Genomic DNA, 55742 nt, shown 5'->3' with positions numbered 1-55742 from the left:
GAGCTATGGAAGGCGTATTACGAAAGCACGTTCAACCCGGCCCGGCTGAACCGCGGCGTACTGGAGAGCAACCTGCCTGTGCGCTTCTGGAAGAATCTGCCCGAAGGCATGTTGATCCCGCAGTTGATGAGCCGCGCACGAGCCGGTGCGCAGCGTGACGGCCAGGCCGAGCGCGTCGCCGCGAGAAGCGGAAAGCGCATCGGCCGGGATGCAAAACAGGCCGACTAGCGGAAGCTGCGGCCTGGATCGTCGTCACTGACCTCAAGGCTCAGGCCCTGGGACACGCTGGTCAGATGCTCGCCATCGGTTTCCGATCCCAGCTTGATCAGCAGACGCAGGTCGTTGGCCGAATCGGCGTGCAGCAACGCATCTTCGTAGGTGATTTCACCCTGCACATAGAGGTTGTACAGCGCCTGGTCGAAGGTCTGCATGCCGAGCTCGGTGGAGCGCTTCATCAGCGACTTGAGCTCATGCACCTCGCCCTTGCGGATCAAGTCGGCCGCCAGCGGCGTATTAATCAGCACCTCGATCACCGCACGACGCCCCTTGCCGTCAGGCGTCGGCACCAGCTGCTGGGCGACGATGGCCTTAAGGTTGAGCGACAGATCCATCCACACCTGGTTGTGACGGTCGGGCGGGAAGAAGTTGATGATGCGGTCCAGCGCCTGGTTGGCGTTGTTGGCGTGCAGGGTCGCCAGGCAGAGGTGACCGGTTTCGGCGAAGGCCACGGCGTAGTCCATGGTTTCACGGGTACGGATCTCGCCGATGAGGATTACGTCCGGCGCCTGGCGCAAGGTGTTCTTCAGCGCCACTTCGAACGAGCTGGTGTCGATACCGACCTCGCGCTGGGTAACGATGCAGTTCTGATGCTGGTGGATGAATTCGATCGGGTCTTCGATGGAGATGATGTGCCCGCTGGAATTCTTGTTGCGGTAGCCGATCATCGAAGCCAATGAGGTCGACTTGCCGGTACCGGTGGCACCGACGAACAGCACCAGCCCGCGCTTGGTCATCGACAGCTTCTTGAGGATGTCCGGCAGCTTGAGTTCTTCGATGGTCGGAATGTTGGTTTCGATACGCCGCAGCACCATGCCGGCGAGATTGCGCTGGTAGAACGCACTGACCCGGAAACGGCCGATACCGCGGGCGCTGATGGCGAAGTTGCACTCATGGTTCTCGGTGAACTCGCGGCGCTGCTGCTCGTTCATAACGCCGTGCACGGTCTCGCGGGTCATTTCCGGCGACATCGCCGTCTTGCTGACCGGCATGATCTTGCCGTTGACCTTCATCGAAGGCGGCACGCCTGCCGTGATGAACAGATCGGAGCCGCCCTTTTCCACCATCAGGCGCAGAAGTTTCTCGAATTCCATCGTCGTACTCGCAATCGTGGCAAGCGCCGCATCGGGCGGCGCCCGGTAGTTGTCAGGCGTTTAGAAGTTCTCTGGCTGCTTGGCCTTTTCCTTGGCGCTGTCTCGCGAGATCAGCCCTTTGGCGAGCAGCCCCTTGAGGCACGAGTCGAGGGTCTGCATGCCCAGCGAGCCGCCGGTCTGGATCGAGGAATACATCTGCGCCACCTTGTCCTCGCGAATCAGGTTACGGATCGCCGGCGTACCGATCATGATCTCGTGGGCCGCGACACGGCCGCCGCCAACCTTCTTCAGCAGGGTCTGCGAGATCACCGCCTGCAGCGATTCGGAGAGCATCGAGCGGACCATGGACTTTTCTTCGGCCGGGAACACGTCGACCACGCGGTCGATGGTCTTGGCGGCGGAGGTGGTGTGCAGGGTGCCGAACACCAGGTGACCGGTTTCCGCAGCGGTCAGCGCCAGGCGGATGGTTTCCAGGTCGCGCATTTCGCCGACGAGAATGATGTCCGGGTCTTCACGCAGTGCCGAACGCAGTGCCTCGGAGAAGCCCAGGGTGTCACGATGGACCTCGCGCTGGTTGACCAGACACTTCTTCGATTCGTGAACGAATTCGATGGGGTCCTCGATGGTAAGGATGTGGTGGTACTTGGTGTTGTTCAGGTAATCAAGCATCGCCGCCAGGGTGGTCGACTTGCCCGAGCCGGTCGGTCCGGTGACCAGCACCAGCCCGCGCGGCACATCGGTAATCTTGCGGAAGACCTCGCCCATCCCCAGGTCTTCCATGGTCAGCACCTTGGAAGGAATGGTCCGGAACACCGCGCCGGAACCGCGATTCTGGTTGAACGCGTTGACGCGAAAACGCGCCACGCCCGGCACTTCGAACGAGAAGTCGGTTTCCAGGAATTCCTCGAAATCCTTGCGCTGCTTGTCGTTCATGATGTCGTAGATCAGCGCATGCACCTGCTTGTGGTCCATGGCCGGCAGGTTGATTCGCCGCACGTCGCCATCGACGCGGATCATCGGCGGCAGGCCGGCGGAAAGGTGCAAATCCGACGCACCCTGCTTGGCGCTGAAGGCCAGCAGTTCTGTGATATCCATGGGACTCCCCAATTACAAGCAAGCAGGTAGAATGCCGCGCAGACCCAAGGCGGCGGCGCAAGTAATGTCCACGATAGAGAAGAATATTGCAAAGGTCGCAGCGCGCATCCGTGAGGCGGCGCAAGCTGTGGGACGCGACCCTGCTTCGGTCGGCCTGCTGGCGGTGAGCAAGACCCAGCCGGCCGCCGCCATTCGCGAGGCCGCCGAAGCCGGCATGCGCGATTTCGGCGAGAACTATCTGCAGGAAGCGCTGGACAAGCAAGCCGAGCTGAGCGAGCTGCCGCTGACCTGGCACTTCATCGGACCGATCCAGTCGAACAAGACCAAATCCATCGCCGAACACTTCGACTGGGTGCACTCGGTGGATCGCCTCAAGATCGCCCAGCGCCTGTCCGATCAACGTCCAGCCGAACTGCCGCCGCTGAATATATGCCTGCAGGTGAATGTCAGCGGTGAGGCGAGCAAATCCGGCTGCGCGCCAGAGGAACTGCCGCAGCTGGCACAGGCTGTCGCCGCGATGCCGCGTCTGCGCCTGCGTGGACTGATGTGCATTCCCGCACCGAGCGAAGACCCCGCCGAGCAGCGCGCCGCCTTTGCCCGCCTGCGCGCATTGCGCGATGAACTGCCACTGACACTGGATACGCTGTCCATGGGCATGAGCCAGGACCTCGAAGCGGCAATTGCCGAAGGCGCGACCTGGGTCCGCATCGGCACCGCACTGTTCGGCGCCCGCGACTACGGACGCCCTCAATAAAGGAATCGCTATGACCTCACCCCGCATCGCCTTCATCGGCGCCGGCAACATGGCTGCCAGTCTGATCGGCGGGCTGCGCGCCAAGGGCGTCGCAGCGGACGCCATTCGCGCCAGCGATCCAGGCGCCGAGCAGCGCGCGAAAATCAGCGCCGAGCACGGCATCCAGACGTTCGCGCAGAACGCCGATGCACTGGCCGGCGCCGACGTGGTGGTGCTGTCGGTCAAGCCGCAGGTCATGCAGGCGGTCTGTCAGGATCTGACTCCTCATCTGGCCCACGGCCCCCTGATCGTCTCGATCGCCGCCGGCATCAGCTGCGACAGCCTGCAGCGCTGGCTGGGCCCGCGCCCTCAGGCAATCGTGCGTTGCATGCCCAACACGCCGGCCTTGCTGCGCCAGGGCGTCAGCGGCCTGTTCGCCAACACCCAGGTCAGCGACACGCAGAAGCAGCAGGCCGAGCAACTGCTGTCGGCCGTCGGTATCGCGCTATGGCTCGAAGAAGAGCGTCTGATCGATGCGGTAACCGCCGTTTCCGGTAGCGGTCCTGCCTATTTCTTCCTGCTGATCGAAGCGATGACGGCTGCCGGGCAGCAGCTCGGCCTGCCCCGCGAGACCGCCGCGCAACTGACCATGCAGACCGCGCTGGGCGCAGCTCGCATGGCTTGCGAAAGCGACGTCGATGCCGCCGAACTGCGGCGTCGCGTCACCTCGCCGAACGGAACCACCGAAGCGGCGATCAAAGCCTTCCAGGCGGGCGGCTTCGAGCAACTGGTGCAGCAGGCGTTGAACGCGGCCGCACAACGCTCGGCCGAACTGGCCGAACAACTGGGTCAATAGGTCTGTTGACGCTTCGTTCGCGACGAAACAACAGCCTCTAAGGAGCATTCATGTCCCAACTCTCGCAAGCTTTGATCCTCGTCATCCAGACGCTGGGCAGCCTCTATCTGCTGATCGTGTTGCTGCGCTTCATCCTGCAGCTGGTACGCGCCGACTTCTACAACCCGCTCAGCCAATTCATCGTCAAGGCAACCCATCCACTTTTGCGGCCGATGCGCCGCATCATTCCGAGCATGGGCACGCTGGATATTTCTTCGCTGATCCTCGCGCTGATCGTGCAGATGGTGCTGATGGCGCTGATCCTGCTGATCGCCTACGGCACCATCGGCAATCCCTTGCTGTTGCTGGTCTGGGCGCTGATCGGCATCACTGGGCTGTTCCTCAACATCTTTTTCTGGGCGCTGATCATCAGCGTGATCCTGTCCTGGGTCGCGCCGGGCAGCCACAACCCGGGCGCACAGCTGGTCAGCCAACTCTGCGAGCCGGTCCTGGCGCCGTTCCGCCGCCTGCTGCCGAACCTCGGCGGGCTGGATATCTCGCCGATCTTCGCCTTCCTGGCAATCAAGCTGCTGGACATGCTGGTAGTCAACAACCTGGCCACCATGACCCACATGCCGAACATCCTGCGCATGCTCATCTGAGACGCCGTTCATGCTTTGCTGCCAAAGCGGCATCGAGGAGCCAAAAGCGCCTCGGAATGCCGCATGGCTGCACGTAGACTTCAACTTCTCGGCTTTTTCCATCCTGCCTCGTACTTTGCTGCGGGGTGTGAACGAGGACATCGACTCGAACCGAGCCGCCCATGCCGCCAGCAAGGCCGCTCGGTCACGTCAGGCTTCGATTGAATTGACCTTGTAACGGCGGGTCCGATAATTCGCCGAATCACACCTCCGGGAGCTGGATGAGCATGGAACGTCTCGATCGACAAGTGGACGCCTACGTCACCTGGAAGCGTGACCTCATTCGTGAGATCACCCGCTACCGCAGCTGGCTGGCGCATAACCGGCTTTCCAGCGAGGGCGTCGAGGCGCGCCTGGAACGAGCGCTGCGGGTGTTGCGCACCGATCACATCACCCTGGCTTTCGTCGGCGAGTATTCGCGCGGCAAAACCGAGCTGATCAATAGCCTGTTCTTCTCCAACTACGGTCAGCGCATCCTGCCTTCACGGGCTGGCCGCACCACCATGTGCCCCACCGAACTGCTGTTCGATCCGCGTTCGGAACGCTCCTACATCCGCCTGCTGCCCATTGAGTCGCGCCTGGAAGACACCAGCATCGCGCAGCTCAAGCGCACACCGCGACTCTGGCTCAATCTCCCGCTCGACCCGCATGACCCGGAAAGCATGGCCGAAGCTTTTGCCCAGGTCGCGTTGACCAAGGCCATGCCGGTGGAACAGGCGATTCAGCTGGGCTTTGACCCGGCCGGCCTGGAAAGCAGCAGCGGCGATACCGTACTGGTCCCGGCCTGGCGCCACGCCGTGGTCAACTTCGACCACCCGCTGTTGCGTCAGGGCTTGCGCATTCTCGATACGCCCGGGCTGAACGCGCTGGGCAGCGAGCCGGAACTGACCCTGTCGATGCTGCCCAATGCCCAGGCAATCGTGTTCCTGCTCTCTGCCGACACCGGGGTCACCGCCAGTGACATGCAGATCTGGCAGCAGCACATCCGCCAGCTCGACGAAGATACGCAGAACAGCCTGTTCGCCGTACTGAACAAGATCGACGTGCTCTGGGACGATGTTGCCGGCGAGAGCTTCGTGCAGAAGGCCGTCGAGGATATCCGTGACACCACCGCGCAACAGCTGGGCATTGATTGCGCCGACGTCCTGCCGCTGTCGGCCAAACAGGCGCTGATGGCGAAGATTCGCGGTGACCAGGCGCTGCTCGAACGCAGCCAGCTGGCACGGCTGGAAGAATTGCTCAGCCAGCGCATCCTCACGCAGAAGGAACGCCTGCTCGAAGACCAGGTGGTGCAGCAGGTGATGGCGCTGCTGCAGAACAGTCAGCATGCCCTCAAGCTGCGCCTGGAAAAGGTCATCGAGCAGCGCGATGTGCTGGCCAGTCATCAGGAAGGCAGCGGGCAGATGTTGCTCGAGCTCACCGCGCGCACGCGGCACGATCACAACCGCCACCACAAGCGCCTGCTCGACCTGAAGACCAATCAGCGCCTGCTGCAACGCCAGGGTGAGCTGCTGCGCACGGCAATACGTGCCGAACGCCTCGAGGAGCACCTGACCCGGTTGCGACGCAGCCTGACCGGCAGCCTGACCACGCTGGGCATCAACCTGGCGATCCTGCACTTCTTCCGCTCGGTGGAACAGGACCTGGGCATCCTCGAGCAGGAGGCGGAAAGGGCCAACAAGATGGTTTCGGCGATCTACCGGCGGCACAGCGAAGAAAACCCCCTACAAGGTATCGACCCGCCGTTGTTCCAGTTGCTGCCTTATCAGCGCGAGCTGCGCAGCCTGCAAGGCAAGGCCGATCAGTTCCGCCTGCAGTTGAAGACCCTGCTCACCGAGCAGCGAACACTCACCAGACGCTTCTTCTCTACCCTGGTGCAGGAGGTCATCGGCATGCACCAGCGGCTGCGCCAGGAAGCCGAACAGTGGGCTGGAGATGCGCTGACGCCGCTGCTGCAGTTTTCTCTGGAACACAAGCAACAGCTGGAAACCCACATCCTGCAGTTGAAGAGCCTGGCCAGGGAGAGCCAGCAGAACAGCCAGCGCGGACAATTGCTGACGCGCTACAGCGGCGAACTGGAGCTGCAACTGGCACAGGCCGCAGAAATGCTCCGCGCGCTGCGCCGACCGGCGCCGTTGCGGCGGCAGGGCAAGGTGGTCAGCCTGACCAGCGCGCAGATCAGCTAAAGCTGTCGCCATTTCGTCGCAACCCGCGAGGAAATGGCGAGAGCCCCGCTCGCCGTTGCATTTCAGGATGAATTGCAACGCGCATACCTTTAGACTTTGCCGCCTTCTTCAAGCAAGAGCCAGGGTCGATGCCCACTGCAATTCCCGCCGATTCCGTTGGCCTGGTGAGTCCGCAGGTCGCGCATTTTGCCGAACCACTGACACTCGCCTGCGGCCGTACGCTGGCCGATTACCAGCTGATCTATGAAACCTATGGCGAGCTGAATGCCGCGCGCAGCAATGCCGTGCTCATCTGCCATGCACTCTCTGGCCACCATCATGCCGCCGGCTACCACAGCATGGACGACCGCAAACCCGGCTGGTGGGATTCCTGCATAGGCCCGGGCAAGGCCATCGATACCGATCATTTCTTCGTCGTCAGCCTTAACAACCTGGGCGGCTGCAACGGTTCGACCGGCCCCAGCAGCACCAACCCGGCCAGCGGCAAGCCCTACGGTGCAGACTTCCCAGTGGTGACAGTGGAAGACTGGGTGCACAGTCAGGCACTTCTGGCCGACCGCCTTGGCATCGTCCAATGGGCAGCGGTGATAGGCGGCAGCCTGGGCGGCATGCAGGCCTTGCAATGGACCATCAGCTACCCTGAGCGAGTCCGCCACTGCCTGGCCATCGCCTCGGCGCCCAGACTGTCGGCCCAGAACATCGCCTTCAACGAAGTCGCGCGCCAGGCCATCCTGTCCGACCCGGAATTCCACGGCGGCCATTTCCAGGAGATGGGCGTGATTCCCAAGCGCGGCCTGATGCTGGCGCGCATGGTCGGCCACATCACCTACCTGTCCGATGACGCCATGGGCACCAAGTTCGGTCGCGGACTCAAGAGCGAGAAGCTCAATTACGACTTCAACAGCGTGGAATTCCAGGTCGAAAGCTACCTGCGCTATCAGGGCGAGGAGTTTTCCGGGCGTTTCGACGCCAATACCTACCTGCTGATGACCAAGGCGCTGGACTACTTCGACCCGGCGGCAGCCCACAACGACGATCTGGCCAAGACCTTCGAGGGCGCCCAGGCGCGCTTCTGCGTGATGTCCTTCACCACCGACTGGCGCTTTTCGCCGGAGCGCTCGCGGGAAATCGTCGACGCCCTGCTCGCTGCGCGCAAGGATGTCTGCTACCTGGAGATCGATGCGCCGCAGGGCCACGACGCCTTCCTGATCCCCAATCCCCGCTACCTGCAAGCCTTCCGCGGTTACATGAACCGCATAGCCGTATAAGGAACGAAGATGCGCGCCGATCTGGACATCATCCAAGAGTGGATTCCGGCCGGCAGCCGAGTTCTCGACCTCGGCTGCGGCAATGGCGAGCTGCTGGCCTGGCTGCGCGATCACAAGCAGGTCAGCGGCTACGGCCTGGAAATCGACCCGGACAACATCGCCGCCTGCATCGACAAAGGCGTCAACGTCATCGAGCAGAACCTCGACCTGGGCCTGGGCAACTTCGCCAGCGACAGCTTCGACATGGTGGTGATGACCCAGGCGCTGCAGGCCGTGCATTACCCCGACCAGCTGATGAAGGAAATGCTGCGCGTCGGCCGCCAGTGCATCATCACCTTCCCCAACTTCGGCCATTGGCGCTGCCGTTGGTACCTTGCGAGCAAAGGCCGCATGCCGGTGTCGGAGTTCCTCCCCTACACTTGGTACAACACGCCGAACATTCACTTCTGCACGTTCGAGGATTTCGAGCGGCTGTGCCAGGAAAGCGGTGCCAGGGTACTCGAACGCCTGGCAGTCGACCGCGATCATCGGCATGGCTGGGCCAGTCGCATATGGCCGAATCTGCTGGGTGAAATCGGCATCTACCGCGTCACCGGGCCATCCCGCTGAGCGGCTTCAACGCTGGAGGTAAGCACATGAAACGCATCCTGATCGGTCTGTTGGCCGCACTGCTCACATTGCCGGCGCTGGCCGAGCGCAAACACAGCGTCGGCGAATACGACGTCCACTACAGCGCCTTCAATTCGGGCTTCCTGCAGCCGGACATTGCCGCCGCCGCCGGACTCACGCGCAGCAAGACCCAGGGCGTAGTCAACGTCTCGGTGATCAAGGACGGCAAACCGGTCGCGGCGCAGGTCAGCGGCGTAGTGAAGAACCTGCTCGGGCAGGATCGCCCGCTGGGCTTCAAGCAGCTCAAGGAAGGTGACGAGGCGATCTATTACCTCGCGCAGTTCCCCTTCGACTCGCAGGAAACCCTGCGTTTCGCCCTCACCGTTCAGCCGACCGGCGCCGAGCCGTTCAGCTTCGAGTTCAACCAGGAATTCTTCCCCGACCGATGATGCCTTTTTCCGAACTGGTACTGGCCAGCCACAACGCCGGCAAACTCAAGGAGCTCCAGGCCATGCTCGGTGACGCGGTTCGCGTGCGCTCGGTGGCCGAGTTCAGCACCGTCGAGCCGGAGGAAACCGGTCTTTCCTTCGTCGAGAACGCCATTCTCAAGGCGCGCAACGCCGCGCGGATATCCGGTCTACCGGCGCTCGCCGACGACTCCGGCCTGGCCGTCGACGCCCTCGGCGGCGCACCGGGCATCTACTCGGCGCGCTACGCCGATGGCCAGGGCGATGCCGCCAACAACGCCAAGCTGCTGGACGTCCTGCGTGAGGTTCCGGATGCCGAACGCGGCGCGCAGTTCGTCTGTGCCCTGGCGCTGGTGCGCCACGCCGACGATCCACTGCCGATCATCTGCGAAGGCCTCTGGCACGGCCGCATCCTGCATGCAGCACGCGGCGAGCATGGCTTCGGCTACGACCCGCTGTTCTGGGTGCCGGAATGCGACTGTTCCAGCGCCGAGCTACCTGCAGCGCAGAAGAACCAGCTCAGCCACCGTGCACGCGCCATGGCCCTGCTCAAGCAGCGGCTGGGGATATGAAAGCGGCAGACTCAGCCCCGCTAAGCGCCAGCGAAGGCAACCACGGCGCGCCGACAACGGCAGGCTTCGAATTGCCCCCGCTGGCGGCGTACGTACATATTCCCTGGTGCGTGCGCAAATGCCCGTACTGCGACTTCAATTCCCACGCGGCCGGCCCCGAACTGCCCGAAGACGCCTATGTCGCCGCGCTGCTGGCCGATCTTCGCGCGGATCTTGAGCACGTCGGGGACCGCCGCCTGACTTCGATCTTCTTCGGCGGCGGTACGCCAAGCCTGTTTTCTGCCAAGGCACTGGCGGCGATCGTCGACGGGCTGGAACGGCTGGTCGCCTTTTCCGAGGACATCGAGATCACCCTGGAAGCCAATCCGGGGACGTTCGAACAGGCCAAGTTCCGCGACTACCGCCAGCTCGGCATCAACCGGCTGTCCATTGGCGTGCAGAGCTTCCAGGCCGACAAGCTCAAGGCGCTCGGGCGCATTCACGACGGCGACGAAGCGATTCGCGCCGCCGACATGGCTCGCGCCGCCGGCTTCGACAATTTCAACCTCGACCTCATGCACGGCCTGCCGGACCAGAGCCTGGAGGATGCGTTGAGCGACCTGCGCATCGCCATCGCGCAGCAACCGACGCACCTGTCTTGGTACCAGCTGACCTTGGAGCCAAACACGGTGTTCTGGAGCCAGCCGCCGCAGCTGCCCGAAGACGATATCCTCTGGGACATCCAGGAAGCCGGCCAGACGCTGCTCGCGGAGCACGGCTATCGCCAGTACGAGACCTCGGCCTACGCCCAGCCCGGGCGGCAGGCGCGGCACAACCTGAACTACTGGACCTTCGGCGATTTCCTCGGCATCGGTGCCGGCGCCCATGCCAAACTCAGCCACGCGGACGGACGCATTCTGCGCAGCTGGAAGACCCGCCTGCCGAAGGACTACCTCGATCCGGCCAAGGCCTTCCGCGCAGGCGAAAAGCTGCTGGCAGCGGATGAATTGCCCTTCGAATTCCTGATGAATGTGCTGCGCCTCACCGACGGCGTACCGGCCATGCTGTTCACTCAGCGCACCGGACTGCCGCTGGATGTGCTCGCCAAGCCACGGCGCGACGCCGAAGCGCGCGGCCTGCTCTCGGCTGACCCAGCGCGCCTGGCGGCGACGCCGAAGGGCCAGCTGTTTCTCAACGACCTGCTACAGAGCTTCCTGCCTTAAGGACACCGCATGGATTTGCTACTCGACCTGATCGTCACGCTGTCGCGCTGGAGCCGCAGCCACCTGTCCGATATCTCCCTGGCGCTGATGGCCACGCTCTTCGTACTGTTCGGCCCGGCAATCAATACCTGGGTAAAAGGCGCCGTCAGCAGCCTGAACTTCTTTTTCCGCACGCTGATCTTCGTACTGGTCTGCGCGGTGGGCTATGGCCTGGCGATCGTCTTCCTCACCCCGTGGATGACCCAGGGGCTGGCCCACCTGAACAACTACAGCCTGGCACCGGTGCTGCTGCTGATCTTCTTCCTCATCGGCGTGATCGCCGACCGTAACTAGTGGCTTGGTTGGTAAGGGCAGTTGGTCGATTTCGGCGCCCATGGCCCCCGATACTGTGTTGCTGCGCCTTGTCTCGGAGCCATGTCCATCCGAACTTGCCTTGACCAACTGACCGCACAAGCCAGTAACGCCGCTCAGCCTTCGCGAAGGAAGCGATCGAGATCGACGGCCTCGCCCGGCCGATAGCACAGCTGCCGGCGCAGATCCTCGAACAGCGGGTCGTAGATGCCGTGCAGGCCGAAGAGGATATCGGCGTCCACCGGCACACCGTGGCGACGCAGGCACTGACGGACGCGTTGCAGGAAGTTGCAGGCAACATCGCGGTGCATTCGAAACTGCTCGTCCACCAGAGTTGCTCCGGCCTCGAAGCGCAGGTGAAAACACGCCCACTGCGGCGCCTCCGGCGTGCCCTCGACACGGTAGTCGAGCTGCAGGTGATAACCCGGCTTCCCGGAAGCGGAAAGGCTGTGGTACTCCAGTTGTCCCGGTCTGAACACGCGGCTCCCTCCTTTGCGAATGGCGCGGCTGCTTGCCCGGCTGTCGGGCCGCCTTTTCAGCGCTACGCAGGCGATCATCCCACTGCCGTGCCAGCCCACTCTTGAGCGAAGTCACTACCCGTGCTCGGCCCCACCGAACAGGAACAACCTTGTAGCCTCACACCGCCGCAGCGGCGCGCGACGGCAGTTCTGGTGGTACGAAAAAGGGCGCCAGCGGCGCCCTTTCGTGCATCTTCTGTTTCTTTTCTGTCCTTCGTCAGTTGCCGCGACGCAGCGCCTGCGGCGAGAAATCACGCGGGCCGAGCTTGACGTTGAAGTCGTACATCGGCTCGTTGTTGTCCAGCCCATCGACGAAGTAGTTGCCGTCCTTGAGGTGGTAGAGCGTTTCCAGCGTGCTGTTGAACATCGGCACGTCGTAATAGCTGATCGGATGGCTTTCCTGCAGGCCGATCAGCTCGCCCTTCTCGTCGTACAGGTCGACGGCAAGGATCGCCCAGCTGTCCTCGTCGATATAGAACCGACGCTTGTCGTAGAGGTGACTGAAGCCCTTGCGCAAGGTCGCCTCGACCACCCACACGCGATGCAGCTCATAGCGCAGCAGTTCCGGGTTCAGGGTGCGTGCCTGGACGATGCTGTCGTAGGGGAGGCCCTTCTGATGCACGGCATAGCTGTTGTAGGGCATCAGCATTTCACGCTTGCCGAGCAGCTCCCACTCGTAGCGATCCGGCGCGCCGTTGAACGAGTCGACCACATCGGCCGTGGCCAAGCCGCTGGTGTCGGGCTGCAAGGAGTCATAGGCCAGCGACGGCAGACGGCGCACGCGGCGATCGTCCGGGCTGTAGCGCCACGCCTTGCGAGTGGTCAGCACCTGGTCGAGCGGGTCCTGCACCACCAGTGCCGTACCGGACAGCTTGGCCGGCGCGGTGACACGGTACTTGTAGTACAGCACTGTGTTGTCCAGGTCCGCGTGAGTCATGCCTTCGCGGTTGTAAACGTAATAGATGTGCCGATCGCGCTTGATGTAGTTGGCCCGGCCACCGATCACCACTGCCTGGTTATTGATCATGTGGCTCTGGTCACCCTTGTAATGCAGGATGTGATTCCAGATCACTTCGATGCCGCTCTGCGGGATCGGGAAGGGAATGCCGGCTGCCGCGCCCTGGATACCGTTGCCGTTGGCGATGAGCTCGGCGCTGACGGCGTTGTAGCGAGTGGCATCATAGATCCGCTGCGGCACCGAGGCGCTGCGGCGGGTCGGAAATACGCGCAGGTGGTAGTCGGGATAACGCTCCAGCAGCGCCTTCATACCGCCGGAAAGCTGGCCGCTGTACTCGTTGATATTGGTGTGATCGACGCGATAGAGCACTGTATCGGCCGCATACGGGTCGGGATGGTGCATCCCGGGCTGGTAGCCGGCGGGTGCTGCAACGCCCCCGGCCCAGGGCGGGATCGTCCCCGCGGGATTGCCGCCGCGCTCCGCTCCCAGCGGAGTCAGGTCCTGCCCCAGTCGCGCGGCCTGCGTGCTGTCTACCTTCGCCTGTGCCGGTAACGCGGTACAGGCTGCCAACAGCAGAATTCCGATCTTTCCGTACATCGTCTACTCCCCCAATTGCGCACGATGCTGGGCACCGCGTGGCGAGCCCGGCTATCGGCGTTGCATTGTTATATGGTGTGGGCAGGCATGCCGTCCTGGCAGCACTCTTCCCTGGCCGCTGCTGCGGCTCTCGATCTGGGTGTGGCAAGCGACCTGGCTGCCTGGCGCCGCTGATAGGGCAGCCGGGACTAGGTCGCGGGCGTTTCTCTTTTACTGACCGCGCTCAGTCGATGCGCTGGAATTTCAGGTCCCAGACGCCATGACCGAGCCGTTCACCACGGCGCTCGAACTTGGTGATCGGTCGCTCCGCAGGCCGTGGCACGCAACGTCCATCCTCGGCCAGATTGCGGAAGCCCGGGGCGACGTTCATTACATCGAGCATGTATTCGGCATAGGGCTCCCAGTCGGTAGCCATATGCAGTACGCCGCCGATCTTCAGCTTGCTGCGCACCAGCTCGGCGAAAGCCGGCTGCACGATACGTCGCTTGTGATGACGGCTCTTGTGCCAGGGGTCCGGAAAGAACAGCAATACGCGGTCCAGGCTGGCATCGGCCACGCAATCGCGCAGTACCTCCAAGGCGTCGCAACTGTAGACCCTGACGTTGTTCAATTTCTGTGACACAAGTCCGCTCAGCAACGCGCCGACACCAGGTTTATGCACTTCCACGCCAATGAAGTCCTGATCCGGCGCCGCGGCGGCCATTTCCAGGGTGGAATGGCCCATGCCGAAGCCGATCTCGAAGGTGCGCGGCGCGCTACGGCCGAACACCTCGTCGAAATCGCGCAGACCGTTCTCGATCTCCAGGCCGAACTTCGGCCAGCCTTGCTCCAGGCCACGCTGCTGGCCTTCGGTCATGCGCCCGGCACGCATCACGAAACTCTTGATGGTACGGCGGTGCTCGGTTTGCTGCGCTTCGGCCGCGGGGTTCTGCTCTGTCATGGTCTACCTGCGAGAAATAAAAAAGCCGGCCCCTGACACAAGGTCGGGGCCGGCCACGAATCGGTTCAGCGAATCAGCCCGTCCAGCGGCGACGAGGCGCTGGCGTAGAGCTTCTTCGGCATGCGGCCGGCGAGATAGGCCAGGCGGCCGGCCTCGATGGCGTACTTCATGGCCTCGGCCATCAGCACGGGATTCTGCGCATGGGCGATGGCGCTGTTCATCAGCACCGCTTCGCAGCCCAGCTCCATGGCGATAGTGGCGTCCGAAGCGGTTCCGACACCGGCATCCACCAGCACGGGCACGGTGGCTTCCTCGAGGATGATGCGCAGGTTGTAGGGATTGCAGATGCCCAGACCAGTGCCGATCAGGCCGGCCAGCGGCATCACCGCGATGCAGCCCATCTCGGCCAGCTGGCGAGCGATGATCGGGTCGTCGCTGGTATAGACCATGACGTCGAAGCCGTCCCGGATCAGTACTTCGGCGGCCTTGAGGGTCTCGATCACATTGGGAAACAGCGTCTTCTGATCGGCCAGCACTTCCAGCTTGACCAGCTTGTGGCCGTCGAGGAGTTCACGGGCCAGGCGGCAGGTACGCACCGCGTCCTCGGCGGTGAAACAGCCGGCGGTGTTCGGCAGGATGGTGTAGCGCTCGGGGCTGATCACGTCGAGCAGATTCGGCTCGCCCGGATTCTGGCCAATATTGGTGCGGCGCACCGCGACGGTGACGATCTCGGCACCCGAGGCCTCAATGGCAGCACGCGTTTCCTCAAGGTCCTTGTACTTGCCGGTGCCGACCAGCAGGCGCGATTGATAGGTGCGACCGGCCAGAGTGAAGGGCTTGTCGTGCGGAACTGGGCGCATGGGAATTCCTCGTTCGGACGTGTTGCAGCGGACTGGGCGCCGCAGGGCGGCGCAATTCGGATGAGCGCGACCGGCTAGCCGCCACCGATGGCGTGCACCACCTCGACGTGATCGCCTTCGCTGAGTTCGGTGGTCGCGTGCGCGCTGCGCGGCACGATGTCCCGGTTGAGCTCGACGGCCAGACGGCGCCCGGTCAGGTCCAGACGCACCAGCAGGTCGGCCACCGACTCGCCGGCTGGCAGCTCATAGGGTTCGCCATTCAACTGGATCTGCATGCTGTTCGCCGCCATTGCGAAAAGGGGACGGCATTCTAGCCCGAATCACCCACGCCACCAACGCGAAGCCCGCGGCCGTTCGTCCCGCTCAGCTGCGTATGCGCCAGCCGGCCAGCGCCAGGCAGAGCCAACCCACGAGAAAGGACGTCCCCCCGAGCGGCGTGATCATGCCCAGTTTGCCGATTCCACTGAGGGTGAGCAGATAGAGACTGCCGGAGAACAACAGGATACCGACGACGAACAGGCCGCCTGCTAAAGCTAGCAGGCGGCTGGGCCGATGCAGCGAAAGAAGCGCGACGCCGAGCAGCGCCAGCGCATGAAGCATCTGGTACTGCACGCCTGTCTGAAACACCGCGAGATAGGCAGCGCTCAACTGGCTCTTGAGGGCATGGGAAGCGAAGGCGCCGAGCGCAACGCCGGTCAATCCGAACAGCGCGGCAAGGACGATATAAGCACGAATCATTGCCATTTCCGGTCGATGGCCTTAGCGGCCGCTATAATGCCCGCTCTTTTCGCCCACGACCAAGTGCCATGTTGCGAAACCTGCTGCTGCGCCTCTCCAAACTGCTGCTCTGGCTGATCGGCCTCTCGGCGCTGCTGGTACTGCTGTTTCGCTGGGTGCCACCTCCGTTCACCGCTTTGATGATCGAGCGCAAGATCGAGTCATGGCGCACAGGCGAAACTATCGACCTGACCCGCGACTGGCGGCCTTGGAAAGTGCTGCCGGACGATCTGAAGATGGCGGTGATCGCCGCCGAGGATCAGAAGTTCGCCGACCACTGGGGCTTCGATGTCGCAGCAATCCGTGCGGCGCTCAGCCACAATGAGCGCGGTGGCTCATTGCGCGGTGCCAGCACGCTGAGTCAGCAGGTGGCGAAGAATCTGTTTCTCTGGTCCGGCCGCAGCTGGCCGCGCAAAGGACTGGAGGTCTGGTTCACTGCGCTGATCGAGCTGTTATGGCCCAAGCAGCGCATCCTTGAGGTTTATCTCAATAGCGTCGAGTGGGGCGATGGCGTCTTCGGTGCGCAGGCGGCGGCCCAGCATCACTTCGGCACCGGTGCACCGTACCTGTCGACCCGCCAGGCCAGCCTCCTCGCCGCAGTGCTGCCCAACCCGCGACAGTGGAGCGCTGGCAAACCGGGCAGCCACGTGAACAATCGCGCCGCCTGGATTCGGCAACAGATGCGCCAGCTGGGTGGCAGCCACTACCTGCAGCGGATCAAACCGGACCACCCGGACTGGTGGCCGGGCTGGCTCTGAACCAGCATGCAGAACAACCGGCGCAGCAGGATGCAGCACCTCCGGTGCGAGATGACGTGCCTCCCGCTCAGCCAGTGCGATGGGGTTTGACTATGCAGTATCTGGATCGGACCCGAGAGCAACCATGAACACCTACCTCGTCCGGCTAAGTCTGGGCTATTTCTGCCTGGCCATGCTGTGGATTCTCCTCGGCGACATGCTGGTCGGCTACCTCGCTGCAGGCGATAGCCAAACCTGGCAAACGGGCAAGGGAGCGCTGTTCGTGGGGCTTACTACCGTGCTGATATTCCTGCTCGGCCGCCAGCACTTTCGCCGCTTCGACGAACAGCAGCGCGCACATCACCTGCAGGAGACCAGCCTGAAGCAGGCCGCCGCAGTCTTCGACAGCACTCAGGAAGGCGTGCTGGTCACTGATCCAAGCCAACACATCGTGCACGTCAATCCGGCGTTCAGCCGCATCACCGGATACAGCACCGAGGAAGTCCTTGGACAGACCCCTAGACTCTTCGCGTCTGGCAAGCACGACGCAGCCTTCTACAACCAGATGTGGCTGGCGCTGAAAGAGCATGGCGAGTGGAGCGGCGAGATCTGGAACCGACGCAAGAATGGCGAGGTGTACCCGCAATGGCAGAACCTGCGCTGCATCCATGACAACCAGGGCCAGCTCAGCCATTACGTGGCGGTGTTCTCCGATCTCTCGGCGCTCAAGCGCTCGCGCGAAGAGCTCGACCAGCTCGCTCATTACGACCCGTTGCTCAAGCTGCCGAATCGGCTGCTGTTCACCGAACGCGCCAAGCAGGATCTCGAGCGCGCCAGGGCCAACAGACGCAGCGGTGCATTACTTCTGATCGACCTCGATCACTTCAAGGACATCAATGAAAGCCTTGGCCACAGCCTGGGCGACGCGCTGTTGCAGGCTGTCAGCACGCGACTGGGCGAGTACCTGGAAGAAGGCATGACGCTTGGCCGACTCGGCGGTGACGAGTTCGCCCTGCTCTGTGAAGGCTATGGCGCGGAGAAGGCCACCTCGCTGGCGTTGCGCATTCTCGACCGACTGAACGAACCCTTCCATATCGCTGGCCAGGAGCTGTTCAGCAGCGCCAGCATTGGCATCGTGCTGTACCCCTATCCGACCGACGTGCAGAACGTCGAACAGCTGATGCGCAACGCCGACTCGGCGCTGTTCAAGGCCAAGAACAGCGGCCGCTCAACCTATGCGTTCTATTCCGAGGAACTGACCAGCCAGGCCCGCCAGCGCGTCGAACTGGTCACCGCATTGCGCCAGGCCCTCGAGCAAGGACAGCTGCGCCTGCACTTTCAGCCGATCTACGACCTGCGCGAGGGTACGATCACCGGTTTCGAGGCACTGGTACGCTGGCTACACCCGGAGAAAGGCCTGATAGCACCGGGCATCTTCATTCCCGTCGCCGAGGAAACCGGGCTGATCAGCGCGATCGATCACTGGGTGCTGGAGCAGGCCTGCAATCAGGCTCGAGAGTGGCTTGGCCAGGGTCGCCCACTTGGCTTCATCGCGGTGAACATCTCCAGCCGCCTGTTCGGCAACGGTGAGCTCGACCTGCAGGTCGCCACCATTCTGGCCCGCTGCGGGCTAGAGGCGCACCATCTGGAACTGGAGATAACCGAAAGCGCGGTGATGCAGGACCCGGACGCCGCCCTGGAGCTACTGCAGCGCCTGCGCGCACTCGGCGTTCAGCTGGCGATCGACGATTTCGGCACCGGTTACTCGTCGCTCCAGCGACTCAAGCGCATGAACGTGCACAAACTGAAGATCGACCAGGGCTTCGTCCGCGGCCTGCCCGACGACCGCGAGGACGCCGCTATCACCCGCTCGGTCATCGGTCTGGCACACAATCTGGGCCTCAAAGTCGTGGCGGAAGGCATCGAGACTGCAGACCAGGCGGCGTTTCTGCTGGCGCAGAATTGCGACTATGGCCAAGGCTACGGCTTTGCACGACCGCAGCCTGCCAGCGACATCGATTGGCGCGCGGCCGAACTCCGCTACGGGCAGAGTTGCCGCTCGTCCGGAGCCTGATCAGGCGCATATATCAATAGGCCATTACGGCAGGTAAGCTGACAGAACGGTCAACCTCGCCATCATGGAAGGCCGGGCAACCAGCTTTGCGGCATACTGGCTCGACTGCCGCAGACTGGCACCGATTCCAGGCCTCCGGCGTCCAATCGGTCAACCACCGCGTACCGCAGCGAAGACGATGAGCGATCCAGCGATAAACCACAATCAGCCTCACGGCCTGCGACAGCTGTTCAGCTGGCGAAACGGCGTTGCCTGGGGAATGCTGGCGTTCACCCTGCTGGTCCAACTGGTGGTCTGGCAGAGTCTGCGCACCAACGAGGATCGCGCTGCTCGGCAGCAGTTCCAGATGCTCGGCGAGAAGGTCACTGAAGCGATCCGCAAGCGGCTGCGGGACCATGAACAGATCCTGCTCGGCGGCGCCGGTCTGTTCGATGCCGTGGAGAACGTCAGCCGCGAGCAGTGGCGCACGTACGTCGAGCGCTTGCTGCTACCAGACCGTTATCCTGGCATCCAGGGCGTCGGTTTCAGCCAGGCAATTCCGCAGGCCGAACGCGATGCGCATGTCGCACACATGCGTGCGCAGGGTTACCCGGATTACGACATTCATCCGCCAGGTCAGCGGGAGCTCTACACTTCGATCGTCTATCTTGAGCCGTTCCTCAGGCGCAATCTGGCCGCCTTCGGCTACGACATGTATTCCGAGCCGACTCGCCGTCGCGCCATGCAACGTGCCGCCCAGCTCGGCGAAACGAGCATTACCGGCAAGGTGACGCTGCTGCAGGAAACCCATGGCAAGGTGCAGGCCGGTGTGCTGCTCTATGTGCCGGTGTATCGACCGAGCGCGCCGCTGACGACGCCGGAGCAGCGCATGCAGGCGCTGCGCGGCTTCGTCTATAGCCCTTATCGCGTCGAAGATCTGATGCGCGGCATTCTGCGTGCGGCCGATCTGCCGCTGGCGCTGCATATCTACGCCAGTCCCGGTGAAGAGCCGGAACACCTGCTGTACGCATCGAGCGAAGCCCCCGAGCCCGGCAGTGCCCGCTTCAGCCAGTTGCAGCAGCTGGAGCTGTACGGCCAGACCTGGACGCTGCGCATGGATAGCCGGCCCGAGTTCGACGAGCGTTTTCATTCCAACGAGGCACTGGTGTTCGGCCTGGGGCTCGGTCTGAGCCTGCTGGTTTTTTTCCTGACCTCGTCATTGGCGCTGCGCCATAGCCGTGCCCAGGCGCTGGCGAACGAGATGACCCGGCACATACGTCAGAGCAAACACGATCTGCGCTTGAGCGAGGAGCGTCTGTCGCTTGCCCTGAAAGGCAGCAACGATGGGCTGTGGGATCTCGATCTGGAAGCCGGCAGCATGTTCGCCTCGCCCCGCGCCTGGGAAATGCTCGGTTATCGTCCCAACGAGCTGACCTGCGACCTCAAACTGTGGGAGCGGCTGACGGTTGCCGAAGACCTAGCGCAGCAGAAGGCGCGCCTGGCCCAAACCATGCTGTCCAATGTCGACCACTTCACCACCGAATTACGGTTGCAACACAAGCATGGTCATGTCGTCCCGGTACTGCTGCGCGGCCATATCCAGCGTGACCCACAAGGCATGGCCCAGCGCATCAGCGGTACGCTGATGGACCTCACCGAACGCAAGCGCGTCGAGCAGATGAAGAACGACTTCGTTTCCACCGTCAGCCACGAGCTGCGCACGCCACTGACCTCCATCAGCGGTGCGCTCGGACTGATCGTCGGCGGCGCGCTCGGTGCAGCGCCTCCAGCCATGCAGCAGATGCTTGAGATCGCCTACCGCAATAGCCTGCGCCTGGGTCATCTGATCAACGACCTGCTGGACATGGAAAAGATTGCCGCCGGCAAGATGTCGTTCGAACTGCGCGAACATTCGCTTGGCGACCTGCTCGAGGAATCGCTGGCGAGCAACCAGGCCCTCTGCGAGCAGCATGGCGTGCGCTGTACGCTCGAGCATCCGACCGATGTGCTGGTCTGGGTGGACGGCCTGCGCCTGCAGCAGGTGCTTGGCAACTTCCTCTCAAACGCCGTCAAGTTCACCCCCGAGGGCGGAGAGATTCGCCTGCACAGCTCCCTGCGTGGGACCAAGGTTCGTATCAGCGTCACCGACCAGGGCCCCGGCATTCCCGAGGCGTTCCGCTCCCGCGTGTTCGAGAAGTTCGCCCAGGCCGATGCCTCCGACAGCCGGCAGAAGTCCGGTACCGGACTCGGACTTGCGATCACCAAGGAGCTGATCGAACGCATGGGCGGTACGGTCGGCTTCGACTGCGTACCCGGCCAGGGCACCACCTTCTGGTGCGAGCTGCCGATCCAGATACCGCCAGCCGAATCGGACTGCCGCGACGGCCAGCCGCGAATCCTGGTCGTCGAAGACGAGCCTGACACCGGCCGTCTGCTGCATATGATGCTGCGCGAGGGCGGCTACGGCGTGGAGCGCGTGCAAAGCCTGCATCAGGCCCGTGAAAAGCTCGCTGCCAGCCATTACGAGGCCATGACACTGGACCTGCACCTGCCCGACGGCAGCGGCATGCAGCTTATCGACGAATTGCGCGATCAACCGGCGATGCAGGATCTGCCCATCGTCGTCATCTCCGCCGCGCACCAGTTCGAGCAGGCACAGTTCCCCGCAGGGATCGTCTGGCTGCACAAGCCGATCACCAACGCCCAGCTGCTGGTCGCGGTTGAACAGGCGCGAGACAACATCCGCCAGGCCAGAAGCAAGCCTCGATAGCCGGGCGGTATCCCGAGCGAACGGCAGGCAAAAAAAATCGCGGGAGCCAATGGCATCCCGCGATTCTTTTTCAGCTGACGAGCATCAGGCCTGAATCGAGCCCTTCAACTTGTTCATCGCATTCTTCTCCAGCTGACGAATGCGCTCGGCCGATACGTTGTACTTGGCAGCCAGGTCGTGCAGGGTCGCCTTGTCTTCGTTCAGCCAGCGTTGCTGGAGAATGTCCCGGCTGCGCTCGTCGAGCCCCTCGAGCGCCGTATGCAGGCTGGAAGTGGAACTGTCGCTCCAGTCGGCATCTTCAAGCTGGCGGGCCGGATCGTAGCGATGATCTTCCAGATAGTGCGCAGGCGACTGGTAGGCGCTGTCGTCGTCGGCATCGGCGGCCGGGTCGAAGGCCATGTCATGGCCGGTGAGGCGGCTTTCCATTTCGCGCACTTCGTGCGGCTCGACGCCCAGGCTATTGGCCACGGCGGTGACTTCATCGTTGTTCAGCCAGGCCAGACGCTTCTTCTGGCTGCGCAGGTTGAAGAACAGTTTGCGCTGCGCCTTAGTCGTCGCGACCTTGACGATGCGCCAGTTACGCAGGATGAACTCGTGAATTTCGGCGCGAATCCAATGTACGGCGAAGGACACCAGCCGCACACCCATTTCCGGATTGAAACGCTTGACCGCCTTCATCAGGCCGACGTTGCCTTCCTGGATCAGGTCGGCCTGGGCCAGACCATAGCCGGAATAGCTGCGCGCGATGTGAACGACGAAACGCAGGTGCGCCAGCACCATCTGCCGAGCCGCTTCGAGATCCTGATGATAGAAGAGGCGCCCGGCCAGCTCGCGCTCCTGCTCGACGGTGAGCAGCGGGAGGCTGTTCACGGTCTGCACGTAGGCCTCGAGATTCGCTCCCGGGACTAGCGCTTGAACAGGTTGCAGAGTAGTTGTCATGCAGTACCTCCAATGACGAAGCTGCAGCAGTTTAGCATTGCCACATGAGACTGCAAGCCTGTGGAAAAGTTCCCTGACACAACTGTCAAGTGATTGTTTTCAAATGAAATTTTATCGAGGAGCAAGCTCGCTCAGATGCCTTGCGACAGCCAGCCAGGCACCGATGTAGCCGAGCAGCACCGCACCGATCACCAGCGATAACGCATCGCCGGCCGGAACGCCTCCCAGGCCGAAATCGCTGCCGTAGAGGCCCGCCAGATTCACCACGGCCTCGTTCAGCCAGCCCAGTCCATAGACCAGCAGCAGCCAGGCGATCAGGCCGGCGCCCAGACCGTAGAGGGCACCCATGTAGAGGAACGGACGGCGGACGTAACCATCGGTGCCGCCCACCAGCTTGACCACCTCGATCTCGGTGCGGCGGTTCTCGATGTGCAGGCGGATGGTGTTGCCAATCACCAGCAGCAACGTCGCCACCAGCAACAATGTCAGGCCGAAGACGAAGCGGTCGCCAAGCTTGAGAATAGCGGTCAGCCGCTCGACCCAGAGCAGATCCAGCTGAGCCAACTGCACGCCGGGCAGTTCGGCCAGCCGCTGACGCAGCGCTTCGAGCTTGTCCTTGTCCACCACTTCGGGTGTCACGATGACCACGCCGGGCAGCGGATTCTCCGGCAACTCCTTGAGCGCTTCGCCAAGCCCGGACAGCTGCTGGAACTCGTCCAGCGCCTGCTCGCGGCTGACCCAGTCCGCCGCTGCCACGTCGGGCATGGCGGCAACCTCGTCACGCAGGCGCTCGCCAGCGTCGCCATCCACCTCAAGCTGCATGAACAGCGATATCTGCGCGGCACGCTGCCACGAGCCACCCAGCCGTTCGACGTTGTCCAGCAGCAGCGCCAGGCCCATGGGCAGACTCAACGCCACGGCCATCACCAGGCAGGTGAAGAAGCTGCCGATCGGCTGCTTGATCAGACGCCCGACGCTGTCGACCAAACTGGCGCGATGACTTTCCAGCCAGGCGTGGAACAGCGTCTTGAAGTCCGGCTCGTCGCCGCGCGGCTGCTCCGGCTTCTTCACCGAACCGCCGACGCGCTCGGCCGTGCTCGGGTTGGTCTTGGGATCGCGTTCGCTGCTCATCGGCTGGCCTCCCCGTCGCCGATCAGGCGACCACGTTGCAGGGTCAGCATGCGATGACGCATCCGCGCGATCAGCGCCAGATCGTGGCTGGCGATCAGCACGGTGGTACCCAGGCGATTGATGTCTTCGAACACGCCCATGATCTCCGCAGCGAGTCGCGGGTCGAGGTTGCCGGTCGGTTCATCGGCGAGCAGCAGGGCCGGCCGGTGCACCACGGCGCGAGCGATGCCGACACGCTGCTGCTGACCGGTGGACAGGTCCGCCGGATACTGCAGCGCCTTGTCCTTGAGGCTGACGCGCTCCAGCGCGGTCATCACCCGCTGGCCAATCTCGCGCTTGTTGAGCCCGAGAATCTGCAACGGCAGGGCGACGTTGTCGAACACCGTGCGATCGAACAGCAACTGGTGATTCTGGAACACCACGCCGATCTGCCGGCGCAGGAAAGGAATCTGCGCATTGGTGATGCGCGACAGGTCCTGCCCGGCCAGCAGCAGCTTGCCGCTGGTGGGACGCTCCATTGCCAGCAACAGGCGCAGCAGCGTGCTCTTGCCGGCGCCGGAATGGCCAGTGACGAAGAGGAATTCGCCACGCCGCACCTGAAAGGAAAGCTCGTGCAACCCGATGTGGCCGTTGGGGTAGCGTTTGCCGACCTGTTCGAAACGAATCATGCGCCGTCCCGCTGGGCGAAAAGCGCCTTGACGAACGCATCGGCCTCGAACGTGCGCAGGTCGTCGATCCCTTCGCCGACGCCGATGTAGCGGATCGGCGTGCCGAACTGCTTGGCCAGGGCGAAGATCACACCGCCCTTGGCGGTGCCGTCGAGTTTGGTCAGCACCAGACCGGTCAGCTCGACCGCCTGATTGAACTGTTTGGTCTGGTTGATGGCGTTCTGGCCGGTGCCGGCGTCGAGCACGAGCAGGACCTCGTGGGGAGCCGACTCGTCGAGCTTGCCCATCACCCGGCGGACCTTCTTCAGCTCCTCCATCAGGTTGTCCTTGGTGTGCAGCCGACCAGCGGTGTCAGCGATCAGCACATCGATGCCCCGCGCCTTGGCCGCCTGCACCGCATCGAAGATCACCGAGGCGGAGTCGGCACCGGTGTGCTGTGCGATCACCGGAATGCTGTTGCGCTCGCCCCACACCTGCAATTGCTCCACCGCCGCGGCGCGGAAGGTGTCGCCAGCGGCGAGCATGACCTTCTTGCCTTCGAGCTGCAGCTTCTTCGCCAGCTTGCCGATGGTGGTGGTCTTGCCGACACCATTCACCCCGACCACGAGGATCACATACGGGCGCTTGCCACTGTCGACCACGAGCGGCTGCTCGACCGGCTTGAGCAACCCAGAGAGTTCTTCCTGCAGCGCGGTATAGAGCGCGCCACTGTCGGCCAGCTCCTTGCGCGACACGCGGCGCGTGAGGTTCTGCATGATCGCCGTCGTCGCCTCGACACCGACGTCGGCGGTAAGCAGGCGGGTTTCCAGTTCGTCGAGCAGGTCATCGTCGATGGCCTTCTTGCCGAGGAACAGGCTGGCCATGCCTTCACCGATGCTCGAGCTGGTCTTGGACAGGCCTTGCTTGAGGCGGGCGAAGAAGCCGAGCTTCGCCGGTGCTTCGGCGGGCGCTGCCGCGGCGACCGGCACCGGCGCTATTTCTGGCTCTGGCTCTGGCTCTGGCTCTGGCTCTGGCTCTGGCTCTGGGAGTATTTCGGCTTCGACGGGCGGTTCGGGCAATAGCCCGGAGGTGGTGATTGCCGGTTGCTCGCTCTCTGCCTCAGGCTGCTCGGCGTGCGGCAGGCTGTCTTCCTGCGGTTCGGCGGCAGGCGGCTCGGCGGCAGGCGGCTCGGCCACCGGCTGCTGCGGTTTCTTGCGCAGCCAGCCGAACAGGCCTTTCTTTTCGCCGGGCTCGGCCGGTGTCTTCTTGTCGTCGTTGGAACCAAACATGGAGAAGGTATTCTCAAGGATGCGATACGCCGGCAGCCACGCTGCCGGCCAAACGGGCTCTATCCTAGCACCTCGCAAAGCGGGTGCGCTAAGCACGGGTTCCGGCATCAGGGCCGGTTCGGCTGCGGATATCCCGGCTTTGCCTGATTCGCACGCGCCAGTACCATGGCTGCCGTGTTGCCGCCCTGCCAGTCTGCCGTGGCGGACACCAACTGGACGAGTCCCGACTATGCCTCTGATGTTACGCCGCGCCGCCGCCCTGCTGCTCGGAGCGCTTTATCTGCCCCTGCTGGCAGCAGCAGACAACCAGCCCACCCACGAGTTCTTCCTCGACAACGGCCTGAAAGTGATCGTGCGTGAGGATCATCGTGCGCCGGTGGTGGTATCCCAGCTCTGGTACAAGGTTGGCTCCAGCTACGAGACGGCTGGCCAGACCGGCCTCTCCCACGCCCTTGAGCACATGATGTTCAAGGGCAGCCGCAAGCTCGATGCCGGCGAAGCCTCGCGCATCCTGCGTGAGCTGGGCGCCGAGGAAAACGCCTTCACCAGCGACGACTACACCGCCTATTACCAGGTCCTGGCACGTGACCGCCTGGCCGTTGCGTTCGAGCTCGAAGCCGATCGCCTGGCCAGCCTCAAGCTGCCGCCAGACGAGTTCGCCCGCGAGATCGAAGTGATCAAGGAAGAGCGCCGCCTGCGCACCGATGACAAGCCGAGCTCGCTGGCCTACGAGCACTTCAAGACCATCGCCTACCCCGCCAGCGGCTATCGCAACCCGACCATCGGCTGGATGGCCGACCTCAACCGCATGCAGGCCGACGAGCTGCGCGCCTGGTACGAGCAGTGGTACGCGCCGAACAACGCTACCCTGGTGGTGGTCGGCGACGTGACCGCCGATGAGGTCCGCGGACTGGCCGAGCGCTTCTTCGGCGACATCGAGAAACGCGAAGTGCCAGCAGCCAAGCGGCCACTGGAACTGGCCGAGCCGGGCGAGCGGCGCCTCAAGCTGCACGTGAAGACCCAGCTGCCGACGCTGCTCATGGCCTTCAACGCACCGAGCCTGGCGACCGAGGAGAACGCCCGCCAAGTGCACGCGCTGCGGTTGATTTCCGCCCTGCTCGACGGCGGCTACAGCGCGCGCCTGCCGGAGCGGCTGGAGCGCGGTGAAGAACTGGTGACCAGCGCTTCGGCCTGGTACGACGCCTATGCCCGCGGCGACAGCCTGTTCGTCCTCAGCGCCGCGCCGAACATGCAGAAGGGCCGCACGCTGGAAGAAGTCGAAGCCGGCCTGTGGCAGGAACTCGATGCGCTCAAGCAGACACCGCCCTCGGCGGACGAACTCGAGCGCGTGCGTGCGCAGGTCATCGCCGGCCTGGTCTACGAGCGCGATTCCATCACCCAGCAGGCCACCACCATCGGCAAGCTGGAAACCGTCGGCCTGTCCTGGCGCCTGATGGACGAGGAGCTGAGCGCACTGGAAGCGGTCACGCCCGAGGACATCCAGCAGGCCGCCAGCACCTATTTCACCCGCTCCCGCCTGAGCGTCGCCCATGTTCTGCCCGAGGAAGCCCGTGATGAGTGATTGCAAAGCGCTGCGCAACGGCCTGTTCGGCCTGCTGCTGGCAGCCGGTTTCGGCCTGGCGGGCTGCGATGAAGGCTCCACCGCCCTGCCACAACCCGGCGAGCCGGCGAAGCAGGATGTCGCCCGCGAGGCGACCCAGCCTGCCGTGCCGACCGCAACGCCGGAAAAATCACGTCTGGAGTCGCTCGCCGAGCTAGGCGATCAACCCCTGGCCCGGCGCAAGCTGGACATCCAGAGCTGGCAGACCGCCGAAGGCGCCAAGGTACTGTTCGTCGAAGCCCGCGAGCTGCCGATGTTCGACCTGCGCCTGACCTTCTCCGCCGGCAGCAGCCAGGACGGCGACGTACCCGGCCTGGCACTGCTGACCAACGCCATGCTCAACGAGGGTGTCGAGGGCAAGAACGTCGGCGCCATCGCCCGCGGCTTCGAAGGCCTAGGTGCGGACTTCGGCAACGGTTCCTACCGCGACATGGCAGTGGTCAGTCTGCGCAGCCTCAGTGCGCCGGACAAGCGCGAGCCGGCCCTGGCGCTGTTCAATCAGGTCCTCGGCCAACCGAGCTTCCCCGAGGACTCGCTGCAACGGATCAAGAATCAGCTGCTGGCCGGCTTCGAATTCCAGAAGCAGAACCCCGGCAAGCTCGCCAGCCTCGAGCTGTTCGAGCAGCTCTATGGCGATCACCCCTACGCCCACCCCAGCGAAGGTACCCCCGAGTCGGTGCCGGCGATCAGCGTCGCGCAGCTGCGCGACTTCCACGCCCGCGCCTATGCGGCAGGCAACGCGGTGATCGCGCTGGTCGGCGACCTCTCCCGCGAGGAAGCCGAAGCGCTCGCCGCCGGTGTCTCGGCCGCCCTGCCGGAAGGCCCGGCGCTGCCAACGACGCCGACACCCGAGGCTCCGGTTGCCGGCAAGCACCATATCGACTTCCCATCCAACCAGAGCCACCTGATGCTGGCCCAGCTCGGTATCCCTCGCGGCCATCCGGACTATGCGGCGCTGTATCTGGGCAACCAGATACTCGGCGGCGGCGGCTTCGGCACGCGACTGATGGAAGAGGTGCGCGAAAAGCGCGGCCTGACCTACGGCATCTACTCCGGCTTCAGCCCGATGCGAGCCGAAGGGCCGTTCATGATCAGCATGCAGACCCGCGCCGAACTCACCGATGGCGCGCTGGAACTGGTGCAGCAGCTGGTCCGCGACTATCTCGCCGAAGGGCCGACCGAGGCCGAGCTGGAACGCAGCAAGCGCGAGATCGCCGGCAGTTTCCCGCTGTCTACCGCAAGCAATGCCGACATCGTCGGTCAGCTGGGCAGCATCGGCTTCTACGACCTGCCGCTGACCTACCTGGAGGATTTCATGGGCGAGGTGCAGGCGCTGACAGTCGAACAGGTCAAGACAGCGATGAACAAGCATCTGCAGCAAGACGCCTTCGTCATCGTCACTGCCGGCCCCAGCGTCGAGCAGCAACCGCTGCCGCCGCCCACCGATAAACCAGTCGAACAGCCCAGCGGCGTTCCGGAGCACTGATGGCCAATCCACCCATTCGCCCCAACGCCCACGGCGGCCAGGGCCAGTTGCGCATCATCGGCGGCGAGTGGCGCTCGCGCCGCTTCAGCTTCCCCGATGCCGAAGGCCTGCGGCCGACGCCGGACCGGGTGCGCGAAACCCTGTTCAACTGGCTGGCACCCTACCTATCCGGCGCGCGGGTGCTCGATCCGTTCACCGGCAGCGGCGCGATCTATCTGGAAGCCCTGTCGCGCGGCGCCAGCATGGCCCTGGCGCTGGACGTGAACGCCAACGCCATCGCCAGCCTGCGCAAGCATCTGGACACGCTGAACTGCGGCCACGGCCAGCTACTGCAGAGCGATGCCCTGCGCTATCTGGAAACCCAGACGCCGACCGCCTTCGACCTGGTATTCCTCGACCCGCCGTTCAACAAGAATCTGTTGCAACCGGCCTGCGAGCTGCTGGAGACAAAGGGTTGGCTGGCCGCGCACGCCTGGGTCTACACCGAAAGCGAGGCACTGCCGTCCAGCCTCGGCCTGCCGGGGAACTGGCGACTGCATCGGGAGAAGCAGGCTGGCAAGGTGCACTACGCGCTGTGGGAGCGCAGCGCACCCGCCGCTTGAAGTCGGCGACTTCAGTAGAAGTCGACGGTCTGACCGTTGCGATCGAAGGCCAGAAAGCGGCCGACGTTGCCGGTCTCGATGGCGCTGACCATCATCTTCAGTGGCTGCTCGGCCTCGTCGGCGTTCGGCGTGATACCGGCCTGGCCGGGCAGCGCCGCGGCGAACAGCAGGTCCCAGGCCACGCCGGTGCGCTCGGATTCTTCACGCAGCGCGGCGAAGTCGCTCAGTTCCTCGGGCAGCTTGTCGACGCAGAGCACCGGTTTCAGCGAGCCGCCGGCATTTTCCTCGAAGCGCTGGCGCTCGGCCTCGGTGGCATCGTCCGGCAGTTCGGCACTGACGAAAACGAACAGCAGGCGCTGGGGTTCGCGCTCCTCGCGCGCAGCGGCCAGCAGTTGATCGAAGGGGGTTGGCATCATGGGCAGGGTTCCGGATAAGACTATCGCGTCACTCTCCACCCCTTGGGCGGCGCTGACCATATCCCCAAAGACATAAGTCGCCAGGCGGCCAGCATCATTCAACGCCTGCATCGTGCTTTTCTTCCCGCCGCCGAGGCTCTAACGTCGGAGCAAACGAGGAACCCGAGCAACCGTGTCCGAATCCTTCCAACCCGCCTGGTGGCTTCCCGGGCCGCATCTGCAGACCCTGTGGAACGCATTCTTTCGCAAGGCGCCGCGCCTCGAACGCCGGCGTGAGCGACTGTGGCTGGCCGATGGCGATTTCATCGACCTGGACTGGCACGGCCCGCATGAAGCAACAGCGCCGCTGGTTCTGGTGCTACACGGGCTCACCGGCTCGTCGAATTCGCTTTACGTGCTCGGTCTGCAGCAACAACTGAGCGCGCAGGGCTGGGCGAGCGTCGCGATCAACTGGCGCGGCTGCTCGGGCGAACCGAACCTGCTGCCGCGCGCCTATCATTCCGGCGCCAGCGATGATCTCGCCGAAGTGATCGGGCATCTACAGGCCTGCCGGCCCATGGCGCCGCTGCATGCGGTCGGCTACTCGCTGGGTGGCAACGTACTGCTCAAGTACATGGGCGAAATGGCAGCCAGTTGTCCGCTGCGCAAGGCCGTGGCGGTGTCCGTGCCGTTCCGCCTGGACCAATGTGCCGATCGCATCGGCCTCGGCTTCTCACGCGTCTACCAGGCGCATTTCATGAAGGCGATGGTCGCCTACGTGAGGGACAAACAGCAGCGCTTCCAGCGCGAGGGGCTGCTGAATCACCTCGGTGCCTTGCAGAGCCTCGGCCCGCTGCACGGCATGCGCACCTTCTGGGATTTCGACGGTCGCTTCACCGCGCCGCTGCACGGCTACAGCGACGCCCAGGACTATTACCGCCGTGCCTCCAGCCGCTACTACCTGCCGACGATCACGACGCCAACCCTGCTGATCCAGGCCGAGGATGATCCCTTCGTGTTCCGCCACAGCGTGCCGGAACCGGCCGAGCTATCCGTCACCACCGCCCTCGAGCTGCACGCCAACGGTGGCCACGTTGGCTTTGTCGAAGGCACGCCGCGTAGGCCTCGCTACTACCTGGAGCGGCGCATTCCGCAGTGGCTGGCACAAACGCCGTGAGCCCTCGCCTGCTCTAGACGCCTCGCGAGTCCGGCAGGGGATCCAGTTCGACGAAGTACTGCTGCTGCAGCGCCGCCACAGCTTCGCGGGCACCCGGAGCAACGAAGCCACTTTCCAGTGCCAGCACCTGATAGATGCCCCGACGCAGCTGTAGTTGATCCAGGCTTCCGGCTCCCGCGCCAACCGTGCCGAGGAAACGCACCCAGGAGGTAAGGACGATCCAGGCATTCAGCGCCAAGGCCTCGGCCTGGAGCGGATCCATCAGCAGAATGCCGGCATCGACGAACCCCTGATAGATCGCCCGGGCATGCCGCAGGCAACGGCCGGCGAACGCCTGGTAGCGCTGGGCGAGCTGCGGATTGGCATCCAGCAGGCCTTCCAGATCACGATGCAGAAATCGGTAATCCCACATCGCGCCCAGCAGCGCTTCGAGGTAAAGCGCCTTGTCCTGGACCTGCATTTCCCGCTCCGGCGGCAGGCGCAGAAACTGGTCGACACGCGATTCGTACTGCCCGAACAGCTCTGCGACGATCGCCTGCTTGTTGGGGAAGTGGTAGTACAGATTGCCCGGCGAGATGCCGAGATGGGCGGCGATGTGGTTGGTCGTGACGTTCCGCTCGCCCTGGGCGTTGAACAGCCCCAGGCTGGCTTCGATGATGCGGTCACGGGTCTTGGTGCGGGATGCCATGAGGCGGCGAGTTCTCGGCGGCGAAGCGAAGGAAGCAACGGTACACGCCAGCAGGCGGGTAAGCACGTCTCGTTGACAGTTTAGAGTAATTACTCTAGAAATCCTCCAGCACATCGCATCAGGAGCCCGCATGTCAGCCGAAATCCCGCAAGCGCTGGTCGCCATGGAGGCCCTGTTCGCCCGCCAGCGTTTGGCCTTCACCGCCGCACCGATGCCCTCGGAAGAGGATCGTCTGCGTTGGCTCGACGCCCTGCGCGATGTGCTGGCCGGCCATCAACCGGCGCTGATCGAGGCAATCGCTGCGGATTTCGGTCATCGTTCGGCCGACGAAACCCTGCTGGCGGAAATCATGCCCAGCCTGCACGGCATCCGTTACGCCAGCCGTCACCTGCGGCGCTGGATGAAACCCTCACGCCGGCATGTCGGCCTCGCCTTCCAGCCAGCCAGCGCACGGGTGGTCTACCAGCCGCTGGGCGTGGTCGGCATCATCGTGCCGTGGAACTACCCGCTCTATCTGGCCATCGGGCCGCTGATCGGCGCGCTCGCCGCCGGCAATCGCGTGATGCTGAAAATGAGCGAATCGACGCCTGCCACCGGGCAGCTGCTCAAGGAGCTGCTGGCGCAGATCTTCCCTGAAGATCAGGTAGCGGTGGTGCTCGGCGATGTAGAGGTCGGGCAGGCCTTCGCCCGGCTGCCGTTCGATCATCTGCTGTTCACCGGTTCGACGCACATCGGCCGCGAGGTGATGCGCGCGGCAGCGGAAAACCTGACACCAGTGACGCTGGAGCTCGGTGGCAAGTCGCCAGCGATCGTCTCGGCCAGCGTCCCGTTGGCCGATGCCGCCGAGCGCATCGCCTTCGGCAAGTGCATGAACGCCGGACAGACCTGCGTCGCGCCGGACTATGTGCTGGTGCCGCGCGAGCGTGTCGAGGGCTTCGTCGGTGCCTACCGTGAGGCGGTACAGCGTCTGTATCCGAGCCTCGCGGACAATCCCGACTACACCGCGATCATCAATGTGCGTCAGCTGACGCGACTGCAGGACTACCTCGACGACGCGCGGACCAAGGGCGCACATGTCGTGCCGCTGTTTGCCGAAGCGCAGCAGCGGCGTATGCCGCACTGCCTGCTGCTGAACACGACCGACGACATGCGCGTGATGCAGGAGGAAATCTTCGGCCCGCTGTTGCCGATCGTGCCCTACGCCGATCTGGACGAAGCGCTGGCCTACATCAACGCGCGCCCACGACCGTTGGCGCTGTACTACTTCGGCTACGACCGCGGCGAGCAGCAGCGCGTGCTGCAAACCACCCACTCCGGTGGCGTGTGCCTGAACGACAGCCTGTTGCACGTCGCCCAGGACGACCTCCCCTTCGGCGGCATCGGTCCCTCCGGCATGGGGCACTATCACGGCCACGAGGGCTTCCTCACCTTCAGCAAGGCCAAGGGTGTATTCATCAAGCAGCGCTTCAATGCCGCCCGGCTGATCTACCCGCCCTACGGTAAGTGGTGGCAGAAGCTGATCTATACGCTGTTTATCCGCTGATACGTGGCTGAGTCGATGCACGAGCCTTCCCTCAATCGCCGCGGCCTGCTCAAGGTCGGACTGCTCGGCGGCGCCCTCCTGGCCGGTGGCGGGCTGCTCAGCCGGAGCCTCAGCGTCGCGGCAGACGGTCCGGCGAGCGGCTTCTTCGTGCTGCGTGACAGCGATCTGCCGATGCTGCGCCGAGTAACGCCGTTGCTGCTGGAAGGCTCGGCGGCACCCAGCGACATGCCGCAGGCCGTGCAGACCACCCTCGTCAGCCTGGACCGAGGCCTGCACCACCTGTCGCCCGCATTGTTGAGCCAAGTACGCCAGCTGTTCGACGTACTCAGCCTGCCACTGACCCGCGGGCCGTTGACCGGCATCTGGAGCGGCTGGGCTGCAGCCTCCGATGATCAATTACGAGCGTTCCTGCAGCGCTGGCAGAACAGTTCGCTCGCCCTGCTGCGCCAGGGCCACGCCTCGTTGCTGCAGATGATCCTCATGGCCTGGTACGCCAGCCCCGCCGCCTGGGCGCACTGCGGCTATCCCGGACCGCCGACGGTCTGACTGAAAGGAGGCATCCGTGCCGGTTCCCGATCTGTTTGCTGCGGGCCTCGCCCGCGGCTGGACCACATACGACGGCTCGCGACTGGAACGCGATCTGACCCTGGAAGCCGACATTGCCATCGTCGGCAGCGGCGCAGGTGGCGCCACCAGTGCGGAAGTGCTGAGCGCCGCGGGCTACAAGGTGCTGCTGATCGAAGAAGGCCCGCTGCGCACCAGCAGCGACTTCGACATGCAGGAAGCCCGCGCCTACCGCTCGCTCTATCAGGAAGCCATCGGCCGCACCAGCAAGGACGGCGCCATCACCATCCTGCAGGGCCGCGCGGTCGGCGGCACCACGCTGGTGAACTGGACCTCGAGCTTTCGCACACCGCCGCAAACATTGCAGCACTGGGCCCGCGAGCACGACGTCAGCGGGCTGTCGGTCGAGGCGCTGCAACCCTGGTTCGAACGCATCGAACAGCGCCTCGGCATCGCGCCCTGGGCCGTGCCGCCGAATGCCAACAACGCGGTGTTGCAGCGCGGCTGCGAAAGCCTCGGCCAGCACTGGGCGGTGATCCCGCGCAACGTGCGTGGCTGCTGGAACCTAGGCTATTGCGGCATGGGCTGCCCGACCAACGCCAAGCAGTCGATGCTGGTCACCAGCATTCCGGCGCTGCTGGATAAGGGCGGCGCACTGCTCTACCTCGCGCGCGCCGAACGCCTGTTGATGCAGGGCGAGCGGGTCGTTGGCCTGGACTGTCTGGGCATGGACGACCGCTGCGTTGAACCGAACGGGCGGCGCATCCGCGTCGTCGCCAGGCACTACATACTCGCCGGCGGCGGCATCAACACGCCGGCGCTGCTGCTGCGCTCGCAGGCGCCCGACCCGCATCAGCGCGTCGGCAAGCGCACCTTCCTGCATCTGACCAACTTCTCCGCGGCGCAATTCGACGAGCGCATCGACGCCTTCAGCGGCGCGCCACAATCGATCTATTCCGACCACTTCCAGTGGCGCGACGGAATTGCCGGGCCGGCGGGCTACAAGCTCGAAGTACCGCCCGTCCATCCCGCGCTCGCGGCCACCCTGCTCGGCGACTTCGGCCCGGAGAATGCGCAGCGCATGGCCGAGCTGCCGCATACCCACGCGATGATCGCCCTGCAGCGCGACGGCTTTCATCAGGACAGCGCCGAGGGCACGGTCGAGCTGCGCAGCGACGGCAGCCCGGTGCTCGACTACCGCATGACCGACTATGCCTGGAACGGTATCCGCCGCGCCTTTCTGAGCATGGCCGAGATCCAGTTCGCCGCCGGTGCGCGCGACGTGCTGCCCCTGCATGCCGACGCCCATTACGTGCGCACGCCCCGCGCCGCCCGGGAGCTGATCGAGGGTCTGGACCTCGCGCTGTACCGCACCCGTCTTGGCAGCGCCCACGTGATGGGCGGTTGCGCCATGGGTGATGACCCACGCCGGGCCGTCACCGACAGCCTCGGTCGGCACCATCAGCTGGCCAACCTGTCGATACACGACGGCTCACTGTTCCCCACCAGCATCGGCGCCAATCCCCAGCTGTCGATCTATGCGCTGTGCGCCAAACTCGCCACGGAACTGGGTGATCGCCTGCAGAAGTCCTGAGATTGACTGTCATTCACGACAGATCGCAGCATGGCATTCAGGCTTTACGCTGTCGACACCGAGCCGCTACCATCCACACCCCCACGCATGCGTCAGGACGCCGCGATGAATCGAGTGTTGTATCCGGGAACCTTCGATCCCATCACCATGGGCCACGCCGATCTGGTGGAACGCGCTTCGCGCCTGTTCGACGAGGTCATCATCGCCGTGGCGGCCAACCCCAAGAAGAACCCGCTGTTCCCGCTCGAGCAACGTGTGGCGCTGGCTCAAGAAGTCACCAAGCACCTGCCGAACGTGAAGGTCATGGGTTTCTCCACGCTGCTGGCGCACTTCGTCAAGGAGCAGCAGGCCAATATCCTGCTGCGCGGGCTGCGCGCGGTTTCGGACTTCGAGTACGAGTTCCAGCTGGCCAACATGAACCGCCAGCTGGCGCCCGATGTGGAAAGCCTGTTCCTCACGCCGTCGGAAAAGTACTCCTATATTTCCTCGACGCTGGTTCGGGAGATTGCCTCGCTCAAGGGTGACGTATCCAAATTCGTCCACCCGGCGGTGATGAGCGCGTTGCACGAGCGCTTCGGCCAGAACTGACGATGCCCGCCGGGCCGCGTCGAGTGCACGCTGGCCGGCGATGCGGCACAATTGCCCGGTCGTAATATTGCTGTGCCGTGGTTCGAGCCACGGCAGGAGTTCGCTGGATGTCCCTGAAAATCACCGATGACTGCATCAACTGCGATGTGTGCGAGCCAGAGTGCCCGAACAGCGCCATTTCCCAGGGCGAGGAAATCTACGTCATCGACCCCAACCTCTGCACCGAATGCGTCGGCCACTACGACGAGCCACAGTGCCAGCAGGTCTGCCCGGTGGACTGCATCCCGCTCGACGAGAACAACGTCGAGAGCAAGGACGAACTGATGCAGAAGTACCTGATCATCACCGGCAAGGCGTGATGCTCTCGCGGCGACCGACCCGAAGGACCCGCCTGCTCAGGGGCCTCCAGGGTTGTCTCGCCGCCCTCCTGCTGCTGGCCTGCGCGGCCCAGGGCAACCCTCTTGCAAACGGCGCCGTCGCCACGGCCCATCCGCTGGCCAGTGAAGTTGGCCGGCGCATTCTCGAAGCCGGCGGCAACGCCTTCGATGCCACCGTTGCAGTCAGCGCCGCCCTGGCCGTGGTCGAGCCATACGGCTCCGGACTTGGCGGCGGCGGCTTCTTTCTGCTGCGCGAAGCCGGCGAATCCCCCCACCACAGTTTCCTCGACGCCCGCGAGCGCGCACCCGCCGCTGCCACGCCGGACCTGTACCTGCACGAGGGCAAGATCCGGCGCGAACTTTCGCTGAATGGCCCGCTGGCCGCGGCGATACCTGGCACGCCGGCCGCACTGGTCGAGCTCGCGGAGAAGCGCGGTCGCCTGCCACTGCAAGCCACTTTGGCACCGGCTATCGCCCTGGCCCGCGACGGATTTGCGGTGGATTCCGTCTATCGCCAGCGCGCCGGCTGGCGCCTCGCGGCGTTGCGTGACGATCCGGAGAGCGCGCGGCTGTTTCTCCACGACGGCGACCTGCCCGCCGAAGGCCATCTGCTGCGTCAGCCGGAGCTGGCGCAAACCCTGGAGCGCCTGGCCAGTCACGGTCACGACGGCTTCTACCGCGGCGAGTTCGCGAAGAAATTGGTGCATGGCGTTCGCGCCGCCGGCGGCATCTGGTCGCTGGAGGATCTGGCCGACTACCACACCGTCGAGCGCGAGCCACTACGCTTCACCCTCGCCGATGGCCGTGAGCTGATCGGCGCGCCGCCACCCTCGGCCGGCGGCATGATCCTCGCGCAGAGCCTGGGTATTCTCGAACGCCTGTCCTGGCGCGACGCCGAACCGCTGCAACGCAGTCACCTGGTGGTCGAGGCGCTGCGCCGGGCCTATCGCGACCGCGGGCAACTGGGCGATCCGGATTTCGTCGCGTCACCACTGCGACGTCTGCTGTCAGACCAGTATCTGGACCAGCTCGCCAGCTCCATCGACCCTGATCGGGCCACGCCGAGCAGCGCATTGCCGCCCGCGCCACGCTGGCGCGAGGGCGAGCACACCACTCACTTCGCGGTGATCGATGCCGAAGGCAATGCGGTGGCGGCGACGCTATCGCTGAACATGATGTTCGGTGCCGCCTTCAGCGTGCCCGGCACCGGTGTGCTGCTCAATGACGAGATGGACGACTTCGCCGCCGACATCGACGGCAGCAATGCCTATGGCCTGAAGGGCAGCAGCGCCAACGCCATCTCCGGCGGCAAGCGTCCGCTGTCGAGCATGAGCCCGACTTTCATCGAAAGCGCCGAGGAGTTCGCAGCCTTCGGCACGCCCGGCGGCAGCCGCATCCCGAGCATGGTGCTGCTTTCGGCACTGTCTTACCTGGATGGCGAACCGGTGCAGGCCTGGCCGGCAGTGCCGCGCTATCACCACCAGTACCTGCCCGACGTACTGCAGTACGAAGCCGACGCGTTCACCCCGGCACAGCTGGACACCCTGCGCGCGCGCGGCCACCAGCCCAGGCTGATCGAACGCGACTACGGCAACCAGCAGGTGCTCTATTGGCACAAGCCGAGCGGCACGGTCGAGGCGGCCAGCGACCCGCGCGGCATCGGCCAGGCACTGATGGTGCCAGCACGCCGCGAGCCGGTTACAGCTGCAGAATGACCGGGCCTTCGTCCTCAGCGAGCTGACGCAGCTGCCGCGTCAGCTCATGGCCCTCGCCGAGCAACAAGGCGTTGCGCAGACTCTGGATGATGCGGCTGGCGTAGCCCAGGTCGTTCATCAGCGAACTGCTCTGCAAACCGTCCAACTTCTGGTTGCGGATCGATTCGAACAGGCGCCGGCGAAACTCCGCATCGAACTTCGCAGCGCGCTCGTCCAGCCAGTTCAAGCGCTCGCGCCATAGCTCATCGGGCAGCTCCGAGTGGTTGAGCGCGCGGATCTCGCGCAACGACTCCAGCAAATGCCGACGCAGCTCGACATACGCCTGGCGCGCCGCGGATTCGTCGGTGCGCAGGTAGTGTCCGAGGTTCTTCTGCAGGTGCTTGGCATCCTTGACCGCGTCCACCAGCTGCAGCGCCGCAACCTGGCAGCTCAGCCAGAACGCCTGGTGGCTCTCGTCCAGCGGCAGCTCCAGACGCCCCATGAAGGTCAGCAGATCGGAATACACGCCCTTTATGTGCCGCTGATACAGCCGCTCGGCATCCAGGGCCTGGGCGTCGGGCTTCGCGTTGATCAGCGCCTCGTCAATCCGTCCCTGCTGACGCAGCTGGTCCACCGGCAGATAGGTGGCATAGCAAATCACCTCGAGACTCAGGCGCGCCAGATGCTGCAGCTCCTGCGCCACGGCGCTGGCGGCAGCATCCGCGGAGTCCAGCGCACGGTCATTCAGGTAGCGCGCGCGGGTCGGCTCCTCCGGTCGAGCAGGCGCAAGCTCGGTGATCAGCACCGTCGGTTCGACTCGCTCAGGCAACACGCGCAACAGCAGGTTTGCCAGCTGCGCCTGCCACGGCCAGAACAGCAGCACACCCATGGCGTTGAACAGCGTATGAAACAGCGCCAGCTGAATCAGACGGTTTTCAGCCAGGCCCAGCGGCGCGACCAGCCACTGGACCAGCCAAGTCAACGGCGGCAGCAGCGCGATGGCCAGCACGGCGGTAGTCACGTTGAACAGTACATGGGCCAGCGCCAGGCGCTGACCACTGCGGTTGCCGCCGAGCGAGCCGACGAACGCAGTGGTGACGCTTGTGCCGACATTGGCGCCGATCGCCGTCGCCAGCGCCTGGCCGAGATCCAGCTGGCCGGTAGCCAAAGCGGTCAGCGTCAGCATCAATGTGGCATGGCTGGACTGCAGCACCACCGTGGCAAACAGGCCGATCGCGACGAACATCAGCTGCCCAGCCAGACCGCCAGCGTGGTACTGCGACAGGTCCATGCCACCGAAGCTGGAGAAACCGGTCTTGATCTGATCGATGCCGAGAAAGATGAAGGCGATGCCGAGCACGATACGCCCGGCCGCCTTGCCCTTGTCGCCGGTGAAGCTGGCCAGCACCCCGAAAACCAGCAGCGGCAAGGCCAGCGGACTCAGGCTGACGTTCTGCCCGGCCAGTGCCAGCAGCCAGATACCCGTGGTGGAGCCGAGATTGGCGCCGAACAGAATGGCGATACCGCCGGCAAGCTTGATCAGCCCGGTGCTGATGAAGGCGATGGTGAGCAACGAGACCAGCGTGCTGGACTGCAGCAGCATGGTGCCGCTCATGCCGAACATCAGGCCCTTGAGCGGCGTCGCCGTACTGCGCGTCAGCAGCTGTTCGAGCTTGCTACCGGCCAGTTGGCGCAGCCCCTCTTCGAGGCATTGCATGCCGAACAGGAACAGGGCGAGTCCCGCGCACAGCTCGAGCCATCCGTCACTGGCCCAGAACGACCAGGACAACATCAGCAGGCCCACGATGGGCAGAAATGTCTTGAAGAAGCTGCTGTTCAAGGAGGGGGCTTCGCGGCGCGGGATGGGAGGCGAAGCATACTGCAGCAACACCGCGACCGGAAGGCTCAGGCCCTGCCAGTCGCGATGCGGATGACGTCGATCAACGCTGGGCGTTGTAACCGCTGGTGGTGCAGCCCAGGCAGCGTACGAACGCCGCTTTGCCCGGCTCGACGACCAGAGCCTTGCCAGCCTCGCCGACGTTGCCGCCCAAGGCGGTGAACGGCAGGCTGACAACGAAAACACCGGCGCCGATGGCAGTCGCGGCGATCAGCAGCGGGCGGGCGATGATCAGGTCACCGACCATGGAGTAGGCCTTGGGCGCTTCTACGGAGTACATCGGATCACCACTGGCGTTCTGCGGGACCGACTCCGCATGTGCCGGCAGCGCCAGCAGGCCAGTGGTCAGTGCCAAGACAGCAGCGGTAGAGCGGAACAGATTCATGGTGTGGTCCTTCAGATGTGCGAAACGCGGCAATTTTTAGTTGTGGCGGCCACTATAGCAGTGGCCGGGGCACGCTGAGCGTGAACGCCGTCAACGCATGCACAGTTCCGCCAGCCGCTCAACGCTGGCAGCGAGCGCGATACACGCTGGCGCGCTGACCGAGGCGAATCTCACGCAGCGTGCCGCCGCAGTTCTTGCAGAATTCGCCGGCCCGCCCGTAGACGAACAGCTCCTGCTGAAAATAGCCGGGCTTGCCATCGCCGCCGACGAAATCGCGCAACGTCGTGCCGCCACGCTCGATGGCCATCGCCAGTATCCGCCGGATTTCCTCGCCCAGTTTCAGGTAACGCGCTCGCGAGATGCTCCCGGCCGGCCGCCGCGGATCGATCCCGGCGGCGAACAGTGCCTCGCTCGCATAGATGTTGCCGACGCCCACCACTACCGCGTTGTCCATGATGAACGGCTTGACCGCCATGCTGCGGCCACGCGACAGCCTATACAAACGGTCACCGTCGAAATCCTCGCCGAGCGGCTCGGGCCCGAGACTGGCGAGCAACACATGGGCGAGCGGCTCGTGGCTCCAGAGCATCGCGCCGAAGCGCCGCGGATCGGTGTAGCGCAGCGCCTGGCCGGACTCCAGCAGGATATCGACGTGCTCGTGCTTGGCCGCCGGCAATGCCGCGTCAACCAGACGCAGGCTTCCGGACATGCCCAGATGAACGATCAGCGTGCCGCTCTCGGCCTTGATCAGCAGGTATTTGGCACGACGCTCGACGGCTTGGATCCGTTGGCCGGACAGACGCACATCGAGGTCTTCCGGGATCGGCCAGCGCAACCGCCGGTCACGCACCAGCACGCGGCTGACACGCTGACCGACAAGGTATGGCTCGATACCACGGCGGGTAGTTTCGACTTCGGGAAGTTCGGGCATGGCGGGACGTTGGATACAGCGAAGGGATGCCGACCTTAGCAGGCCGGCGCCGGGCCGTCAGCCCACGCCCAGCTCGCGGATGCTTTCCTTGAGGCAGACGAAATCGTATTCCGACAGCCCGACGTACTCGAGCACCAGCTGCGACACGCTGTCCCACTCGTGATCGTCCGGCTGCGCGCCCAACACCCGATGACAGGCGCAGATGTGCTCGGCCATCTTGAGGATCGCCAGCAGCGTCTTGATCGGCGCATCGCGCCCCGAGTCGTCGGCGAACAGCGACAGCGCGTTATGGTGATTGGCGATGGCATCACACAGGTGCAGCGGCAGGTTCCACGATTTGGCGGTGAAGTAGCCGACCACCGCATGGTTGGTGCTGAGCACGCGATTCTCAATATCGACGATGCGCTGGCCGTCTCCGGTGCTGGCGTAGGCCTCTTCCAGCACACTCATGTAGCCGGGGAAGCGCTTGAGCATCAGCGGGATGCCGCAATTGTGGAACAGCCCGAGGGTGTAGGCCTCATCCGGCGACTGGTAGCCGATGCGCTTGGCCAGGGTCAGGCAGGCCATGGCCACGTCCTGCGCGCTGTCCCAGAAGCGGCTGAGCGTGACGATGGTCTCGTCGCTCATCTCGCCCTTGATCGACTGCGCATTGATCAGGTTGATCACCGAGTTGCAGCCCAGCAGGTTCACCGCCTGCTGGATGGAAGCGATGCGGTTGGCCAGACCGAAATGCGGCGAGTTGACCAGCTTGAGCAGCGCCCCCGAAAGCCCCGGGTCCTGACTGATCAGCCGGGCGATGGCTTTCAGATCGGGCACCGGCATGACCTGCTCCATTTGCAGGTCGACCATGATCTGCGGTTGCGGCGGCACGCTGATGCCTTGCAGCACCCGGCGGATCTGTTCGGCGGAGAGTTCAACGGCCATGAGGGGGACGCTCGACTAGAAGGCAAAGTGCCACCGGCACGAAAGGACGAACTTTGGCTGAGATGCGGGTCCCATTTCAAGTGACTCGCATTCGGCGAGCGTTACCGACAGACAGACGGAGGCATGCTCATGACCCAATCCCTCAACGGCAAGCGCGTGGCAATCCTGGTGACCGACGGCTTCGAGCAGGTCGAGCTGACCGGCCCGCAGGAAGCGCTGGAGAAGGCCGGTGCGACAGCGCAGATCGTCTCCGCCAAGAATGGCGAAGTGACCGGCTGGAACCACACCACGCCGGCCAGCAAGTTTCACGTGGACAAGACCTTCGACGACCTCGATATGAATGACTATGACGCCGTGCTGCTACCCGGCGGGGTGGTCAACTCCGACACCATTCGCACCGACGAAAGCGCACAAAAACTGGTACGCGACGCCGCCGCGGCGAACAAGCCGATCGCGGTGATCTGTCACGGCGGCTGGCTGCTGATCTCGGCCGGACTGGTCAAGGGCAAGCGCATGACCAGCTGGCCATCGCTTACCGACGACCTGAAGAACGCCGGCGCCGATTGGGTGGACCAGGAGGTGGTGGTGGACGGCCAACTAATCAGCAGCCGCAAGCCGGATGACATCCCAGCGTTCAGCCAGGCGCTGATTCAAGCCCTGTCCGCCTGACCGGTGATGCGTGACGGGCGCTGCGAGGAATTTCCGGCAGCGCAGGCGCGCGTGGCCTGCCGCTCGTTTAGAATGCCCGTCTTTTCCCCGGAGCCCCGCCGATGACCCTGCCCAGCCTGCGCCTCAAAGCCAACGCCGATCGCCGCCTGCGCGCCGGCCATCTGTGGGTCTACAGCAACGAGGTGGACACCGCGGCCACGCCGCTGGCGGGCTTCGTTGCCGGGGATCAGGCCGTGCTCGAAGCCGCCGGCGGCAAACCGCTGGGCATCGTCGGGGTATCGCCGAACAACCTGATCTGCGCGCGCCTGCTGTCACGCGATCTCAAGCACAGCCTGGATAAGTCATTGCTGGTGCATCGCATCCAGGTCGCCCTGTCGCTGCGTGATCGCCTGTTCGATCAGCCGTGCTACCGCCTGATCTATGGCGATTCCGATCTTCTGCCGGGCCTGGTGGTGGATCGCTTCCACGACCATCTGGTGGTGCAGCTGGCCTCCGCCACCATGGAGCGCAACAAGGATGCCGTGCTGGAGGCGCTGGTGCAGGTTCTCAAGCCGCGCGGCGTGCTGTGGAAGAACGACTCCAGCGCTCGCGATGCCGAAGGCCTGGAGCGTTACGTCGATACGGCGTTCGGCGTAGTGCCGGAGTGGGTCGCGCTGGAAGAGAACGGCGTGAAGTTCGAGGCGCCGGTGCTGCAGGGCCAGAAGACCGGCTGGTTCTACGACCACCGCATGAATCGCGCGCGCCTGGCGCCCTACGTGAAGGGCAAGCGCGTACTCGACCTGTTCAGCTACATCGGCGGCTGGGGCGTGCAGGCGGCGGCCTTCGGAGCCAGCGAGGTGTTCTGCGTCGACGCCTCGGCTTTCGCCCTGGATGGCGTGGAGCGCAACGCCGCACTCAACGGCGTGGCGGAGAAGATGACCTGCGTCGAGGGTGATGCCTTCGAGGCGATGAAGGAACTGAAGAACGCCGAGGAGCGCTTCGACGTGGTCATCACCGACCCGCCGGCCTTCATCAAGCGCAAGAAGGACATCAAGAACGGCGAGGCTGCCTACCGCCGCCTCAACGAAGCCGCGATGCGCCTGCTCAACAAGGACGGCATCCTGGTCAGCGCCAGCTGCTCCATGCACCTGGAAGAAGATCACCTGCAGAACATCCTGCTCGGCAGCGCACGCCATCTGGACCGCAATATCCAGCTGCTCGAACGCGGCGCCCAGGGCCCGGATCATCCGGTGCATCCGGCGATCCCGGAAACCCGCTACATCAAGAGCCTGACCTGCCGCATCCTGCCCAACAGCTGAGAGGCGGCACACGCGCCTACCGTATCGCCATGAAACCTCCGCCCGGCAGTGCGGGCGAAGGTTTCAACGTGCCGTGTTACTCGATGCCCCTGCGCTGATCGCTCCACAACAGGCTGGTGCACAACCCGCAGAAACGTCCGTAGAAGGTGCCACGCGCACTCTCGTCGTCCATCAGGTGATAACGGAACCAGGCCGTCGTCGGTCCGCGATAGGCCCCGCCATCACCCACCGGCTCGAAGTGGCTGACATAGCGCCTTTCCCCCCAGAAGATCGGCACATTGGCGCGGGTATAGACCGGCTGCGCATTCAGATAGGGGATGGCGATCGTGTCGGCACCCCCGGACATCAGGAACATCGGCCCGCGCTGGTTGCGCTGCGACGACGGGTCATGGCCAAGACCGATGGTGTACGGCTGGATCGGCGCGGTGACCTTCACGCGATCATCCTGCCCGGCCATGATCGAGCCTCCACCGCCCTGGGAATGGCCCGATGTGGCGACGCGTCCGGTGTTCAACACGCCGACGTAGGTGCCGTAGGTGCGATTGCTTTCCTGTACCAGGTAATCGAGGCAGGCCAGCATGTCGCGCCCGGTGCCGGCATTCGAAGTTTCCGCCGCGGCCACCACGAAGCCATGGCTGGCCCAGTGGGTCAGCAGCCCTGAATAAGTCGTCGGCCCGGTGCCGGTACCATTGCCCCAGAGGATGACCGGATGCCTGACGCCATCCTGGCCCAGCGTGCTTGGCCGGTAGATGCGGCAGCTCGGCCCTTCGCTCTGACTGGTGACGGCGTAGGGGCCGGAATTGTCGAAGCTCGAAACCGAGGGAAATGGTGCTCCGGGTGTGTCCGGCAGGGGGGCGGCGGCGGCGGTTGCGGATAGCGCCACCAGAGCAGCGGCGCTCAGGTATCGACGTGTGAATTTGTGCATCTGCATTCCTCGTTCTTATCGTTGGTATAAGGACGCCTCGCCCATCATCGAATGCCCGCTACTCCGCAGAACGCGCACCCATGGCGAGGCGACCGCTCGCTGGCCAGCGGCAAGACAAGATGCAGTCACCAGCGAAGCGGTCGGGTCTGGACTCTAGCGAGCGACCCTCGACCTGCCAGTCAAGTGGACCGGCGGTCATACGCCGAAAAAGGCGGCCGATGCGCAGGCCTCACGCCCGATCCAGCCGCTCCGGGCCGCTGGCATGCGGGGTAGCGCAGGACCGGCAATCGTCCCGCCTGGCCCGGCTGCCGGAACGTGCGTAGAATCGGTGATACCTCGCCATTCACCACACGGCGGACCCAGAGCCCAGGCCCCACGAGCGATTACCCCGCCTCGACCCGGCCCCTTCCGAACGCGCGGTCACCCTCCGTTGCATCCGGCACAGGCGTTGCTCACCATACGCATACCTCCGATTACCTGATTAGCCGCAGGAACCGTCATGCCTGATTACCGTTCGAAAACCTCCACGCACGGCCGCAACATGGCCGGTGCCCGGGCGCTGTGGCGCGCCACCGGCATGAAGGACGAAGACTTCAAGAAGCCGATCATCGCCATCGCCAACTCCTTCACCCAGTTCGTCCCCGGCCACGTGCACCTCAAAGACATGGGCCAGCTGGTCGCCCGCGAGATCGAGAAGCACGGCGGCGTGGCCAAGGAATTCAACACCATCGCGGTCGACGACGGCATCGCCATGGGTCACGACGGCATGCTCTATTCGCTGCCGTCGCGCGAGATCATCGCCGACTCCGTGGAGTACATGGTCAATGCGCATTGCGCCGACGCCATCGTCTGCATCTCCAACTGCGACAAGATCACCCCCGGCATGCTGATGGCCGCCCTGCGCCTGAACATCCCGGTGGTGTTCGTTTCAGGCGGTCCGATGGAAGCCGGCAAGACCAAGCTGGCCAGCCACGGCCTGGACCTGGTCGACGCCATGGTCATCGCTGCCGATGAAAGCGCCTCGGACGAGAAGGTCGCCGAATACGAGCGCAGCGCCTGTCCGACCTGCGGTAGCTGCTCCGGCATGTTCACTGCCAACTCGATGAACTGCCTGGCCGAAGCCCTTGGCCTCGCCCTGCCCGGCAACGGTTCGACCCTCGCTACGCACAGCGACCGCGAGCAGCTGTTCCTGCGCGCCGGCCGCACCATCGTAGAGCTGTGCCAGCGCTATTACGGCGAGGGCGACGAATCAGTCCTGCCGCGCAACATCGCCAGCCGCCGCGCGTTCGAAAACGCCATGACGCTCGATATCGCCATGGGTGGCTCGACCAACACCATCCTGCACCTGCTGGCCGCCGCTCAGGAAGCCGAGGTCGACTTCGACCTGCGCGCCATCGATGCCCTGTCACGCAAGGTTCCGCAGCTGTGCAAGGTCGCGCCGAACATCCAGAAGTACCACATGGAAGACGTGCACCGCGCCGGCGGCATTTTCTCCATTCTTGGTGAGCTCGCCCGTGGCGGCCTGCTGCACACCGACGTCCCCACCGTGCACAGCCGGACGCTTGCTGAAGGCATCGCGCAGTGGGACATCACCCAGACCCAGGACGAAGCGGTGCACACCTTCTTCAAGGCAGGCCCGGCGGGCATCCCGACGCAAACGGCATTCAGCCAGTCGACCCGTTGGGACACCCTGGACCTGGACCGCGCCGAAGGCTGCATTCGCAGCGTCGAGCATGCCTATTCCCAGGAAGGCGGCCTCGCCGTGCTCTACGGCAACATCGCCCTCGATGGCTGCGTGGTGAAAACCGCGGGCGTGGATGAATCCATCCACGTCTTCGAAGGCACCGCCAAGATCTTCGAAAGCCAGGACAGCGCCGTCAAAGGCATCCTCAATGACGAAGTGAAGGCTGGCGACATCGTCATCATTCGCTACGAAGGCCCAAAGGGCGGCCCGGGCATGCAGGAAATGCTCTACCCGACCTCGTACCTGAAGTCCAAGGGACTGGGCAAGGAGTGCGCCCTGCTCACCGACGGCCGCTTCTCCGGCGGCACGTCGGGCCTGTCCATCGGCCACGCCTCGCCGGAAGCGGCTGCGGGCGGCGCCATCGGGCTGGTGCAGGACGGCGACAAGGTGCTGATCGACATCCCCAACCGCAGCATCGAGCTGCAGGTCAGCGATGAAGAACTGTCCCACCGCCGCATCGAGCAGGACAAGAAAGGCTGGAAACCCGCCCAGCCGCGCACCCGTAAGGTGACGACGGCGCTCAAGGCCTACGCCCTGCTCGCCACCAGCGCCGACAAGGGTGCGGTGCGCAACAAGGCGCTGCTGGACGGCTGATCGCCAGGCTTGCTCGCTGTAAATGAAAAGCCCGACCTTCGCGTCGGGCTTTTTCATGCTCAGCAGACTATTCGGTAATCGCCGGTTCCAGACGGATGCCGTCGATTTCCAGCGCCTTGAAGCGCGGCGCTACCACCTGCAAAGCGCCACGCTCGATCTGCTGCTTGAGGGTCTCGCCGTCGAGGGTTTGCTGATCGGTCGTGCTAAGGTGCCCGATCCATCGCCAAGTACCGGTATCGCCACGCCCCAGCACCGTCACGATCCGCTGCCGCGCACCGCGTAGCAGCAGCACCTCGGGCTGGCTGTCATCGTCCAGATCGACGGCGAACAAGGCGCAGTCCCCGTCACAGCCCTGGGTCGCGATGGCCTGTGCCAACGCGCCACCGGCATCCTCGAGAGGCTCGCCGATCCAGGGCACCGGTGCGGTATTGGCCATATCGTGCTCGTGTCGCCAGTTCCAGTAGCTGTCTGCCTTGTCCAGTCGCTGCAGGTCTGCCTGCAGTTGCTCCCGTCGCGCGTCGGTGAGGCCAGGCTCGACCACGCGCTGACGCAGCTTTTCGAGCTGGTCGCGACCGGGTTGCCCCAGCTGAAAGCGCAGTGCGCCGAGATCGGTGCGTTCTGCCGGCACCTGCTCGTCGAGCAGGCGCTGGTACTGGTTGGCTGCGCTGAGCTGCAACGGGCTCAACGGTGGCAGATACATGAGCAGCAACAGTGCCACCGAAACCAGCGCCAGCAGCGGATTGCTCTGGCGCAGGCCGGCCAGCCATCCATCCCGCCGTTGCAGCACCGCCGCCGTTAGTGCCAGCGCGTGCAGCAGCGCCACCAGGGTCGCCCCGAGCGCCACCACCCGATCAGGCGTGAGCCCGTACTGACCGATCCGCAGCCACAGTGCGTAAACCGCAAGACCCGCCAGAAGCGGCAGGCACAGCGAGCTGGCTTCGACCAGCACGCGCAGCGCACGCGGGTAATGCACCGCTTGCCGGCCATCCTGAACGACGCCGTTGAGCAACGCGACATGGGCGAACACCATGGCCAGCAGGATCGGCGTCGCGTGGCGGGTTTCCCACAACGGCTGCAGACCGGTGAACGGCAGGCAGACCACGAACAGCAGCAGGATCAGCACCGTCAGCGGCAGCAGGAAGCGACACATCGCCTGCAGCACGTTGCGCAGCGCATCGACCAGTTGGCCACGCTCGAGGCCGATCCACAGCCCGATGGCGACGACCGTCGCGCTGGCCACCCAGATAAAGCCGGACGACTCGAACAGCGTTGCGAAAAGCCTGATGCCGACCAGCTTGAACAGGCCGGCCCAGAGCCAGATCAGCAGCCAGAACGCCGCCAGCATCAGCAGCGCCATGAACAGCAGCAGGCCGTTGTTGATGGCATGCCGGTATAGCGCGGCGTAGTCGACACGCCAGCGATGATCGATATCCCGCGCCTGGATGAAGGGTGTCAGCACATAGGCCAGGATCAGGTTGCTCCAGAGCAGCAGGGTACCGACGGATTCACCCAGGTAATACCAGCGCGGCTGCTCGAACTGCAGCGCGAGACCGCCCGCCAGCACGGCCGGCAGCGCGGCAGCCGCAAGCACCAGGCGCCAGCGTCCGGCCTCGCACAGCCCGCCCCAGAGCAGCTGCACCTGCCAGCCGCCAATCACCGTGAAGGCCAGCAGCGCCGAACACAGGATCCGCCAGCCAGCAGCGTGCGGCCAGGCCTCGCTGGCCGCCCAGAGCGCCAAACCCTGCAGCAATCCGACCGCCAGATAGACTTTCAGCGGGCGGGCTTCGCCTGTCAGTTCCATGCACGTTCCTTTTGCCGGTGATGCGCCGTCCGATCGCGGCGGGTTGCAGTGTGCGGCCCGTCCGCATGGGCCGCAACGCGAGCGCGACAGCGCGTGATCAGGTCGCCAATGCCGTGGGCTCGAGCTGCCCAAGGACGTGTTCGGCAATCGCCAGACAGGCAGTCAGGCCCGGCGATTCGATGCCGAACAGGTTCACCAGCCCGGCGACGCCGTGCTGCGCCGGGCCATCGATGCGAAAGTCCGCGGCCGCCTCGGCGGGGCCGCTGATCTTCGGGCGGATGCCGGTGTAGGCCGGTTGCAACGAAGCGTCCGGCAACGCCGGCCAATAACGGCGAATCGCGGCATAGAAGCCCTCGGCCCGTTCCGGCTCGATGCGATAGTCGAGCGCCTCAACCCACTGCACATCCGGGCCGAAACGCGCCTGGCCGGCCAGATCCAGGGTCAGGTGCACACCGAGGCCACCGGGCTCGGGCAGCGGATAGACCAGATGGCGAAACGGCGCGCGCCCGCTCAGGCTGAAGTAGCTGCCCTTGGCGAAGAACTGCCGCGGCCGTGCGGCCGGGTCCAACCCGGCGGTGTGCGCGGCGAGGATGGGCGCGCCATGTCCGGCGCAATTCACCACGGTGCGGGCCAGCAACTGCAGCGGGTCGGCGCCGCCCACCTCGACCTGCAAGCCTGCGCTGTCAACCGTGATCGCCGTTACCGGCGCGTTCAGTGCCAGCACCGCGCCGTGGCGCTCGGCATCGCCCAGCAGTGCCAGCATCAGCGCGTGGCTGTCGATGATGCCGGTGCTTGGCGAAAGCAGCCCTGCCACCGCCTGTACTTCCGGCTCCAGCGCCAGCACCTCGCGCCCATCGAGGTGCTGCAGGTCATCGACCCCATTGGCCAGCGCGTGCCGCCGCAGTTGTTCCAGCGCAGCGATCTGGGCCTCGTCGGTGGCGACGATCAGCTTGCCGCAACGTCGATGGGCCACGCCGTGGCTGTCGCAGAAATCGTAGAGCTGGCGACGCCCGGCCACGCCCAACCGGCCCTTGAGCGAGCCCTGCGGGTAGTAGATGCCGGCGTGGATGACTTCGCTGTTGCGCGCGCTGGTGGCGGTGCCAAAGGCAGCCTCGGCTTCCAGTATCAGCACCTCGCGACCGGCCAGCGCCAGCGCACGCGCCACCGCCAGCCCGACCACTCCCGCACCCACCACCACGCAATCCACCCGATCCATGCCAGACTCCTCAACCCGAACAGCCCAAGCCTGCCGCAACCACAGCGGTCGGCCAAGGGTCGGATGACCTGACGAAGCAGTTAAAGGGAACACCGGCATGCGCATCGGCCTGATCTCCGACACCCACGGCCTGCTCCGCCCCGAGGCGGTGGCGGCACTGCAGGGCTGCGCACAGATCATTCACGCCGGCGATATAGGCAAACCGCAGGTGCTCGATGGGCTGCGTGCCATCGCGCCGCTGGAGGCGATCCGCGGCAATATCGATACGACCGACTGGGCGCAGGTGCTGCCCGAACGCCTCGACCTGCGCATCGGGGGTCTCACCCTGCACGTGCTGCACGACCTCAAGCAGCTGGACATCGACCCGCTTGCCGCCGGCGTCGACGTGGTGATCGCCGGCCACTCGCACAAACCGAAGGTCGAGCGGCGCGATGGCGTGCTCTACGTGAACCCGGGCAGCGCCGGTCCGCGACGCTTCAGCCTGCCGATCAGCCTGGCACTGCTGGAGCTGAACGACGGCCAGGCGCAGGTGGAGCTGATCAGCCTCAGCTGACGCCCATGTAGCGATCGGCGCGGTGATTGATCGCCAGCACCAGATTCAGCGCCACGGCGCCGAGTACCGACAGCAGCACCTTGTCCGCCGGCACGACGAACACCGCGGCCATGACGATCAGCGCGTCGATACCCATCTGGAAGGTGCCGGCGCGCAGGCCGAAACGCTCCTGCAGGAACAGCGCGAGGATGTTCACCCCGCCAAGACTGGCACGATGGCGGAACAGGATCAACAGGCCGATGCCGATGGCGAACCCGCCGAACACCGCCGCGTAGACCACATTCAGCTCGGCGAAGCGTACCCACTGCGGGGTCAGTTCGGCGAACAGCGAGACCAGCCCCACCGCGCAGACGGTGCGCAGGGTGAACTGCCACCCCATGCGCCAGATCGCCAGCGCGTAGAACGGCAGGTTGAGCAGGAAGAACACTGGGCCGAACGACCAGCCGGCCAGGTACTTCAGCAGGAACGCCAGCCCAACGGTGCCGCCGGTGAGCAGCCCGGCATGGCTGTAGAAGGTAATGCCAAGGGCGACCAGCGCGGTGCCGGTAAGCAGCGCCAGACCATCCTCCCACAGCGGGTGGCGGACGAAGATCGCGGCAACGCGCTCGGCTTCCGGGGCGTCGGATTTGTCAGGTTGCATGAGATTTCTCGTTACGACAGCGACGGGCCAGCATAGAAGCTGCGGCCCGCGAAAGATTTGGCGCCGATCAAGCGAAGAGAGTGCCGGTCAGCTCCGTTTTTGCCAGGTTTCGAAACGGTAGGCTGGTGCCTCGCCCTCAGCCAGATGTGGCTGGCTTTCGACGCACTGCCACTCAGCCTCGTCGAAGGCCGGAAAGAACGCATCGCCTTCGGGAGCCGCATCGATACGCGTGAGGTACAGCCGCTGCGCCTGCCCCAGCGCCTGGGCGTACAGCTGCGCACCGCCGATCAGCATCAGCTCGTCGACGCCCTGCTCACGCGCCCACTGCTCGGCACGCACCAGCGCGGCATCCAGGTCGGTGAAGGTTTCCGCGCCGTCGAGCTGCAGATCTGCCTGGCGACTGACCACCAGGTTGAGCCGCCCCGGCAGCGGACGGCCGAGCGAATCCCAGGTCTTGCGGCCCATGATGATCGGTTTGCCGAGGGTCATGGCCTTGAAATGCTTGAGATCGGCGGGCAGGTGCCAGGGCATGCGGTTGTCGAGGCCGATCACGCGGTTCTGCGCGAGGGCGGAAATCATGGCGAGGGGAAGGCGGGTCTGATTCATGGCGGCGAGAATAGCAGAGCGATGCAGTTTGCCGAAGCTGCCAGCCGTTCGTCGGCTTCATCGCTTTGCAATACAAGCGGCACCGCAGCGTCAAAGTCCGGTCATGCAAGTGCCTCAGGCTGTGACATCCAAACCGAGGAGATGCCGAAATGGCCCGCAAGACCACCGCTTCCCTTCGCCGCTGGCTCACCGCCTGCAGCCTGTTGCTACCGCTCACCGGCTTCGCTGCGGCGGATGAACACGCCGCGAAACACCAGGCTGCGCGCGGCGAGCCGACCCCGTTGGTGATCGCCCACCGCGGCGCCAGCGGCTACCTGCCGGAGCACACCCTGGCCGCCTACGCGCTGGCAGTCTTTCAGGGCGCCGACTATATCGAGCCGGATCTGGTGATGACCCGCGACGGCCAGATCGTCGCCCGTCACGACAACGAGTTGGGCCTGACCACCGACGTCTCGCAGCGCCCCGAGTTTGCCGATCGCAAGCGAACCCAGCAGGTCGATGGCGTCACCCTTACCGGCTGGTTCAGCGAAGATTTCACCCTCGCCGAACTGAAGACCCTGCGCGCCATCGAGCGCATTCCGGATATCCGCCCGGGCAACGCGCGCGTCGACGGCAGCCTGGAGATTCCGACCCTGCAGGAGATCATCGACCTGGTGAAAACCCTGCAGCTCAGTCAGGGCCGGCGCATCGGCCTGTACCCGGAAACCAAGCATCCGACGCACTTCCAGCAGCTCGGCCTGGCGATGGAGAAGCCGCTGGTGCGCATCCTTACCCGCAACGGCTACGTCGGGCGCCAGGCGCCGGTGTATATCCAGTCGTTCGAGGTGGACAACCTCAAGACCCTCAGCCGCCTGACCCAGCTGCGCCTAGTGCAGCTGTTCAGCTCGGGGCAGCCATATGACCAGCAGGTACGCGGCAGCAAGCTGACCTACGCGCAGATGGCGACGCCCGCCGGACTCAAGGACATCTCCCGCTACGCCGCCGGCGTCGGTCCGGAGAAGAGCTACATCATTCCGCGTGATGCCAACGGCAACCTCGGCACGCCGACCGGCTTCGTCGCCGCCGCCCACGCCGCGGGGCTCAAGGTCCACCCGTACACCTTTCGCGCGGAGAACGCCTTCCTCCCGGCCAACTTGCGCAGCAGCGACAAGCGCCACGAACGCGGCGACAGCGAAGCGGAGATCCGCGCCTTCCTCGACGCCGGTATCGACGGGCTGTTCATCGACCAGCCGGACATCGCCGTGCGCCTGCGCAACGCCGACTGACGGCCACAGCGGGGAGCCGCAACGGCTCCCCGTTTTCCCGTTCCCCACGGCAGCGGTTATCCTCAAGGCACGACCCGCCAGCGAGATGCCGTGTGATAGCCCGCCCCGCCCCTGATCTCGATACGCTCGACCGCCTCTGGCTGACCGAAGCCGTACGCCTGCGCGAAGAACATGCAGGGCCGCTGGAGGACGACGAGGCCAACCGCCAGGCTCGGGCGCAAGGCGGCGACCTGCCGGCGCTGATCGAACGCCGGGCGCTGTGGCTGGCGCGCCGTGACGGGCTGATCGAAGCGCTGCAGCACTGGCGTCAGGGCGCACGCCTGGGCGGCTTCGCGCTGGCGCTGCTGGCGGTCTTCACCGGTGCCGGCCTGGCCTTCGCCGCGCTCAGCGACGGGCAGCGACCGGTCAACGTGTTCTGGGCGCTTGGCAGCCTGCTTGGGCTGAATCTGCTGACCCTGCTCGGCTGGCTGCTCGGCCTGCTTTTCGCGCGCGACAGTGGCGGTGCGTTGGGACGCTTTTGGCTTTGGCTCAGCGAAAAACTCGCCCGCGATGCCCGCGCCGCGCAGCTGGCGCCGGCCTTGCTGACCATCCTGCACCGACATCGGCTGGGCCGCTGGCTGTTGGGCGTCGGCGTACACGGCCTCTGGCTGCTGGCCATGGCCAGCGCCCTGCTTACCTTGCTCGCCCTGCTGGCAACGCGGCGCTACGGCTTCGTCTGGGAGACTACCATCCTCGGCGAGAGTGCGTTTGTCGGCCTGACCCAGACCCTCGGCGCGCTGCCGGCGCTGCTCGGCTTCAGCGTGCCGGATGCCGGGCAGATCCGCGCCAGCGGCATGCTCGGCGGTGATCTGGAAGGTGCCCGCCAGCTCTGGGCCGGCTGGCTGGTTGGCGTGCTGCTGATCTATGGAGTGCTGCCGCGGCTATTGCTGGCGGGGTTTAGCCTGTGGCGCTGGCGCAGCGGCCGTGCCGCGTTGAAGCTCGACCTGAGCCTGCCGGCCTATCGCCTGCTCCGCGAACGCCTGCAACCGCCCAGCGAGCGACTCGGTATCAGTGATGCAGCACCCGCCCAACTGCACGCTCCCAGCGCTGGCGCTCAGCTCGAGGGCAGCGCCGGCGCCGTACTGGTGGCCATCGAGCTGGACGGCAGTCGCCCCTGGCCACCGGCTCTGTCCAAGGGCGTCGCCGATGCCGGCATTCTCGACGATCGCGAGGGGCGCCGACGCCTGCTCGATCAGCTCACCCGCTTTCCACCGGCGCGCCTGGCCATCGCCTGCGATCCCCGGCGCTCGCCGGATCGCGGCACCCTGGCGCTGATCGGCGAGCTGTCGCGCTGCGCCGCTGCGACCCGCGTCTGGCTGCTGCAGGCGCCGCCGGGCGAGGCGCTGGACAGCGCGCGCCTGGATGACTGGCACCAGGCGCTGGACAGCCTGGGCCTGCCCCATTCCACCACGACGCCGCTGGGCTGGCTGGAGAGCGGACATGACTGAAGCCCTGAAGCTCGCCGTGGTCGGCCATACCAATGTCGGCAAGACCTCGCTGCTGCGCACCCTGACCCGTGATGCCGGTTTCGGCGAGGTTTCGCACCGCCCCAGCACCACCCGCCATGTCGAAGGCGCACGGCTGTCGGTGGACGGCGAAGCACTGCTGGAGCTGTACGACACCCCCGGCCTGGAAGATGCCATCGCCCTGCTCGACTACCTGGAACGCGTGGAGCGCCCCGGCGAACGCCTCGACGGGCCGGCGCGCACCGCGCGCTTTCTCGACGGCAACGAGGCGCGCCAGCGTTTCGAACAGGAAGCCAAGGTGCTGCGCCAGCTGCTCGCCAGCGACGCCGGGCTCTACGTGATCGATGCCCGCGAGCCGGTGCTGGCCAAGTACAAGGACGAGCTGGCGGTACTCGCCGGCTGCGGCAAGCCGCTGCTGCCGGTGCTCAACTTCGTCGCCCAGCCGGGGCATCGTGAAGATGAATGGCGTCAGGCACTGGCCCGTCTCGGCCTGCATGCGCTGGTGCGCTTCGACAGCGTGGCACCGCCGGTGGATGGCGAGCGTCGCCTGTACGAAAGCCTGGCGCTGCTGCTGGAACAGGCACGGCCCAAGCTGCAGCGGCTGATCGAAGACCATGAGGCGCAGGCCGCGGCGCGACTGGTCAGCGGGCAGCGGCTGATCGCCGAACTGCTGGTGGACGTCGCCGCCTGCCGACGCAGCGTGGCCGCACAGCCGGAACTGGAGCGCGGCGCCATACGTGAACTGCATGACGCCGTGCGTGGCCGCGAACAGCGCTGCGTCGAATCCCTGCTGCGCCTGTATGCCTTTCGCAAGGAACAGGCGGCAGCCAGCGACCTGCCACTGCTCGACGGCCG

Annotated in this window: 54 protein-coding genes (2 of these 54 cut by a window edge); 31 read left to right on the top strand and 23 right to left on the bottom strand. The window is 64.8% G+C overall.

Annotated elements, in window-relative coordinates:
- Positions 1–228: the 3' end of a TIGR03915 family putative DNA repair protein gene (locus tag IEG05_RS04505; protein WP_125898697.1), read on the top strand. The gene continues 609 nt to the left of window position 1, outside the view; 228 of the gene's 837 nt are visible here — the last part of the coding sequence; its start codon lies off the left edge, out of view; the stop codon is at positions 226–228.
- Here the strand turns inward: IEG05_RS04505 and IEG05_RS04500 are convergent.
- Positions 225–1370: a PilT/PilU family type 4a pilus ATPase gene (locus IEG05_RS04500; protein WP_046617516.1), complete on the bottom strand. Its 1146-nt coding sequence runs from the start codon at positions 1368–1370 to the stop codon at positions 225–227. The two genes, IEG05_RS04505 and IEG05_RS04500, sit on opposite strands and share 4 nt — an antisense overlap.
- Before the next feature lie 60 nt (positions 1371–1430).
- Positions 1431–2465, bottom strand: coding sequence for a type IV pilus twitching motility protein PilT (gene pilT, locus IEG05_RS04495; RefSeq protein WP_003303153.1), 1035 nt, complete (start codon positions 2463–2465; stop codon positions 1431–1433).
- A gap of 64 nt (positions 2466–2529) precedes the next feature.
- Here pilT and IEG05_RS04490 point away from each other — a divergent pair, with 64 nt between their 5' ends.
- The 10 genes from IEG05_RS04490 to IEG05_RS04445 all read left to right on the top strand — a co-directional run bounded on the left by IEG05_RS04490 (position 2530) and on the right by IEG05_RS04445 (position 11371).
- Positions 2530–3219 (top strand): YggS family pyridoxal phosphate-dependent enzyme, encoded by a 690-nt coding sequence (locus tag IEG05_RS04490; RefSeq protein WP_125875975.1) that lies wholly within the window; start codon positions 2530–2532, stop codon positions 3217–3219.
- 10 nt (positions 3220–3229) lie between these two features.
- Positions 3230–4054 (top strand): pyrroline-5-carboxylate reductase, encoded by an 825-nt coding sequence (proC, locus tag IEG05_RS04485; protein WP_046617514.1) that lies wholly within the window; start codon positions 3230–3232, stop codon positions 4052–4054.
- A gap of 50 nt (positions 4055–4104) precedes the next feature.
- Positions 4105–4695, top strand: a complete 591-nt coding sequence (locus IEG05_RS04480) for a YggT family protein (protein WP_014818744.1) — start codon at positions 4105–4107, stop codon at positions 4693–4695.
- A gap of 260 nt (positions 4696–4955) precedes the next feature.
- The gene (locus IEG05_RS04475) at positions 4956–6920 is read left to right on the top strand and encodes a dynamin-like GTPase family protein (protein ID WP_046617513.1); all 1965 of its coding nucleotides are present in this window, start codon (positions 4956–4958) and stop codon (positions 6918–6920) included.
- A gap of 128 nt (positions 6921–7048) precedes the next feature.
- A complete protein-coding gene (metX, locus tag IEG05_RS04470) occupies positions 7049–8188 on the top strand; it encodes a homoserine O-succinyltransferase MetX (protein ID WP_046617512.1) in 1140 nt (379 codons plus the stop codon).
- Positions 8189–8197: 9 nt separating this feature from the next.
- Positions 8198–8797, top strand: coding sequence for a methionine biosynthesis protein MetW (gene metW, locus IEG05_RS04465; protein ID WP_023446081.1), 600 nt, complete (start codon positions 8198–8200; stop codon positions 8795–8797).
- Positions 8798–8823: 26 nt separating this feature from the next.
- A complete protein-coding gene (locus tag IEG05_RS04460; RefSeq protein ID WP_023446082.1) occupies positions 8824–9246 on the top strand; it encodes a DUF4426 domain-containing protein in 423 nt (140 codons plus the stop codon).
- Positions 9243–9836: an RdgB/HAM1 family non-canonical purine NTP pyrophosphatase gene (gene rdgB, locus IEG05_RS04455; protein ID WP_023446083.1), complete on the top strand. Its 594-nt coding sequence runs from the start codon at positions 9243–9245 to the stop codon at positions 9834–9836. Before IEG05_RS04460 ends, rdgB begins: the two co-directional genes overlap by 4 nt.
- Positions 9833–11038, top strand: a complete 1206-nt coding sequence (gene hemW / locus IEG05_RS04450; protein WP_080950544.1) for a radical SAM family heme chaperone HemW — start codon at positions 9833–9835, stop codon at positions 11036–11038. The genes rdgB and hemW overlap by 4 nt, the downstream gene beginning before the upstream one ends.
- Before the next feature lie 9 nt (positions 11039–11047).
- Positions 11048–11371, top strand: coding sequence for a DUF3392 domain-containing protein (locus tag IEG05_RS04445; protein WP_003303164.1), 324 nt, complete (start codon positions 11048–11050; stop codon positions 11369–11371).
- Positions 11372–11505: 134 nt separating this feature from the next.
- Here IEG05_RS04445 and IEG05_RS04440 read toward each other — a convergent pair whose 3' ends face one another.
- The 6 genes from IEG05_RS04440 to IEG05_RS04415 all read right to left on the bottom strand — a co-directional run bounded on the left by IEG05_RS04440 (position 11506) and on the right by IEG05_RS04415 (position 16000).
- Entirely contained in the window at positions 11506–11868 is a 363-nt protein-coding gene (locus IEG05_RS04440; RefSeq protein ID WP_023446085.1) for a DUF5064 family protein, read from the bottom strand.
- A 256-nt stretch (positions 11869–12124) separates the two neighbouring features.
- Complete coding sequence (locus IEG05_RS04435) at positions 12125–13462, bottom strand: DUF1329 domain-containing protein (RefSeq protein ID WP_044314787.1); 1338 nt, start codon at positions 13460–13462, stop codon at positions 12125–12127.
- Positions 13463–13685: 223 nt separating this feature from the next.
- The gene (trmB, locus tag IEG05_RS04430; protein WP_191121694.1) at positions 13686–14402 is read right to left on the bottom strand and encodes a tRNA (guanosine(46)-N7)-methyltransferase TrmB; all 717 of its coding nucleotides are present in this window, start codon (positions 14400–14402) and stop codon (positions 13686–13688) included.
- Positions 14403–14467: 65 nt separating this feature from the next.
- On the bottom strand, positions 14468–15262 hold the full coding sequence (locus IEG05_RS04425) for a thiazole synthase (protein WP_014818734.1): 795 nt from the start codon (positions 15260–15262) through the stop codon (positions 14468–14470).
- A gap of 74 nt (positions 15263–15336) precedes the next feature.
- Positions 15337–15552 (bottom strand): sulfur carrier protein ThiS, encoded by a 216-nt coding sequence (gene thiS, locus IEG05_RS04420; protein WP_256364880.1) that lies wholly within the window; start codon positions 15550–15552, stop codon positions 15337–15339.
- 73 nt (positions 15553–15625) lie between these two features.
- A complete protein-coding gene (locus IEG05_RS04415; protein WP_046617510.1) occupies positions 15626–16000 on the bottom strand; it encodes a DUF423 domain-containing protein in 375 nt (124 codons plus the stop codon).
- A gap of 68 nt (positions 16001–16068) precedes the next feature.
- On the opposite strand from IEG05_RS04415, the gene mtgA reads away from it, so the two are divergent.
- The 3 genes from mtgA to IEG05_RS04400 all read left to right on the top strand — a co-directional run bounded on the left by mtgA (position 16069) and on the right by IEG05_RS04400 (position 21599).
- Positions 16069–16797, top strand: coding sequence for a monofunctional biosynthetic peptidoglycan transglycosylase (mtgA, locus tag IEG05_RS04410; RefSeq protein ID WP_191121693.1), 729 nt, complete (start codon positions 16069–16071; stop codon positions 16795–16797).
- 124 nt (positions 16798–16921) lie between these two features.
- Positions 16922–18850, top strand: coding sequence for a phosphodiesterase DibA (gene dibA / locus IEG05_RS04405; RefSeq protein WP_191121692.1), 1929 nt, complete (start codon positions 16922–16924; stop codon positions 18848–18850).
- 178 nt (positions 18851–19028) lie between these two features.
- Positions 19029–21599: a hybrid sensor histidine kinase/response regulator gene (locus IEG05_RS04400; RefSeq protein ID WP_046617507.1), complete on the top strand. Its 2571-nt coding sequence runs from the start codon at positions 19029–19031 to the stop codon at positions 21597–21599.
- Between the two features lie 84 nt (positions 21600–21683).
- Here the strand turns inward: IEG05_RS04400 and rpoH are convergent, their stop codons facing one another.
- From rpoH to ftsY, 4 genes are all read right to left on the bottom strand, one after another.
- Positions 21684–22538: an RNA polymerase sigma factor RpoH gene (gene rpoH / locus IEG05_RS04395; RefSeq protein WP_031298050.1), complete on the bottom strand. Its 855-nt coding sequence runs from the start codon at positions 22536–22538 to the stop codon at positions 21684–21686.
- A gap of 111 nt (positions 22539–22649) precedes the next feature.
- Positions 22650–23669 carry a permease-like cell division protein FtsX gene (gene ftsX, locus IEG05_RS04390; RefSeq protein WP_046617505.1) on the bottom strand — a complete coding sequence of 340 codons (1020 nt, stop codon included), beginning with the start codon at positions 23667–23669 and terminating at the stop codon, positions 22650–22652.
- The gene (gene ftsE / locus IEG05_RS04385; protein ID WP_003297174.1) at positions 23666–24337 is read right to left on the bottom strand and encodes a cell division ATP-binding protein FtsE; all 672 of its coding nucleotides are present in this window, start codon (positions 24335–24337) and stop codon (positions 23666–23668) included. The genes ftsX and ftsE overlap by 4 nt, the downstream gene beginning before the upstream one ends.
- Positions 24334–25605, bottom strand: a complete 1272-nt coding sequence (gene ftsY, locus IEG05_RS04380; RefSeq protein ID WP_191121691.1) for a signal recognition particle-docking protein FtsY — start codon at positions 25603–25605, stop codon at positions 24334–24336. The genes ftsE and ftsY overlap by 4 nt, the downstream gene beginning before the upstream one ends.
- A gap of 229 nt (positions 25606–25834) precedes the next feature.
- Between ftsY and IEG05_RS04375 the strand changes: the two genes are divergently transcribed.
- Genes IEG05_RS04375 through rsmD form a run of 3 tightly spaced genes read left to right on the top strand, consistent with a single transcriptional unit; the run spans position 25835 to position 29314 of the window.
- Entirely contained in the window at positions 25835–27187 is a 1353-nt protein-coding gene (locus IEG05_RS04375; protein WP_191121690.1) for a M16 family metallopeptidase, read from the top strand.
- Positions 27180–28712: a M16 family metallopeptidase gene (locus IEG05_RS04370; RefSeq protein WP_046617497.1), complete on the top strand. Its 1533-nt coding sequence runs from the start codon at positions 27180–27182 to the stop codon at positions 28710–28712. The genes IEG05_RS04375 and IEG05_RS04370 overlap by 8 nt, the downstream gene beginning before the upstream one ends.
- Entirely contained in the window at positions 28712–29314 is a 603-nt protein-coding gene (gene rsmD / locus IEG05_RS04365; protein ID WP_046617496.1) for a 16S rRNA (guanine(966)-N(2))-methyltransferase RsmD, read from the top strand. Before IEG05_RS04370 ends, rsmD begins: the two co-directional genes overlap by 1 nt.
- Before the next feature lie 11 nt (positions 29315–29325).
- Here rsmD and IEG05_RS04360 read toward each other — a convergent pair whose 3' ends face one another.
- Positions 29326–29730 carry a hypothetical protein gene (locus IEG05_RS04360; protein ID WP_046617495.1) on the bottom strand — a complete coding sequence of 135 codons (405 nt, stop codon included), beginning with the start codon at positions 29728–29730 and terminating at the stop codon, positions 29326–29328.
- A 172-nt stretch (positions 29731–29902) separates the two neighbouring features.
- On the opposite strand from IEG05_RS04360, the gene IEG05_RS04355 reads away from it, so the two are divergent.
- Positions 29903–30886, top strand: a complete 984-nt coding sequence (locus IEG05_RS04355; protein WP_046617494.1) for a hydrolase — start codon at positions 29903–29905, stop codon at positions 30884–30886.
- Between the two features lie 13 nt (positions 30887–30899).
- Here IEG05_RS04355 and IEG05_RS04350 read toward each other — a convergent pair whose 3' ends face one another.
- Positions 30900–31574: a TetR/AcrR family transcriptional regulator gene (locus tag IEG05_RS04350; protein WP_044314796.1), complete on the bottom strand. Its 675-nt coding sequence runs from the start codon at positions 31572–31574 to the stop codon at positions 30900–30902.
- A gap of 130 nt (positions 31575–31704) precedes the next feature.
- On the opposite strand from IEG05_RS04350, the gene IEG05_RS04345 reads away from it, so the two are divergent.
- From IEG05_RS04345 to ggt, 6 genes are all read left to right on the top strand, one after another.
- Entirely contained in the window at positions 31705–33117 is a 1413-nt protein-coding gene (locus IEG05_RS04345; protein ID WP_046617493.1) for a coniferyl aldehyde dehydrogenase, read from the top strand.
- A 15-nt stretch (positions 33118–33132) separates the two neighbouring features.
- Positions 33133–33663 (top strand): hypothetical protein, encoded by a 531-nt coding sequence (locus IEG05_RS04340; RefSeq protein WP_046617492.1) that lies wholly within the window; start codon positions 33133–33135, stop codon positions 33661–33663.
- Between the two features lie 16 nt (positions 33664–33679).
- Positions 33680–35275: a GMC family oxidoreductase gene (locus IEG05_RS04335; RefSeq protein ID WP_046617491.1), complete on the top strand. Its 1596-nt coding sequence runs from the start codon at positions 33680–33682 to the stop codon at positions 35273–35275.
- 105 nt (positions 35276–35380) lie between these two features.
- A complete protein-coding gene (coaD, locus tag IEG05_RS04330) occupies positions 35381–35863 on the top strand; it encodes a pantetheine-phosphate adenylyltransferase (protein WP_014818712.1) in 483 nt (160 codons plus the stop codon).
- A 107-nt stretch (positions 35864–35970) separates the two neighbouring features.
- Positions 35971–36222, top strand: coding sequence for a YfhL family 4Fe-4S dicluster ferredoxin (locus IEG05_RS04325; RefSeq protein ID WP_003303200.1), 252 nt, complete (start codon positions 35971–35973; stop codon positions 36220–36222).
- Positions 36222–37955: a gamma-glutamyltransferase gene (gene ggt / locus IEG05_RS04320; protein ID WP_046617490.1), complete on the top strand. Its 1734-nt coding sequence runs from the start codon at positions 36222–36224 to the stop codon at positions 37953–37955. The genes IEG05_RS04325 and ggt overlap by 1 nt, the downstream gene beginning before the upstream one ends.
- Here ggt and IEG05_RS04315 read toward each other — a convergent pair.
- The 4 genes from IEG05_RS04315 to IEG05_RS04300 all read right to left on the bottom strand — a co-directional run bounded on the left by IEG05_RS04315 (position 37939) and on the right by IEG05_RS04300 (position 42071).
- Positions 37939–39774: a Na/Pi cotransporter family protein gene (locus tag IEG05_RS04315; protein ID WP_152664383.1), complete on the bottom strand. Its 1836-nt coding sequence runs from the start codon at positions 39772–39774 to the stop codon at positions 37939–37941. The two genes, ggt and IEG05_RS04315, sit on opposite strands and share 17 nt — an antisense overlap.
- A gap of 100 nt (positions 39775–39874) precedes the next feature.
- The gene (locus IEG05_RS04310; protein ID WP_014818709.1) at positions 39875–40216 is read right to left on the bottom strand and encodes a hypothetical protein; all 342 of its coding nucleotides are present in this window, start codon (positions 40214–40216) and stop codon (positions 39875–39877) included.
- A 118-nt stretch (positions 40217–40334) separates the two neighbouring features.
- Positions 40335–41147 carry a bifunctional DNA-formamidopyrimidine glycosylase/DNA-(apurinic or apyrimidinic site) lyase gene (gene mutM, locus IEG05_RS04305; RefSeq protein ID WP_191121689.1) on the bottom strand — a complete coding sequence of 271 codons (813 nt, stop codon included), beginning with the start codon at positions 41145–41147 and terminating at the stop codon, positions 40335–40337.
- A 57-nt stretch (positions 41148–41204) separates the two neighbouring features.
- Positions 41205–42071 carry an HDOD domain-containing protein gene (locus IEG05_RS04300; protein ID WP_014818707.1) on the bottom strand — a complete coding sequence of 289 codons (867 nt, stop codon included), beginning with the start codon at positions 42069–42071 and terminating at the stop codon, positions 41205–41207.
- Positions 42072–42200: 129 nt separating this feature from the next.
- Between IEG05_RS04300 and IEG05_RS04295 the strand changes: the two genes are divergently transcribed.
- Together IEG05_RS04295 and IEG05_RS04290 are read left to right on the top strand one after the other, a co-directional pair.
- Complete coding sequence (locus IEG05_RS04295) at positions 42201–42740, top strand: type 1 glutamine amidotransferase domain-containing protein (protein WP_041015092.1); 540 nt, start codon at positions 42201–42203, stop codon at positions 42738–42740.
- 101 nt (positions 42741–42841) lie between these two features.
- On the top strand, positions 42842–44038 hold the full coding sequence (locus tag IEG05_RS04290; RefSeq protein WP_023446913.1) for a class I SAM-dependent rRNA methyltransferase: 1197 nt from the start codon (positions 42842–42844) through the stop codon (positions 44036–44038).
- Between the two features lie 76 nt (positions 44039–44114).
- Here IEG05_RS04290 and IEG05_RS04285 read toward each other — a convergent pair whose 3' ends face one another.
- A complete protein-coding gene (locus tag IEG05_RS04285; RefSeq protein WP_191121688.1) occupies positions 44115–44963 on the bottom strand; it encodes a poly(ethylene terephthalate) hydrolase family protein in 849 nt (282 codons plus the stop codon).
- 499 nt (positions 44964–45462) lie between these two features.
- Here IEG05_RS04285 and ilvD point away from each other — a divergent pair, with 499 nt between their 5' ends.
- A complete protein-coding gene (gene ilvD, locus IEG05_RS04280) occupies positions 45463–47301 on the top strand; it encodes a dihydroxy-acid dehydratase (RefSeq protein WP_191121687.1) in 1839 nt (612 codons plus the stop codon).
- Between the two features lie 67 nt (positions 47302–47368).
- Here the strand turns inward: ilvD and IEG05_RS04275 are convergent, their stop codons facing one another.
- On the bottom strand, positions 47369–49102 hold the full coding sequence (locus IEG05_RS04275) for a DUF4153 domain-containing protein (RefSeq protein ID WP_191121686.1): 1734 nt from the start codon (positions 49100–49102) through the stop codon (positions 47369–47371).
- A 97-nt stretch (positions 49103–49199) separates the two neighbouring features.
- Positions 49200–50318 carry an NAD(P)/FAD-dependent oxidoreductase gene (locus IEG05_RS04270; RefSeq protein WP_191121685.1) on the bottom strand — a complete coding sequence of 373 codons (1119 nt, stop codon included), beginning with the start codon at positions 50316–50318 and terminating at the stop codon, positions 49200–49202.
- Between the two features lie 97 nt (positions 50319–50415).
- On the opposite strand from IEG05_RS04270, the gene IEG05_RS04265 reads away from it, so the two are divergent.
- A complete protein-coding gene (locus IEG05_RS04265; RefSeq protein ID WP_125876237.1) occupies positions 50416–50871 on the top strand; it encodes a metallophosphoesterase family protein in 456 nt (151 codons plus the stop codon).
- Here IEG05_RS04265 and IEG05_RS04260 read toward each other — a convergent pair.
- Positions 50864–51511 (bottom strand): YitT family protein, encoded by a 648-nt coding sequence (locus IEG05_RS04260; RefSeq protein WP_191121684.1) that lies wholly within the window; start codon positions 51509–51511, stop codon positions 50864–50866. The two genes, IEG05_RS04265 and IEG05_RS04260, sit on opposite strands and share 8 nt — an antisense overlap.
- 87 nt (positions 51512–51598) lie before the next feature.
- Positions 51599–52117 (bottom strand): dihydrofolate reductase, encoded by a 519-nt coding sequence (locus IEG05_RS04255; protein ID WP_191121683.1) that lies wholly within the window; start codon positions 52115–52117, stop codon positions 51599–51601.
- Positions 52118–52266: 149 nt separating this feature from the next.
- On the opposite strand from IEG05_RS04255, the gene IEG05_RS04250 reads away from it, so the two are divergent.
- The 3 genes from IEG05_RS04250 to IEG05_RS04240 all read left to right on the top strand — a co-directional run.
- A complete protein-coding gene (locus IEG05_RS04250; protein ID WP_191121682.1) occupies positions 52267–53382 on the top strand; it encodes a glycerophosphodiester phosphodiesterase in 1116 nt (371 codons plus the stop codon).
- Between the two features lie 92 nt (positions 53383–53474).
- Positions 53475–54869: a DUF2868 domain-containing protein gene (locus tag IEG05_RS04245; RefSeq protein WP_191121681.1), complete on the top strand. Its 1395-nt coding sequence runs from the start codon at positions 53475–53477 to the stop codon at positions 54867–54869.
- Positions 54862–55742, top strand: partial view of a DUF3482 domain-containing protein gene (locus tag IEG05_RS04240; RefSeq protein WP_191121680.1) — the 5' portion only. It continues 493 nt past the right edge of the window; the window shows 881 of its 1374 coding nt (coding positions 1–881); it begins with the start codon at positions 54862–54864; its stop codon lies beyond the right edge, outside the window. The genes IEG05_RS04245 and IEG05_RS04240 overlap by 8 nt, the downstream gene beginning before the upstream one ends.

It is taken from the genome of Stutzerimonas kunmingensis (assembly GCF_014764705.1).
Lineage (GTDB): Bacteria > Pseudomonadota > Gammaproteobacteria > Pseudomonadales > Pseudomonadaceae > Stutzerimonas.
The sequence above is the reverse complement of the archived record's forward strand: the minus strand, read 5'-3'. Positions and strand labels throughout refer to the sequence as shown.

Bases quoted from the DNA above. Each gene is read 5' to 3' on its own strand.
- IEG05_RS04475 (WP_046617513.1), top strand. From the start codon at position 4,956: ATGAGCATGGAACGTCTCGATCGACAAGTGGACGCCTACGTCACCTGG.
- IEG05_RS04255 (WP_191121683.1), bottom strand. From the start codon at position 52,117: ATGAATCAGACCCGCCTTCCCCTCGCCATGATTTCCGCCCTCGCGCAG.
- ilvD (WP_191121687.1), top strand. From the start codon at position 45,463: ATGCCTGATTACCGTTCGAAAACCTCCACGCACGGCCGCAACATGGCC.
- IEG05_RS04260 (WP_191121684.1), bottom strand. From the start codon at position 51,511: ATGCAACCTGACAAATCCGACGCCCCGGAAGCCGAGCGCGTTGCCGCG.
- dibA (WP_191121692.1), top strand. From the start codon at position 16,922: ATGAACACCTACCTCGTCCGGCTAAGTCTGGGCTATTTCTGCCTGGCC.
- IEG05_RS04325 (WP_003303200.1), top strand. From the start codon at position 35,971: ATGTCCCTGAAAATCACCGATGACTGCATCAACTGCGATGTGTGCGAG.
- mutM (WP_191121689.1), bottom strand. From the start codon at position 41,147: ATGCCCGAACTTCCCGAAGTCGAAACTACCCGCCGTGGTATCGAGCCA.
- IEG05_RS04300 (WP_014818707.1), bottom strand. From the start codon at position 42,071: ATGGCCGTTGAACTCTCCGCCGAACAGATCCGCCGGGTGCTGCAAGGC.
- ggt (WP_046617490.1), top strand. From the start codon at position 36,222: ATGCTCTCGCGGCGACCGACCCGAAGGACCCGCCTGCTCAGGGGCCTC.
- IEG05_RS04340 (WP_046617492.1), top strand. From the start codon at position 33,133: ATGCACGAGCCTTCCCTCAATCGCCGCGGCCTGCTCAAGGTCGGACTG.
- IEG05_RS04290 (WP_023446913.1), top strand. From the start codon at position 42,842: ATGACCCTGCCCAGCCTGCGCCTCAAAGCCAACGCCGATCGCCGCCTG.
- thiS (WP_256364880.1), bottom strand. From the start codon at position 15,552: ATGGCGGCGAACAGCATGCAGATCCAGTTGAATGGCGAACCCTATGAG.
- IEG05_RS04415 (WP_046617510.1), bottom strand. From the start codon at position 16,000: ATGATTCGTGCTTATATCGTCCTTGCCGCGCTGTTCGGATTGACCGGC.
- hemW (WP_080950544.1), top strand. From the start codon at position 9,833: ATGAAAGCGGCAGACTCAGCCCCGCTAAGCGCCAGCGAAGGCAACCAC.
- IEG05_RS04360 (WP_046617495.1), bottom strand. From the start codon at position 29,730: ATGATGCCAACCCCCTTCGATCAACTGCTGGCCGCTGCGCGCGAGGAG.
- rdgB (WP_023446083.1), top strand. From the start codon at position 9,243: ATGATGCCTTTTTCCGAACTGGTACTGGCCAGCCACAACGCCGGCAAA.
- rsmD (WP_046617496.1), top strand. From the start codon at position 28,712: ATGGCCAATCCACCCATTCGCCCCAACGCCCACGGCGGCCAGGGCCAG.
- ftsE (WP_003297174.1), bottom strand. From the start codon at position 24,337: ATGATTCGTTTCGAACAGGTCGGCAAACGCTACCCCAACGGCCACATC.
- IEG05_RS04350 (WP_044314796.1), bottom strand. From the start codon at position 31,574: ATGGCATCCCGCACCAAGACCCGTGACCGCATCATCGAAGCCAGCCTG.
- IEG05_RS04480 (WP_014818744.1), top strand. From the start codon at position 4,105: ATGTCCCAACTCTCGCAAGCTTTGATCCTCGTCATCCAGACGCTGGGC.
- IEG05_RS04275 (WP_191121686.1), bottom strand. From the start codon at position 49,102: ATGGAACTGACAGGCGAAGCCCGCCCGCTGAAAGTCTATCTGGCGGTC.
- proC (WP_046617514.1), top strand. From the start codon at position 3,230: ATGACCTCACCCCGCATCGCCTTCATCGGCGCCGGCAACATGGCTGCC.
- IEG05_RS04270 (WP_191121685.1), bottom strand. From the start codon at position 50,318: ATGGATCGGGTGGATTGCGTGGTGGTGGGTGCGGGAGTGGTCGGGCTG.
- IEG05_RS04310 (WP_014818709.1), bottom strand. From the start codon at position 40,216: ATGAATCTGTTCCGCTCTACCGCTGCTGTCTTGGCACTGACCACTGGC.
- IEG05_RS04445 (WP_003303164.1), top strand. From the start codon at position 11,048: ATGGATTTGCTACTCGACCTGATCGTCACGCTGTCGCGCTGGAGCCGC.
- IEG05_RS04370 (WP_046617497.1), top strand. From the start codon at position 27,180: ATGAGTGATTGCAAAGCGCTGCGCAACGGCCTGTTCGGCCTGCTGCTG.
- ftsY (WP_191121691.1), bottom strand. From the start codon at position 25,605: ATGTTTGGTTCCAACGACGACAAGAAGACACCGGCCGAGCCCGGCGAA.
- IEG05_RS04490 (WP_125875975.1), top strand. From the start codon at position 2,530: ATGTCCACGATAGAGAAGAATATTGCAAAGGTCGCAGCGCGCATCCGT.
- metW (WP_023446081.1), top strand. From the start codon at position 8,198: ATGCGCGCCGATCTGGACATCATCCAAGAGTGGATTCCGGCCGGCAGC.
- metX (WP_046617512.1), top strand. From the start codon at position 7,049: ATGCCCACTGCAATTCCCGCCGATTCCGTTGGCCTGGTGAGTCCGCAG.
- coaD (WP_014818712.1), top strand. From the start codon at position 35,381: ATGAATCGAGTGTTGTATCCGGGAACCTTCGATCCCATCACCATGGGC.
- ftsX (WP_046617505.1), bottom strand. From the start codon at position 23,669: ATGAGCAGCGAACGCGATCCCAAGACCAACCCGAGCACGGCCGAGCGC.
- pilT (WP_003303153.1), bottom strand. From the start codon at position 2,465: ATGGATATCACAGAACTGCTGGCCTTCAGCGCCAAGCAGGGTGCGTCG.
- rpoH (WP_031298050.1), bottom strand. From the start codon at position 22,538: ATGACAACTACTCTGCAACCTGTTCAAGCGCTAGTCCCGGGAGCGAAT.
- IEG05_RS04400 (WP_046617507.1), top strand. From the start codon at position 19,029: ATGAGCGATCCAGCGATAAACCACAATCAGCCTCACGGCCTGCGACAG.
- trmB (WP_191121694.1), bottom strand. From the start codon at position 14,402: ATGACAGAGCAGAACCCCGCGGCCGAAGCGCAGCAAACCGAGCACCGC.
- IEG05_RS04345 (WP_046617493.1), top strand. From the start codon at position 31,705: ATGTCAGCCGAAATCCCGCAAGCGCTGGTCGCCATGGAGGCCCTGTTC.
- IEG05_RS04265 (WP_125876237.1), top strand. From the start codon at position 50,416: ATGCGCATCGGCCTGATCTCCGACACCCACGGCCTGCTCCGCCCCGAG.
- IEG05_RS04250 (WP_191121682.1), top strand. From the start codon at position 52,267: ATGGCCCGCAAGACCACCGCTTCCCTTCGCCGCTGGCTCACCGCCTGC.
- IEG05_RS04295 (WP_041015092.1), top strand. From the start codon at position 42,201: ATGACCCAATCCCTCAACGGCAAGCGCGTGGCAATCCTGGTGACCGAC.
- IEG05_RS04435 (WP_044314787.1), bottom strand. From the start codon at position 13,462: ATGTACGGAAAGATCGGAATTCTGCTGTTGGCAGCCTGTACCGCGTTA.
- IEG05_RS04425 (WP_014818734.1), bottom strand. From the start codon at position 15,262: ATGCGCCCAGTTCCGCACGACAAGCCCTTCACTCTGGCCGGTCGCACC.
- IEG05_RS04460 (WP_023446082.1), top strand. From the start codon at position 8,824: ATGAAACGCATCCTGATCGGTCTGTTGGCCGCACTGCTCACATTGCCG.
- IEG05_RS04500 (WP_046617516.1), bottom strand. From the start codon at position 1,370: ATGGAATTCGAGAAACTTCTGCGCCTGATGGTGGAAAAGGGCGGCTCC.
- mtgA (WP_191121693.1), top strand. From the start codon at position 16,069: ATGTTGCGAAACCTGCTGCTGCGCCTCTCCAAACTGCTGCTCTGGCTG.
- IEG05_RS04285 (WP_191121688.1), bottom strand. From the start codon at position 44,963: ATGCACAAATTCACACGTCGATACCTGAGCGCCGCTGCTCTGGTGGCG.
- IEG05_RS04375 (WP_191121690.1), top strand. From the start codon at position 25,835: ATGCCTCTGATGTTACGCCGCGCCGCCGCCCTGCTGCTCGGAGCGCTT.